We start from the raw sequence: 55002 nt of genomic DNA, 5'->3' as shown, positions 1-55002 counted from the left end.
CTGCACACCTAGACCAGCTCCGAACGCGCGCAGCGGAACCCGGTGAAGATCTGCCGCCGGATCGGGTAGTCCCAGTTCCTGAACGTGGTGCGGACCGCCGCCGGGTCGGCCGCCCAGGAGCCGCCGCGCAGCACCCGGTATTCCTGGCCGAAGAACACCTCGCTGTACTCCTTGTAGGGAAACGCGCGGAAGCCCGGGTAGGGCTGGAACCAGGAGCCGGTCCACTCCCACACGTCTCCGACCATCTGCTCAACCCCGTACGCGCTGGCCCCGGCCGGGTAGGCGCCCAGCGGCGCGGGGTGGGCGGCGCGGTGGCCGAGGTTCGCCCTGGCCGGGTCGGGGGCCTCCTCGCCCCACGGGTAGCGGCGGGCGCGGCGGGCCTCCGGGTCCCAGCCGCAGGCCTTCTCCCACTCGGCCTCGGTGGGCAGCCGCTTGCCGGCCCAGCGGGCGTAGGCGTCGGCTTCGTACCAGCTCACGTGCTGGACGGGCTCGTCCATCGGGATCGGCTCGGTGCGGCCGAAGCGCCTGCGCCACCAGGCGTCGCCTTCCTTGACCCAGAACAGGGGGGCGACCACCCCGCTGCGCTGGCGCCACTGCCAGCCCTCGGCGGACCACCAGCGCGGGTCGTCGTAGCCGCCCTCCTCGATGAACGCCGCGTACGCGCGGTTGCCGACGGGGAGCCGGTCGATCCAGTACGCGGGCAGGTCCACCTGGTGGGCGGGGCGTTCGTTGTCGTAGGCCCAGGGGAGGGTGGCGGTGCCCATCATGAAGGAGCCCGCGGGCACGTACACCTCCTCGGGGCCGCCGCTCCGGCCCTGCGGCAGGTCGCCCTCGCGTACCAGGCCGGGCTGCCCGGACAGCTGCAGGGTGGCGAGCATGGTCTCGTCGTGCTGGTGCTCGTGCTGGATCACCAGGCCGAACACGAAGCCGTCGCGGTGCAGCGGGTCGGCGCCCTCCAGGTCGACCGCGTCGAGGACGTCGAGCACGCGCCCGCGTACGCCCTCGATGTAGCGGCGGGCCTCGGCCGGGCCCAGGAGGGGCAGGGTGGGGCGGTCCTTGCGCGGATGTTTGAACGCGTCGTAGATGTCGTCGATCTCGGGGCGGATCGGCTCGATGCCGCCGGCCGCGCGCAGCACCCACAGCTCCTCGTAGTTGCCGACGTGCGCGAGGTCCCACACCAGCGGCGACATCAGCGGGGAGTGCTGACGCACCAGCAGGTCGTCGTCCGCCTCGGTGTAGGCGAGCGACCGGTCGCGCACGGCGAGGAGCTCGGCCGCGATGCGTTCCTTGGAGTCGGTCATTGCCGTCCTTCCCCGTTCAGCCAGGCCGGGACGCGCCGTCCCGGCACCGGATCCATCAGGTCGGCCGCCGGTGAGCGGCCCGTTGTCACGTGCCGGTCGGCGAACGCGGCCACCTCGCCGACCAGGCCGGGGTCCGCGCCGAGGCGGGGCAGCGCCTCCAGCGCGGCGCGGAAGCACGCCTCGGCGGCCCGGCTCAGGCGCGGCTCGGTCAGCCCGCACCGCGCCGCGTCCCGCCACAACTCCCGGCTCGGCATCCGGCCGGGCCCCAGGTACGGCTCCACGGCGGCCAGCGCTGCGTCGGCGGCCCGGTCGTCGGCGACGAGGGCGTGGGTCACGGCCACGCACACCGGCCAGGCCGCCGGGTGCTGGGCGTCGAGGTAACGGATCTCCAGCCAGCCCCTGGGCCGTACCGGGGGGAAGACCGTCGTGGCGTGATAGGCCAGGTCGTCGGCGGTGGGGCGGCGCTCGCCGGCGCCGTTCAGCCAGTCGCGGAACGTCGAGCCGTCGCGGACCGGGCGACATCGCTCCCCGTCCTCGCGCACCAGCATGAGCCGGGCGTCCAGCAGGTAGCCGGCCCAATCGGCGGCGGGGTCGCCCGAGGCGGGCACGGGCGCGGTCCGGGTGCGGTCGAGGCGGTCCCAGACGGCCTGGCGGCCCGACATCCAGCCGCACGGCCGGCCGCCGCTGAGCGGCGAGTTGGCGAAGGCCGCCATCAGCACGGGGCCGAGCGCGTGCGCCCGCTCCCACCGGGCCTGCGGCCGCTCCCCGAGGTCCAGGTTGACCTGGACGGAGGCGGTCGAGCACATCATCAGGGCCCCGTACGGCTCGCCGAGGAACTCGGCCATGGCGTCGTACCTGGGCAGGCGGAGCTGGCGGCGGGCCGGGCGCACCGGGTCGAGGCCCACCCCGGCCAGCACCAGCCCCGCCGGGCGCAGGGCGGCGCGCACGGCGGAGACGTCGGCGGCCAGGCCGTCGAGCGCGTCCCGCAGCGGGGCCGCGGGACCGGACAGCTCGAGCTGCCCGCCCGGCTCGAACGTCACCCGGCTGCCGCCCGGCAGCGCCGGGACGGCCCGCTCGACCTCGGCCATCGGGACCTGCGCGGCCGCCGCCGCACGGTCGAAGACCAGGAACTCCAGCTCGACGCCCACCCGCTCCTCGGCGTCCGGATCCTGCGCGGCCGGCTGGAAGCAACGGCGCGCGAAATCCGCCACCTCGGAGGCGTCCCGCAGCGGCGTGCTCTCGGACGTCAGCCCGATCATCGTCGTCCCCTTCGCGTGGCGCACAGGTCTACAGACCCGCGAGGCGCGCGAACGTTACAGGCGGATTTTCGTGTAACGGATGGGACGTGACCGGGACTAGGTCACATGGAGCGGGCAGCGGACGACCTCGGATGCGACGACGTGCTGGAGCTGCTCACGGACTATCTGGAGGCGGCGCTCCCGGCGGGGCGACGGCGGCGGGTCGCGGACCATCTGGACGCCTGCCCTGCGTGTTCGGAGTGGCGGGCGCAGATCCTGGCGACGATCGCGGCGCTCGGCTGCCTGCGTGACGACGTCATGCCGGCGCCGGTGCTCGCCGCGCTGCGGGCGAGCTTCCGTATGAGCCCCGGCTCATAACCGGCGCCGCTCGCGGAAGGCGGACATGAGCCGGTCGCGCATGTCGGCGGGCAGCTTCTCCGGATGCGGGTCGCCGAGGGCGTCGATGGTCGCCCGGAACTGCTCGACGTAGCGCTCGCACCCCTCGCAGCAGGCCAGATGCTCCCGCACGCCGTCGCGGGCGGGCCGGTCGAGGGCGTCCTCAAGGTAGGCGGTGATGAGTCCCGCCAGCTCGTCGCAGGTGAACCGCTTCACGACGTCGACCGCCCTTGCCTCTGGATATGAACCGTTTCACTTATTGTCGCCGCTTCGCCGCCCAGGAGAAGCCCACCGGCTACTCCGGCTGCTTCACGGACTCGAAATAGTCCGCGAGCCAGCCGCGCACGGCCGTGCGGGCGCGATGCAGCAGCACCCGCTGGTTGGCCTCGGAGATCTCCAGGATCTCGCACACCTCCTCGGACGTGCACCCTTCCACGTCGCGCAGGGTGATCACGATCCGCTGCCGGGGAGGCAACCGCGCCAGCCCCTCGGCGATCAGCCCGCGCACCTCAGAGGCGAGCGCCTCGCTCTCCGGCGTCGGCCAGGTCGCGGGGAGCTCCTTCCAGCCGCCCGGCAGCACCGCGTCGAAGCCCTGGTCCGCCACCGAGACGCCGTCGTGCTCGAAGGAGCTCCACGGCAGCGTGCGGCTCTCGCGGGCGCCGCGCTTCTTCGCGGTGTTGATCAGGATGCGGTAGACCCACGTCTTGACCGACGAGCGGCTCTCGAACGCGTCGATCCCGCCGATCACCGCCAGCCACGTGTCCTGGACGACCTCCTCCGCGGAGTGGTCGGTGGACACGTAGGACCTGGCCACCCGCAACATGCCCCCGGACCAGGTGTCGAGCAGCGCCGCGAACATCGCCTCGTCCCCGGCGCGCAGGGCCGTGACGACGACGTCATCCGGGGGCAGCTCACCGCCCGCGAGAGACCCCACGATCGCTTCCCTCCGCTCGAACGCTGAGACATCCATGGCATCGGGACCGATCGCCGGCCCTCGCCCGGGACATACCGCCCCACGCTAATCCTTCCCACTGACGTTCTTCCGTCTCGGCGAAAGGCCACAAGATGCGTATTTTTCGGATAAACAGGTCAGAACCTTCCCAAAGGCGCAGTTCACGACGTTACGGGCCCTTCATCCCGCTCCCTTTGGACCAGACTCCCAAAGTTCCGGACATCCCCGGCGCCACATCCTGGTGGAGATCCATCCTCGGGGCGATAGTCGGCATCATGTTCGATATCTCCCTCGACCCCAGTGTCCGCTTCGCCGTCCAAGGGGCCTGGGCACCCTGATGCCGGCCTGAACCGCACTCCTCCGGCGGCCGCGGTCGCGGCCGCCGGAGGAGGCATGACGCCTGCGATGGGCCACGGGTTCACTTGCGGTTGATCAAAAAAGCTTGAGCGTCCCGTTCCGGGGTGGCTCGCGTCGCAATCCCCCTCCCGTAATTACTTTCTGTCGTGGCATACATCTGTCTGTAACCGAGGGGGACTTCATGCTCCGTCGTATCCTGGCGGGCGGGCTCGCTCTGACCGCCACCGGTCTCGTCCTGGCAACCGGCCCTGCCGTGTACGCCGACGAACTCAAGGCCCCGTACGCGCGGGCCGGGGCGGTCGTCGACGCGGACGGCAGGCTCAACCTGGGCAAGAACATCGTCGCGACCTGGCGGGCGGCCACCGGCAAGTACTGCGTGCAGGTCGCCCAAGACGTCGACGTGACCGAGGCAGTCATCCAGATCACCGCGCGCCACGCGCTGCGACTGCCGCACATCGCCTTCAGGAACCCCTCGGCGACCTGCCACCGGACCAACACCGTCACGGTCAACGTCTTCAACCCCCACACGGCGCGGCTCGCCGACTCCGGTTTCGACCTCTCCATCTCCTGATCTGGACCGAAGGGACAACCAATGAAGAACATCAGGCGCATTGCCGCAGGAGTGCTCGCCACCGCCGCCGTCCTGACGCCGGTCGCCGCCCACGCTGACACGCCGTACGCCCAGGCGTCGGCCGAGGTGGACATGGACGGTTCCCTGATCGAGGGCAGCCACGTCAACGACGTCTGGCACCCGTACAGGGGCGTCTACTGCGTGTCCGTCGACGAGAGCGTGGACTTCACCGGCGCGACGGCGATCCACGTCACGCCCATCGGCGAGTACTCCGCTCCGCGCTCGCTGTCCGTCGAGCTCAATCCGTCGTCGGCGTGCGGCGAGACCCGCCTGGACACCATCGCCGTGTACAGCCAGGTCGGCTTCAGGGTGCGGGGCGACTCGGCGTTCTACCTGTCCGTCTCCTGACGCCGCCAGGGCCGCGCGCGACGAACGCGATGCGCGCGGCCCTGCTGCCTGGCGGCCTTCGGCTTCTGCCAGAGGAGTTACGCCGCATTTCCCGGCAAAAGCGCAGATCAGCGACCTGCAGTCGGAGCGAATCCCCTCCGCGGCACCGGTGAATACAGCATCCTGGGCATGCCATCACGCTCACCCCGCCCCCTTCAGCCGAGGAGGTCGCGTGACCCGGTACGCCATAGATCACAGCCGCAACATGCTCATCGCCCAATGGAGCACCGGCATCGGCGACAGCGCCACCACCGTCGCCGAACTGCCCCGGGCCCGTTCCCCCTGGGACGCCCTGCGGCTGGCCACGTCCCTGACCGACCTGTCGCAGGCCTGCTGGCGCTGCTACACCCATCCGGCCAGCACCGCGGAGCGGCACGGGCCCAACAGCCTGGGCTGGTACCGGCAGTGCGAACGCGACGCCTTCGCCGCCATCGTCCCCGCTTTGACCAGCCCCGGCCCCTCCATCGGCAGCCCGTTCCCCACGGCGACCACCAGGGTCGAGGACAGCGCCCATCGCGTCGGCCGTTCCCTGCGCGCCTTCGACATCTCGCAGCTCACGGTCCGCATCATCACCGAGGTCACCGACGAGCTGGCCGCAATCGAGCAGGCCGAGCTCGGCGACCTGTCCGACCGGGCCCAGCAGGCCGTCGTCCTCAGCCGCGAGGACGCCTCCCCTCTCCAGGTCGCCCAGGCCGACGGCCTGCTGCACCGGCACCCCTTCGGCCCCGAGGAGCTGTTCACCCACGTGGATCCGGCCGCGGCCGCCATCGCCGCCGCGCACTGGCTCTACGCGGCGGCCTCCACCACCGCCCGCCGCGCCCGCCTGCACCCGGCGCAGGTCGTGGCCCGGGTCGACGGCATCAGGCCGCTCGTCCAGGAGAGCCTCACCGAGATCGTGACCTCGATAGGCGCGGGCATGTCCCCCCGGCAGGCCGTCATGCCGATGATCCGCCACGCGCTGCACATCGCCGAGGGCCACCTCAGCGGCGTCACGGAGGCCAGATACCGCATCACGGCGGCCGAGGAGCTCGCCGAGCGGGCCCACGCCGACCACCCCGAGCTCGGGCTCGACTTCGACGCCGTCTACCTGCCGATCACCCCGCTCGACCCGGCCCGCCCGGCCCTCGACCTGCTGGAGAACCTGCTGGAGGCCATCCACGGCTGCTGGCTGCTGGACGTGCACCGCGTGCACCCGCTGGGCACCCTCGTCGACGAGAGCACCGACCCGCTGCGGCGGGGTCCGGTCGAGGCGTACCTGGCGGAGGTCAGGCAGGAGGCGGCCGTCCGCCACGAGGACCTGCTGTAGCGAGCCGACAGTTTCAGGCCTTTCGAAATGAGTCGGCCCCATGGCGGCCGTTGATTAGTGTCGCTCTCCTTGATCACCTCACTGGGGGAGCAACATGCGAAAGATATCGGCATACGTCGGGGCCCTGGCGCTGGCGAGCGCGGTGGTCGTGGGCTCGGTCGCGCCCTCCGCGTCGGCGGCCACGGCCTACAGCGTCACGGCGGGCGTCGAGCGTACGACGTGGTTGAACCCGGGCCAGCTGCTCAAGGCGGGTGACTCCGTACGGTCGTCCGACGGCGACTACGTCCTGCAGCAGCAGACCGACGGCAACCTGGTCCTGTACCGGGGCAGCACGGCGCTGTGGAGCAGCCAGACCGGCGACAGTCCGGGCGCGTTCGCCGCCATGCAGGAGGACGGGAACCTGGTCGTCTACCGCGGCAAGACCCCGCTGTGGGCCTCGAACACCGACACCCCCGGCGCCCGCCTGGCCGTCCAGGACGACGGGAACCTGGTCATCTACGCCGGCAAGACCCCGCTGTGGACCCGCCACGCCACGATCAGCGTGCTCAAGCCCGGCTACGGTCTCAAGCCCAACCAGTACGTACGCTCCCGCAACGGCGACTACCAGTTCGCCATGCAGGAGGACGGCAACCTCGTGCTCTACAAGGCCGGCAAGGCCCTGTGGGACTCGAAGACGGGCGGGAACCCGGGCGCGCGGCTGGAGATGCAGAAGGACGGCAACCTGGTCGTCTACAAGGGCACGACGCCGCTGTGGGACTCCAAGACCGGCAAGAACCCCGGCGCGCGGCTGGAGATGCAGGACGACGGCAACGTCGTCATCTACGACGGCAAGCGCCCGCTCTGGTCCACCGAGACGGGCCGCTAGTTCCGGGTGAACCTCCTCGACGACGACGGCCAGGTCGTCGAGGAGGCAGTCAACCACAGTGCGCTCGCGCCGTCGCGACGGCGCGAGACCTGGGTGCGGCCATCGCTTGGTCCTCCCGGCGTCTATGACCTGGACCGCCGAAGGGCGATGGCCGCGGGTAACAGTCTGACGCCTCTGCGTGAACAGCGCAGCTCATCACCGTAAATGGCGGCGGCGGTGGCGATTACTCCCGGTATCGGCAGCAGTTCGTCCGGTAATGGAGCTATATCAATATGTGCATGCCTTGAGGAAGATACTTAGCGCTGTACGTACCTCCATGCGGCAGATTCCGGTTTCGGGAGGTACGAATGCATCGCAGAGTCGTCCTGCTCTCCGCCGTCGCGCTCGCTCTGGCGGGCGCTCTGGTCCCGGCGGGCGCCGCCCAGGCGAGCGCACCGAGCGGCCTCGGTCCCAGGCCCGTCGGCTGGTCCGGCGCGGACTCCTGGTCGGAACGCAGGAGCGTCCTGCAGTACTGGACACCACAGCGCATGCTGGCGGCGCAGCCGCTGGGGGACCCGCCGCCGCGCCGCAGCCAGTCGAGCGGGCCGACCGAGGGCTCCCCATGGGCCAGCCGGAACGGCTCGGTCCAGCGCTCTTCCTGGTCGACCGGCAGCGGCGCCGCCACCCGGGGCGCGGCCTGGTCGGTCGCCGGCACCCAGGCCGTCAACCAGCGGCTGCAGGCCGTGGTGCCCAACAGCCCCGGCCTGCGGTGGACCGACGGCGGCGCCATCGTCCGCACCACCGGGCGCGTCTTCTTCACCACCGCGGAGGGCGGCAACGCCTCCTGTTCGGGCTCGGCAGTGACCAGCGCCAATGAGAGCGTCGTGATGACCGCCGGGCACTGCGTGAAGATGAACGGGGCCGCGCACCGCAACTGGGTGTTCGTGCCCGGATTCGACAACGGGCGGCGCCCGTTCGGCACCTGGGTCGCCACCAGCTTGCTCACCACGCAGCAGTGGAACGCCAACGAGGACATCAACTTCGACGTCGCCGCCGCCGTGGTCGCGCCGCTGCAGGGGCAGACGCTGACCGACGTGGTCGGCGGGCAGGGGATTGCGTTCAACCAGCCCAGGGGACGGCAGATGTTCTCCTTCGGCTATCCGGCGGCCGCGCCCTTCGACGGCTCCCGGCTGATCTACTGCAGCGGGCGCACGTTCAACGACACCGTCCAGACCAGGGACCAGGGCCTGCGCTGCAACATGACCGGCGGGTCGAGCGGCGGGCCGTGGTTCCAGGGGTTCAACGAGTCCACCGGGCTGGGCTGGCTGAACTCGGTCAACAGCTTCAAGTACGACTTCGCCCCCCAGTTCATGTTCGGGCCCTTCTTCGGGAACGAGGCAATGGCCGTCTACCAGTCCGCCCAGCGCGCCAACGCGGCCTGAGTCCGCTCGGCTTTCAAGGCGATTGCCTTAATAAGGCGGCCGACTTATATTCGGAAGGGTCAGGCTTCCGAGCTGGAGGACACATGACCGCTGACGCGATCCCCGATTTCCCGTTCGACCGCCCCACCGCCCTGGAGCCGCCGCCACAGCTGGCGGAGCTGCGGGACAAGTGCCCGGTGTCGCACGTACGGCTGCCGAGCGGGGACGTGGCCACCCTGGTGACCAGGTACGACGATGCCCGCGCCGTCATGGCGGACCCGCGCTTCAGCCGCAACCTCGCCAGGGAGGGCGCCGCCCGGCTGTCCACCACCAAGGACGGCGGGCTGTTCAACCGGCGCAACGAAGGCACCATGGACATCAGGGAAGGGCAGGGCCACATGCGGTGGCGACGCCTGCTCAGCCGCTGGTTCACGGCGCGGAAGATGGAGGTGTGGCGGCTCAAGGTCCAGGCGATGACCGACGACCTGCTGGACGCGATGCTGGCCAAGGGCTCCCCCGGCAACCTGTCGGCCGGGCTGGGCCTGCCGCTCCCGGTGCGGGTCATCTGCGCGCTGGTCGGCGCGCCGAGCGAGGACCAGGACAAGTTCGCGCACTGGTCCAGGACCATGCTCACGCTGACGCGCAACACCCAGGAGGAGGTCGACCAGGCGTACCAGGAGTTCACCTCGTACGTGTCCGACCTGGTCGACCACAACCGGGAGAACCCGGGCGACGACCTGCTCAGCGAGCTGACCCAGATCACCGACGCCGAGGACGGCCGGCTCAGCCAGGACGAGCTCATCTCCACCGTGCGCGGCCTGCTGCTGGCCGGCCACGAGACGACCTCGAACATGATCGCGATCATGGTGGCGATGCTGCTCGCCGACCGCGAGCGCTACGAGGCCGTGATCGACGACCCCGACCTGATCCCGGGCACCGTCGAGGAGGTGCTGCGCCTGGACAGCACTCTGTCGGTCATCGGCGGGGTGCCGCGGTTCATCACCGAGGACGTCGAGCTCAGCGAGGTCACGGTGCCCGCGGGCAGCACGCTGATCCCCAACATCCCCGCCGCCAACCGCGACCCGGCCAAGTTCACGGACCCCGAGCGGTTCGACCCGCGGCGGCAGAACAGCAACCAGCACCTCACCTTCGGCGCGGGACCGCACTACTGCCTCGGCCAGCCGCTGGCCAGGCTAGAGCTCCAGGTCGTGCTGGGCACCCTGACGCGCAGGCTGCCCGGCCTGCGGTTGCGGGACGCCCCGGACGACCTGCGCCTTCGCACCGGAGGGCTGTCGGGAGGGCTCCAGGACGTATGGGTCACCTGGTGACCTCCTGAGCACGACGCCGGTGGACCGCTCGGCGGGCCGCCGGCGTCATCCGTGCTCGTGGCGAGGGCGATAATCGATCGGGGGACGGCACAGCAGGACGAGTTCAAGGATCGATCATGAAAGTCAGCACGGCGGTCGCCACGCCGTCACCCCGCTCGCTGCGCGCCCGCGACAAGCTCATGCACACCGCGGAGCGGCTCTACGCGGAGCACGGGTTCGCCAACGTCTCGATCAGGATGATCCGCGAGGCGGCGGGCCAGCGCAACAAGTCCGCCGTCCAATACCACTTCAGCACCCGCGACGAGCTGATCCAGGCGATCCTCTCCCGCCACGCGGCCGAGATCGACCGGCTCCGGGCCCCGATGGTGGCCGAGCTGGAGTCCTCGGGCGAGGTGTCGCGCCGCGATTGGATCACCTGCGTCATCGCCCCGAGCATCGAGCACCACATCGAGCTGGGCACCCCGTCCTGGTACGGGCGCTTCCTCGCCCAGGCCGTCGTGGAGCCGTCCCTGCGCGACCACACGACCGAGGCGAGCGTGAGCACGCCGTCGTTCCAGCGCCTGGAGCAGCTGCGACCCCCGCGCGGGCAGGAGCGCGACCCCGAGCTGATCGAGCGGTACGCGTCCATGACCCGCCTGCTCATCGTGCACATGTGCGCCGAGCTCGAAGGCGACCTGGCCACCGGACGGGTCGATCCGGCCACCGCCGAACGGTCGTGGCGCGAGCTGGGCGAAACCCTGGTCACAGCGGTCTGCGGTCTCAGCTCCGCCCTCCTCGACCAGGAGGCCGGCCCCACGCCGGGCTAGGAGGCGGTCAGCGGTGGCGGCGTGGCCGGGCCAGGAGGATGACCATCGCCCCGGCGCCGATCGCGAACAGCGCCGCGGCGGTGACCAGCCACGGCATCCCGGTGTACCCGGTGAGCTGGTACGCGGTCGCCGGCCCTGGCTGGGCCCGCGCGCCGGCGGCGGGACCAGGGGCGGTGTTGCGGAAGACGACGTCCGAGCAGGAGTAATAGGTGTCCGGCGTGTCGGAGTTCTGCCAGATCGTGTAGATCAGGTGGCGACCGGTCCGGCCCGAGGGCAGGCGGCCCTTGATCGCGTACGAGCCGTCCGTCAGCTTCGGGTCGGTGACCTGGAGGAAGGGCTTGCGTTCCAGGTCGGCCCACTTCAGCGGCTTGGTCGGGTCGTAACCCTTCTTCGTGACGTACAGGCGGAACGTGCCCTGGTGCGGGATCGTGCCGCGGTAGCGGAAGGTGAAGCGCGCCCCCGGCTTGAGCGTGGTCGCCGGCCAGTCGGCGCGCGCGAGGTCGAGCCCCTTGAACGCCGGGATGCCGCCGCTGCACAGCTTGCCGTCCGGGATCGTCTCACGATCCCTGCCGGCGACGTTCGCCACCCGCAGGTTGTCCCATTCCGCGGTCGCCGTCTTCCCCCCGGCCGCCACGGCGGCGCGGCAGGCGGCCGGCCGCGTCTTCAGCGGGCTGTCGGCGCCGCAGGCCGCCGCCCGGCTCAGCGGGCTCTCCAATGCTCCGTGCGCGCCCGCGGGGGCGGTGATCAGGCCCAGCGACAGCAGCGCTCCGACGCCTACGCTCGTGATCCGGTGCCGCACGTGGCCGTCCTCCTCGCATAGTCCTGCAACGAGGTACGGCCACCCGCCCCCACAGGTTCATGAAGACCTGGTAGAAAAGGCAAAAACCGCAGATGCGACATATGAGGTGAAGCTCTCGTGACAGATCATTCACCCCTGGATCCCGCACTCCTCTCCAGGATCGACACCAGCAAGCCGCATCAGGCCAGGGTCTGGAACTTTTGGCTGGGTGGAAAGGACAACTATCCGGCCGACCGCCAACTGGCCGAGAAACTCCGGGACATCTATCCGGGCATGGAGGACATCGCCCGCCATTCCCGCGTTTTCTTGGGACGTTCCGTTCGATATCTCGCCGGAACGGTAGGAATCAGGCAGTTCTTGGACATCGGTACGGGCTTGCCGACCGTTGATCACACCCACGAGGTGGCACAACGGGTGGATCCCACCAGCCGGGTGGTGTACGTGGACAACGACCCTCTCGTCCTGGTGCACGCGCAAGCCCTGCTCACCAGCGACCCCCGCGGCGCCTGCGACTACATCGAGGCCGACGTCCGCGACCCCGGCACCATCCTGGAGTTCGCCTCCAAGACACTCGACCTGAGCCGCCCGACCGCGCTCATGCTCCTCGGCGTGATGGGCACGGTCTTCGACGACGACGAGGCGTACCGGCTGGTCGAGCACCTGCTCGGCGCGCTGCCCCCGGGCAGCTACCTGGTGTTCGAGGACGGCACGAACATCGTCAAGCCCGACGCCGCCGCGGAGGCCGAGCGGCTGCGCGACAAGGGCGAGGTCTACGAGTACCGGCTGCGGACCCCCGAGGAGATCGCGCGGTTCTTCGACGGGCTGGAGCTGGTGGAGCCGGGCATCGTGTCCGTCTCCCGCTGGCAGGTGGAGTCCGACGTGTTCGGGCTGCCGCCGGAGGTCGACGCGTTCTGCGGGGTCGCGCGCAAGCCGTGACGGTCAGAGCTCGGCGATGATCTCGCGCAGGAGCGCCGGGGTGGCGGTCGGGGGCGAGGCGTGCACGCCGAGCTCGTCCATCAGCCTCTGGTACGGCAGGACGTCCGCCCTCTTGGTGAGGTACTGGGCGTTGGTCAGCTGCTCGAGGTAGACGACGTCGTGCAGCTCGAACTGCGGGAAGCGCAGGATGGTGACGGGGCCGACGCCGCCCATGGCCCAGCCGCAGCCGAACGGGACCACCTGCACGGTGATGTGAGGCCGCGCGGCCATCCGGCCGAGGTGTTCGAGCTGGCCGCGCATGATCGCGGGGCTGCCGACCTGGTGCCGGAGCACCGCCTCGTCCAGCACCACCCAGAGCTTGCGTGACGTGGGCGGCTCGAGAATGAGCCGGCGGCGCATCCGTACCTCGACCCGGCGCTCGATCCGCTCCTCGGACTCGCCCTTGTTGCCCATGGTGAAGATCGCGCGAGCGTAGTCCTCGGTCTGCAGCAGGCCGGGCACGAACTGCATCTCGTGGACGCGGATCAGCGAGGCGTCCTGCTCCAGCCCCAGGTACGCCTCGAACCAGTCGGGGATCACGTCGCGGTAGTCGTGCCACCAGCTGGGCTCGTTGGCCTGCTTGGCCAGGGCGAGCAGGGCCGCGCGCTCGGCCTCGTCGGCGACGCCGTACATGATGAGCAGGTCGGAGACGTCACGCGGCTTGAAGCTCGTGCGCCCGCCCTCCATGCGGCTGATCTTGGAGTGTGAGCTGCGGATGGCGTAGCCGGCGTCCTCCCGGGAGATCCCGGCGGACTCGCGCAGCCGTCGCAATTGCGCACCCACGAGAATACGCAGCGCGGTCGGCCCGGAGTGGGCGGCATCACCACCGAGCGTTTCCGCCAGGTCACCCATGCCGTGCGCAGTCGACATCCATATCCTCAATCGGCAACTCGCCACAGTCCGGTCCCGCCGTCAATATTGCCACGGGAGTCGCAACAGAGCGGATATTTCCTTGTGTCGCCGGAGGCGTGGTGCGGCGGCCCGGCTCGTCCGGGTGCGAGCGGGACCGCCCTCATGACCGGGTTCGCCTCAGACGGCGACGTCCCCGCACACGTGCACCTCCACACCGAGCCGCTGGAAGAACGCCGCCTTCGCCACCAGCGCCTTGTCGGCCGTGGCGGCGTCGGGAGCGTAGGCGACCTGGACGTGATTGGCCTTGTGGCGGGCCATGAACTGGTCGCGGTCGACCCCGTGGTGCACGACGTGCGCGATCGGCCACTCGGGGTTGGTGGCCGCCCACCGCCGCTCGGTCTCCTCCTCCGGCAGCTCCACGACGGAGGCGCGGCCGAGGTCGAGCTGGAGCCTGGCGTCGGCGATGTAGAGCCGGGACCAGACGATCTCGCCCGGCTTGCTCACTCCCTTGATGGTGCCGCCGCCGGCGGGGAAGTACATCGGGTTCTGCCGCCGGCTCACCGCGCCCGCGTACCCGCCGGTCAGGTGGGACGGCGGCACGGAGCCGGAGATCTCGTAGACCCAGACGAAGTCGTCGCCGTACTGCTCGCCCCAGCGCACGTCGTGCAGCGTGGTCGCGGGGTCGAGGCCCATGGCGGTCCACACCCGGTTGGTCACCAGCGCGTCCACGGCCACGCCCTCGTCCGCCTCGTTGAAGTGCGGCAGCGGGGCGCCGTCGTAGAGCACGCGGGCGCCGTCGCGGCTGGTCACCGGCGGGCGTACGACGTTGTTGAGCAGGCCCTCCGCCAGGTCGGAGGCCGGGGTCAGGTCCTTCAGGCCCTGCTGGTACTGGATCCCGACGGCGTCGAGGCCGAAGTCGTCGGCGATCCGCAGCGCGGCGACGTACATCTTGAGCTGCTCGCTCAGCTGCCGGTCGGTGAGCTCCGTGGCCTCGTCGGCGCCGGTGGCGAAGCGCATCCCGGCGGCGTCGAGCCACGCGCGCACGGCCGCCGCCTCGGCGTCCGGCACCTTGAGCATCTCGGCGTACAGGGCGCTCTGCGACAGCCGCTCCTTGTAGATCCCGAGGGGGTTGAGCAGCTCGTCGTCGATGATCGCGTTGTACATGCCCATGCAGCCCTCGTCGAACACGCCGATGATGGCCTTGTCGCGCAGCAGCTCCTCGGCCAGCGCGAGGCCGAGCCCGGACTCCGGGCCGGGCGGCAGCGGGGGCAGCGGGCGGACGTGCGAGGAGTCGTGCGCGATGTGGCCGGTCCGCACCCAGCTCGCGAGGCCGTCCAGGAAGTAGCGGTCGGTGAAGTCGACGGACCAGATCGTCGAGTACGCGCGGCCCATCTTGGTCAGGCCGGCGTTGAGCCCGAGCAGGCCGACCAGGCCGGGCCAGGTGCCGTCGAAGTTGGCGACGGTGAGGATCGGGCCCCGGTGGGTGCGGAGCCCGGCCAGCACGTGGTGGCTGTACTGCCACACGGCCTCGGCGACGATCAGCGGCGCGTCGGCGGGGATGGCCTTGAAGACCTCCAGGCCCATCCGCTGGCTGTCGATGAAGCCGTGCCCCTTGGCGGGATCCACCTCGTGCGCGCGGACCACCGTCCAGCCGAGGTCGCCGAACGCCGCCGAGACGGCCTTCTCCAGGCTCTCCTGGGCGGCCCACCCGGCGACGTTGGCCGACAGGCGCAGGTCTCCGCTGGCGATCAGGTACGCGGTGCGCGGCGCGACGGGCTGCTCCGCGCGGGGAACGGGCATACGGTACGGGCTGGTCATGGCGTCTTCTGCTCCAGATCTGCGAGGGGCAGCCGGGCGAGGACGATGCCCCTGCGCTGCCAGGTGTAGGTGACGAGGAGGTCGTCGGGGGTGACGACGGCGAAGGGATAGCTGTATTCGGCGACGCCGCTGGTCACGACACCGTCGTCACCGGGCGCGAACCCCGGGGCGGCGGCGCCGGCCGGCGGCAGCCGGGGCACGGCGGGGTCTATGGAGAGCACGCCGTCGTCCAGGGTCGGACCGGCGTGCCAGGTCAGCCCGTCGTCGTCCGACAGCGAGACGACGAGCGGGCAGCGGCTGCCCCACGACTCGGCGGCCGGGTTGTGCACGCAGGCCGCCCGCCCGGACGGCAGCGCGACCACCGTGAGGCCGCTGTTGTTGTTCGGCAGGCCCGTGGGCTCGGCGGGCGTCCAGGTGCGCCCGCCGTCGGGGGAGGTCGAGCGGTACGCCCGCCCCTCGGTGCTGCGCATCAACGCGACCGGGCCGCTCGTCCCCCACCACAGCGCGGGCTGGATGTGCCCGGCGCCCGTGAGCGCGTCGTGGTCCACGGGGATCGGGGCACGCGTCCAGCTCAGCCCGCCGTCGTCGGACACGTCCACGAACGGGTCCCACCGGGGCGGCTCGCCCCACCGCTCCGTCGAGCCGGGCGCCAGCCAGGGGCCACCGCCGGGAGCGAGCAGGGGCGGGTTCTTGACGGGGCCGCGGCCGCCGGACCGGTCTCCCGGGACGAGCTCGCGTACCGGCGCCCACGTGACGCCGCCGTCATGCGAGCGGGTGACCAGCGTGATCCACTCGGAGATGCGCGCGCCGGCCTTGCAGAACAGCCACAGGGCGCCGTCGGGGCCGGTCACCAGCACCGGATTCCAGTGGGCGACGTCCCGGCCCGTCTCCAGGGTGCGCGCTTCCCCGCTCCGGGCGATGCGGATGCGGTTGTCGGGCGTGCCCTCCCTGGTGCCCGCGAACCACGCGACGACGGGAGTGCCGTCCGCCACCGCGAGCGTGGACGCGTGGCACTGCGTCCAGCGGGGGTCGTCGACGGTCACGAACTCGCGGTGGATCCGCTCGGCCCCGCTCATCTGGTCACCCGCGCCGCGATCATCGTGCGTGGGCGGTCTCGGCCAGCCGCGCGATGCGCTGCCGCTGCTCCGGGCCGATCTCGGGGGCCGGCATGCGGAGGGTTCCCGTGCCGCGGCCCAGGAGGCTCAGCGCCAGCTTGATGCCCTCCACGGTGCCGCCGAGCGCGGCCAGCACCTCGTCCACCCGAGCCTGCGTGGAACGTTCCGCTTCGGTGTCTCCGGCGGCCACGGCGTCGGCGAGCCGCGCGAACGGGTCCGGGAAGGCCGACGAGAGACCCGAGACGACCCCGTTGCCGCCGCCGCGGACGACCTCGGCGAGCCTGGTGTCCGAGCCCGACCACAGCCCGGCCGAGGCGGGCAGCGCCGCGCGGTACTCGGCGAACCGGTCGGCGGCCAGACCGCTCAGCTTGGCCCCGGCCAGCCCGGTCTCGGCGGCCATCGCGGCGAAGTCCGCGGGCTCGACGACCACGCCGGAGCGCTCGCTGAACAGGTAGCCGTAGACGGCGGCCGGACCGGCCGCCGTGGTCACCGCGGCGAAGTGCCGCAGCACGGCGCCGTTGTCGGCGGGCAGGTAGTACGGGGTCAGCGTGGCCAGCCTGCGCGCCCCCATCGCGACGGCCTCGCGGGTCAGCGCCACCGCCTCCCGGGTGGCCGCGGCGCCGACGTGCACCACGACCCGGTCGGGGCCGAACACGGCCAGCGCGGTCTCGGTCACCGCCCGGCGCTCGGCCCGGTCCAGCGCCGGGAACTCGCCGGTGGTGCCGCACACGAAGACACCGTCGACGCGGCTCGCGAGATCCGTGAAGTGCGCCTTGGCGGTGGCGTGGTCGAGCTCGCCCGCCTCGTCGAAGAAGGTCGGGACGGCGGAGAGGATCTCGGCGCGGCGCCGGGTGTTTTCTGGCATGGCAAGGCCTCGGTTCGTCAGTGGTTTTTCGTTGTCGAGGCGCGGCGGGCCTCAGCTCGTTGAGGGATGGCAGGCGAAGGAGGGCCCCGGACCCCTGGAAGGTCCGGCGCGGGCGGTGGGACGAGGAGGCTAGACGGCGGGCTGGGTGCGCTCCCGCTCGATCAGCGTCGCGCGGATCCGGTCGCAGGAGCCGTCGAGGTGCGACACGAGCGCGACGAGCGCGGCGTCGACGTCGCCCGAGCGGACGACGTCCCGCAGGTCGGCGTGGTCCTGCGCGACGGGGACCAGGTCACGGGCGGTGTTGGTGATCTCCAGCACCGCCGCGAACAGTGGCCGGTGCAGCGCCCACGTGGCGGTGAGCCAGCGGTTGTCGCCGATCACGTAGAAGCCGCTGTGGAAGTCGAGGTCCGCGGCGGCGAACTTGGCGGCGTCGCGGTCGTCCGCGGCGGCCCGCATCTGCTCGACGGCCTCGTCGATCGAGGTCCAGTCGGCGGCGTCGAGGCGGGCGATGGTCTCCTTGATGGCCAGGCTCTCCAGAGCGCCGCGCAGCGAGTAAAGCTCCTGGAGATCTTTGTCGGACAACCCCCGGACGAAGACCCCCCGCTTGCGCGTCTCGACCAGCCCTTCGATCTCCAGCTGGCGAAGCGCGTCGCGGACCGGCCCGCGACTCACCCCGAACTGCTCCGCGATCCGGCCCTCGACCAGGTGCGTCCCCACGATCAGCTCGCCACGCACGATGAGCGAGCGGAGCTGGATGAGCAACTGATCACCGAGCGGTGGATTACGCAGCGGATTGGTGATCGTCACCAGCTCTCCTCTCGTCTTCCCGCCCGAAGGTTCTTCGCCGAACGGAGACTATCCCGCACAACTCCATACGGTCAACGTTAACGGATAACCGTTGACGGTTAACCGTCTTCCAGGCAATAGTGTGCGACAACTGAACCACTGCGGAAACATCGAAGCCGCCAGCAGAAAGGGAGGCGCCATGGTCGCGACCCTTCCGAAGCCCGATCTTCGCTACACCTGGAAGGTCACGGCATCCAGCTTCCTCGGCAACACGCTGGAGTACTACGACTTCCTCGTCTACGGGACGGCGGCCGCCGTCGTCTTCCCCAAAGTCTTCTTCCCCGACGCCAGCGGCTTCGTGGCCACGCTGTCCGCCTTCGGCACGTTCGCCGTCGGCTTCCTCGCCAGACCCCTGGGCGGCCTCTTCTTCGGCAGCCGGGGCGACCGGCACGGCCGCAAGTCCACCCTGATGGTCACGCTCGTCGTGATGGGCCTCAGCACCATCCTCATCGGCCTGCTGCCGAGCTACGGGACGATCGGGATGTGGGCCCCGATCCTGCTGGTGGTGCTGCGGCTGATGCAGGGGTTCGCGGTCGGCGGTGAGTGGGGCGGCTCCATGATCATCGTATTGGAGTCAGCGCCGCCGAACCGCCGCGGCTTCTTCAGCGCCTGGCCCAACACCGGAGGCTTCTCCGCGCAGATCCTCATCACCGGGGTCTTCGCCTACATCTACACGCTCCCCGACGACCAGTTGCTGAGCTGGGGATGGCGGATCCCGTTCCTGCTGTCGGCCGTCGTCCTCATCGTGACGTTCTGGATGCGGCGCAGCCTGCACGAGACCCCCGTCTTCACCAAGGCCGTGGCCGGTGACAAGGAGGATGAGGCGGGCGCGGTGGAGGCCGAGCGTCCCAAGCACGGCCCGATCCGTACGATCTTCGTGGACGACTGGCGCAACCTGCTGCTGATCATCGGCCTCCGCTTCGCCGAGGCGCTGCCGTACTTCCTGCTCACGGTGTTCGCGCTGTCCTACGGCAGCAGCGCGCTCGGCCTGGAGAAGAGCCAGCTGAACAACGCGATCCTCATCGCCGCCGTGCTCTCCTTCATCAGCCACGGCGTCTTCTCCGCGATCTCCGACAGGATCGGGCGGCGGCCGGTCTACTTCTTCGGCGCGGTCGTGGTGTTCGTGATGGCGTTCCCGTTCTTCGCGATGCTGCACAGCGGGTCGATGGTGCTGATCGTGCTCGGTTACGTGCTGGTGCTGAACCTCGGGCACAACGCCATCAACGCCATCCAGCCCGCGTTCTTCGCCGAGCTGTTCCCCGCCGAGCGCCGCTACACCGGCGCCGCGGCCGGCCGCGAGATCGCCTCCATCTTCGCGGGCGGCCTGACCCCGTTCGTCGCCACCGCCCTGGCCGGCGCGGACGGCGCCCGCTGGCCGCTGGTCGCCGGGTACGTCATGCTCGGCGCCCTGATCACCATGTTCGCGGTGTGGAAGGCGCCGGAGTCCTTCCGCCGCGACCTCAGCGCCACGGGCGAGACCGTCCGCTGATCACATCCTCCAGTCCTCGACCGGCCCCTGACCGAAGGGGCCGGTCGGGCTGAACCCGACGGGCAGGGCCTCCAGGCCGCGCATCCAGACCGACGCCCGCCAGCGCAGCTCCTCCGGCTCCCCGAGGAGGTGAACGTCGGGCAGCCGGTCCAGCAGCACCTCGATGGCCGTCTTGACGATGATCTCCCCGAGCTCCGGCGCGGGGAACGGGCAGCCGTACTCGCCGTGGCTGAACGACATGTGCGCCCGGTTGGCGCCCGAATGGGCGTGCGCGGCCGGCCGCACCTGCGGATCGGCGTTGGCCGCCGCGAACCCGAGCAGCAGCAGATCGCCCCTGCGCACGCGCTTCCCGCCCAGGTCGCAGTCCCGTACGGCGAAGCGCGAGGGCATGTTCTGCACGGGCGGGTCCATCCACAGCACCCTGATCAGCGCCTCGCCGACGCTGCTGCGGCCGCCCTGGAGCGTCATCGAGAAGTCGTCGTCGATCAGCATGAGCCGCAGCGTGTTGCCGATCCAGTTGGCGGTGGCGGCGTGGGAGGCCGCTATCAGCACCAGCAGGTCCTGGATGATCTCCAGCTCGGACAGCCCGGCCGGGTGCGCCAGCAGGTAAGACGTGAGGTCGTGCCCCGGCCGGTCGCGCTTGGCGGCCATCAGCCCGCCCATGCGGTCCTGGACGCGGAGGAACCCGGCGAAGGACTCCTCACCGCCGTCCAGCATGAAGCCCAGGTCCTCGATCAGCTCCGGCAGCTCGGACTCCGCCAGGCCGTAGAGCCGGGCGATGACCTGGGCCGGGGTCCGGTAGGCGTACTGGGCGATCAGGTCGGCCCGGCCGTACCCGGCGAACTCGTCGATCAGGAGGTCGGCGACCTGCTCGCAGATCGCGGTCAGCTCGGTGCGGTCGATGGTGTCCAGCGCGTCGCCGATGGCGCCGCCGCGCCGCTTGCGCTCGGCGCCCTCGGTGAACATCAGGGACGGCGTCCACTCCAGGTACGCCCGCGACGGCCAGTCCTCGGGGATCCGGTCCTTCAGGTTCCAGCGCCTGGGGTCGCGGCCGAAGAGCTGCGGCTGGCTGGTCACGTGGTGCAGCTCGCGGTAGCCGGCCACGAGCCAGGCCGGTACGTCGTCGTCGAGCAGGATCGGCACGATCGGGCCGTGCTTGCGGCGCATCTCCTCGTACACCGCGGACGGGTCGGCGAAGACCTCGGGCCCGTACATCCGCACGGCGTCGGCGTGGCCGGTGTAGCCCTCCAGCAGTGGGTTGGTCACGACGTGCTCTCCGGGGCCGAACGGGCGTTCATACGGGTGATGTGCTCCACGAGCGTGATGAGCACGTGCTTGGACGAGGACCGCTTCCGCGCGTCGCACTCGATGAGCGGCACGTCGGGCGACAGCGCGAGCGCGTCGCGCACGGCGTCCAGCGAGGGCCCGTCGGCGAAGCGGTTGACGGCCACGACGAACGGCATCCGGTGGTGCTCGAGCCGGTCGATGGAGTACCACGAGTCCTCCACGCGCCTGGTGTCCACCAGGACGACCGCGCCCAGGCTGCCCGCGAAGAGCTGATCCCACACGAACCAGAAGCGCTCCTGCCCCGGCGCCCCGAACAGGTACAGGACCTTGTCCGGCGTCACCGTGATCCGGCCGAAGTCGAAGGCCACCGTGGTGGTGGTCTTCTCCCGCACCCGGCTGGCGTCGTCGATGCCCACGCTGGCCTGGGTCATGACCTCCTCGGTGCTCAGCGGGCGGATCTCGCTCACCGAGCCGACCATGGTCGTCTTGCCCACGCCGAAGCCGCCGACGACCACGATCTTCAGTGCGTCCAGGGCGGTTTCGCGGAGCGGTGTACGTACGTCGTCAGAGGTCTTGGAGGGCACTGAGCACCTGCCTCAGAGTTTCGGGATCCGGCCGCCCGAACTGGAGGGCGGCCGACGGGTGACGGACGGTGATGCGGCCGGTGTCCAGCAGGTCGCGCAGCAGGATCTTCACCACGCTCACCGGCAGCCGCAGCTCGGCGGAGATCTCCACCACCGCCGTCGGCTGCCGGGTCAGCTGGAGGATCCTGACGTGCTCCGACTGCATGCCGGGGGTCGGCTCGCACTCGCTGACGATCAGGGAGACCGAGTCGAACGCGTTCTCGTCGGCGCGGGTGCGGCCGCCGGTGACCGTGTAGAGCCGGTCCGGGTTCTCCCGGTCGATCGGGCGCGGTGTCATGGACGATCGTCGCCTGACTGCGCTCTCCGCGGCGCCGCGGAGAGGAAGACGCCGATCTGCTCGACCATCTCGTTCATGTTGTGCGCGATCAGGCCCACGTCGCCGTCCTCGTCGGCCACCACGGCGAGGTGGGCGCCCTCGCCGGCCGGCACGATGAGCAGCAGCCCGCCGGCGAACTCCACCATCGCCTGCCCCGCGCCGATGCCGTCGCCGAACTCGGCGGAGGCGCTCAGCGAAAGGCTCTGGATGCCCGCGGCCAGGGCCGCGAGCTGGTCGGCGCGGTCCCGCTCCAGGCCGGCGGTGACGCACATCTTGAGTCCGTCCCTGGTCAGGACGAGGACGTACCTGACCCCGGGGGTCTTCTCCTTGAGGTTCTCAAGCAGCCAGTCGAGCTCGCGATCGGTGGTGCCTGCAGCGTCGATAGTGCTCATCGAAACGACGGGGCGGGCGTCCGGCGCGGGCGCCGGAGGGGCCGCCCCTGCCTCCTTACTGTGATCCGATAAGTTCCGGTGACCGACGGCGCGTGCTCACGCATCGTCCGCGGCTGGAGCAGTGGCCGGGGATTCGGCCGGCGGAGACGTTGTCCGGTTGCGGCCGCCCGCCTGGCGGAACGCGGCGAACCTGGCCGCCGAGTCGCGCCCCTCGCGCGCCACCGGCCGGGCCGCCGGCGCCTGCCGCGCCTTCATCGCCTCGGCCAGCGTCTGCCCGCGCTGCCGCCTGGGCAGCAGCTCCTCGCCGGTCGGATGCTCCTCCGCGGGCACGGACTCCGTGGGCGGCGCGGCCTGCGCGGGCACGGCCGGCGGCTGCGCGGCAGCCGTGCTGGGCTGTGTGATCAGTACGCGCGGGATCAGCACCACGACCCCGGTGCCGCCGCGGGCCGACGGCCGGAAGCTCACCGTGAGGCCGTACTTGTCGACCAGGCGCCCCACCACCGCGAGCCCCAGCCTGGTGCCGGAGAGCGTGCGCAGGTCGAGCGGCTCGGACACGAGCTTGGTCGCGTGGTGCCGCTCGCGCGGCCGCATGCCGAGACCGCTGTCGTCGATCGTGATCACCACGCCGGCGTCCTCCTCGTCCGCGTACACGTGCACCTCCGTGCCGTGCGCCGAGAACGTGGCGGCGTTGTCCATCAGCTCGGCCAGCGTGTGCATCACGCCTTCCGCGGCGTACCCGGCCACGGCGACGGTGCTGGTGGAGTGGAGCCGGATGCGGCGGTAGGCGCCGATGCGGCCCATGGCACCGCGCAGGATGCTCTCCATGACGATCGGCCGCGTCCACCGCCGCCCGGACCGGCCGCCGCTCAGCAGGGCGATGTTGTCGGCCAGGCGGCTGAGCTGGGAGACCCGGTGGTCGAGGTCGAGCAGGTCGCTGAGGATCTCCTCGTGCTCGCCGTACTGCTCCTCCAGGCCGCGCAGCTGGGCGAGCAGGCTGGTCGCCTGGGCCTGCACCCGGGCCGCGGCGCCGGCGCAGGCGGCCATGACCGCGGCGCCCCCGCGCTCGCTCTCGCCGAGCTGCTCCGCCGTCTCGCCGAGCAGGTCACGCAGCGGGCCGTACGCGGGCTGGCCCACTTCGGCCAGTGCCGCGCGGACCGACATCCGGTCCGTCCGGATCCGCCGTACGAGCTCCGGCATCGTCTCGGCGGACAGCCGCGAGATCTCGTCCTCCATCGCCTGGCGGGCCGCGCGGGCGTTGGTCTCCGCCACCGCGCGTGCCTTCTGGGCGGCGGCGCGGTCGCGCTGGAGCAGGTCCAGCTCGCTGCCGATCGCCTGGACGAGCGGCTGCACCGAGGTCTCCACGATCCGCGAAACGCTGGCGAGCGCGTCGGCGAGCGGCACGCCCTCGCGTACCTGGCGTCCGAGCGCGGGCAGCGCCTCCTCGGCCACCCGGGCGTTCTCGCGGCGCAGCCACATGTAACGCGCCTCCGCCCACCTGGCCTGCTCGCGCAGCTGGCGGGCGGTGGCGGCGTAGTGCACGGCCGCGCCGGCGGCGCCGGCCAGCAGCAGGGCCGAGCCTCCGCCGACGGCCGCCATCAGCCCCATGGCGCCGGCCGGGGCGGCCAGGATCGCCCACAGCCACAGACCGGCGGTGACGATCAACGTGCCCAGGGAGGCAGTGACCGCCAGTTCCTTCGGGGAGAGCCTTCGCTGTGTCGTCCGTTGAGGTACGTCTGCTTGCATGTTCTGGGAGTCCTCAGAGCGGGGGGTGGTGTGCCCTTTTCACGCATGCGATCGGGAACGGCACACACCGTAGCACCACGGGTATCTCAAGAACAGACAAGCGCTCCTTAACCATTCGCTTCAGCAGCAACCGGGACAAGACAGCGTGGTGTCCCGCACGTGGCCTGGGTCTTTGAGAGGACAGGGGCGGCGTCGGCGGGGTGGGGTGGGTCGCTAGACCTCCTCGGCGACGCCCAGGTACATCACTCCGGGGTTCGACGGGTTGAACGCGATGGAGGTGACCCGGTCGTAGGCGTTGTGATTGACGGTGACCTGGTTCCGGCGGGCGTCGTACTTGTAGATGTCGGTGCCGGTCGCCGCCCATCCCGTGCCGAAGTCGAAGTACAGCACCCCCGGGTCCGTCGGGTGGGGCGCGAGCAGCGGGCCGTTGGCGAGGGTGACCCCGTCGCCGTGGTCCACGACCGGGGCGAAGCGCCGGCCCCCGTCGAACGAGCGGTAGATGTGCCGCCCGCCGGACGGCGCGCCCCCGTCGGCCTCCCCGATGTCGAGGCCCATCGCGTACACGACGTTGGGGGCGGCCGGGGAGATCGCGGCGCTGAACACGTTGACCTTGCCGCCGGTCTTGCTCAGGCCGGTGGAGGCGGTCCAGGTCCGGCCGCCGTCGAAGGTGACGCGGGCGCCGGTGTCGGAGCCGCCCACCACCACGTGGTTCAGGTCGTACGGGTCGAACACCGCCGTGTAGACCAGCACGAGATCGCCCTGCGCCCAGGCGGGCACCCCGACGGTCCGCCAGGTGCGCCCGCCGTCCCGCGACTCGTGGAGCTGCCCGCGGCCGTCGGAGACCCGCAGGCGGTCGCCGCGGTAGCGGTCGACGCCGAGCCCGGCCACCTCGCCGGCGGGTGAGGTGAGCTGGGTGACGGCGCCGGACGTGGCGAGGGTGAGGTTGCCGTCGCGGTCCCAGGCGTAGGCCCGGCCGCCGCGGGCCGCGACCAGCTCGGTGTTCCTGCCGTTCACCTTGCCGACCGTCGCCCAGGTGCAGCCCGCGTCCTGCGAGGTCAGCAGCGCGTTGTTCGACATGGCGAGCAGTTCGTCAGGACGGTCGAGGGCGACGAGCCCGGTGGTGTAGACGACCGGCCGCAGCACCTGGCTGGTCGGCGCGATCGTCCTGCCGTCGTTGCGCGTGTACGTCACCGAGCCGTCGCCGTTGACGGTCCCGCAGGCCGGCTGACGCCAGCGGCCGAAGGGCTCGTCGTCCGCGGCGGCGGGCCCGGCGGCCGACAGGACCACAAGCGCGGTCGCGACTCCGATGGTGAATGCCTTCTTCAACACTGCCTCCCCGAACAGGCCGGACTTACGGATCCGTCCTATCGGGCACGGGAGTGCACGGGCTAGGCCCGACGAAGGGCGGATTTGTGACATGGCAGGTATCTGACACACTTACCGACCATGGACACGGACGAGAACGCGCTCGCCGCCGTCGGGGTGGACGCCGAGGACGAGCGGATCTACCGCGACCTGCTGCGCCGGCCCCGCGCCACGCTGCCCGAGCTGGCCGCGCACACCGGCCGCACCACGGTGGCCCTGCGCCGCGCCTGCTCCCGGCTGGAGGCGCTGGGCCTGGTCAGCCGCATGGCGGGCCGTCCGGTCCGGTTCCTGCCGACCCGGCCCGACGTCGCGGTGGCCGCCCTGATCTCGCGCCGGGAGGAGGGGCTGGCCCAGGCGCGGCTGGCCGCCCTCGCGCTGCTCGCCGAGACGCCGCGTACGGAGAACCAGGCCCCCGAGGAGCTGGTCGAGGTCGTGCAGGGCCAGGCGGCGGTGGTGCAGCGGTTCACGCAACTGCAGCAGACCGCGACCGAGGAGCTCCTGGTGCTGGACCGGCCGCCGTACGCGCAGGACCCCGGCCAGCAGAACGTCGCCGAGATGGACCGCCTCGCGCACGGCCTCCTGGTGCGCGGCATCTACGACGCCGCGGCCCTGGAGATCCCCGGCAAGCTGCGCCTCGCCCAGGAGGCCGTGGCCGCCGGCGAGCAGGCCAGGATCAGCCCCGAGGTCCCCATGAAGCTGGCCATCGCCGACCGGAGGACCGCCATCCTGCCGCTGAGCACGGCCGCGACCTCGCACGCCGACAGCGCGGTCATCGTGCACTCCTCGACGTTGCTCGACGCGCTGGTCACGCTGTTCGAGGTCCTGTGGCGGTCGGCGCTGCCGCTGCCCGCCAAGCCGCTCGCGACGCTCCCCTCCGGCCCGGCCGAGCTGCCCGACCCGGAGCTGTTCACGCTGCTCGCGGCCGGGCTCAAGGACGAGGCGGTCGCGCGCCAGCTCGGCGTGAGCCTGCGGACCGTGCATCGGCGGGTCAGCGAGCTGATGGACCGGCTCGGCGCGCGCACCCGCTTCCAGGCCGGGCTGCTCGCGGCCCGCCGCGGCTGGTGGGGCGCGGACTAGCGGGCATCCCGGCAGGTGGAGCGCTAGAGGGCGTCGCCGTGGGCCATCAGGTGGGCCGCCGCCAGCGAGCTCCAGGGGCTCCACCGTTCAAGGCAGGCGGCGGGGTCGAGGCCGAGATCGTCGAGTGCGGCGCGGAGAGAGGGGTCAGCCAGGGGGAACGCGTCGGGGTGCCCGAGCCGGAAGGCCAGGTCGTGGCGTAGGTCGCGATCCGCGTACGGCAGGGCCGCCATCGTGTCCGGGCCCGTGCCGTGACCGAGCGCTTCGTGCTCACCGGCCACGTCGGCCGCGAGCGCCCCGACCACGGACGCCTCCGCCCCGGTCACGGACGCCTCCGCCCCGGTCACGGTCGCCTCCGCGGCGGTCACGGACGCCTCCGTCGCGATCGCGGTCGCCTCCGGGAAGGTGTGCGTGAGGCCGCCGGGCAGCCCGGGCACCCTCGTCCCCAGCGTGGCCACGAGCGCCCCGAGCCGGTCCGCCGTCTCCCCCGGCATCCTGCCGCGCCCGAGCACGGCCCGTACCCCGACCTCCAAGGCGCTCCAGGCCCCCGGCACGGCGAGCCCCGGGCGGGCCCGTACCAGCGGTCCGAGCACCGGATCGGCCGACAGCGCCGTCACCCCCGCCCCGTGGTCGGCCTCCACGCCGAGCAGCCGCGTGACCTGCCCCACCACGTGGATCAGCCCCTCCCAGTACGGCAGGTGGGCCCGCAGCAGCAGGTGTCCCTCGCCGCCCGGCGACACCTCCAGCACCCCGGGCGCGCCGTCCACGGTGATCGTGCGCCGATAGGTGTCGCCGTCCACCTCCTCGACCCCCGGCACGGCCCGTACGGCGAGGAAGTCCCGCACGGCGGCCCAGTCGTAGCCGGGCACGAACGGCAGCCGCAGCACCAGCCCGCCGTCGGCCACCAGCCGGTCGGCGCGCCGCCGCCGCTCGCGCAGGTCGGACGGCGCGGCGCGGAACACCTCTCGCATGGTCCGGTTGAACTGCCGCAGGCTCCCGAACCCCGAGGCGAAGGCCACGTCGAGCACCGTCAGCTCGGAGTCGTCCAGGAGCCGCCGGGCGAAGTGCGCCCGCCGCGAACGCGCGAGCTGGTCGGGCGTCGCGCCCAGGTGCCTGAGGAACAGCCGGCGCAGGTGCCGCGGCGACATGCCGATGCGCGCCGCCAGCGCCGCCTCGGTGCCGCCGTCCAGCACGCCGTCGATGATCAGCTGCCACGCCCGGCAGACCAGCTCGGGCGCGCCGGCCTCGATCGAGGCCGCCACCCGGTACGGCCGGCAGCGCAGGCACGCCCGGAACCCCGCGGCCTCGGCTGCGGCCGGGTGCTCGTACGTGCGCGTGTTGCGGAGCAACGGCTTGGCTCCGCAACCAGGCCGGCAGTAGATGCCGGTGGTGACGACGGCGGAGTACGTGGTCATGTCCTAGATGTACGTCATGCCGAGTGGCCCTGGAGACGGCTGGAGAAGTTGACGCTGATCCGGACCCCGGCCGGAGCGGCCTGCTTGGGCACGCAGTGCCGCCAGTCGCGCTGGCAGCACCCGCCCATCACCACCAGATCCCCACCGGCCGGCGTCAGCGCGACGCTGCGCCCGCCGGTCCTCGGCTTGAGCAGGAACCGGCGCGTCGCCCCGAGGCTGAGCACCGGGACCACGCACTCGTCGCGCCTGCACGTCTGCCAGTCGCCGTGCCACCCGGTGCTGTCGCGGTGGTCGCGGTAGAGGTTCACCCAGAGCCCGTCGTACGGGACGCCGTAATGCTCCGACAGCGCGGCGGTGATCGCGAGGAGCAGGGGCTCGGGCACCTCGGCCAGGTCGGTGTACTCGGCGGTGAGCCGCGGCTCGACGTACTTCTTGTCGAACATCCACCGGTCACGCTGCTCCCAGCCGGCCTTCTCCAGCAGCGAGTCGAGCAGGTGCCGGCTGCCGCGCAGCCAGCCGGGGACATGCTCGACCCATGAGGTGGCGTCGAGCCGGATGCGGCGCGCGCCGGCGAACGTGGGATCGAACCCCGGCTCCTCCACGGCCGGGTCCGTCTCCAGGAAGAGCGGCGGTTGCAAGGTGGACCTCCCGATGTCGCGTACCCGGAACATGGTGCGCGCGAGCCCGGGGGCAAGTCCGGCCACATCCGGACAACGTCTGGCCGGACCCGGCCTAGCTCCCGAACCCGGTGCGCCAGGTGGCATGCCGCGGCCGCCACCCGAGCGAGCGGGCAAGGCCGTTGTCGGCGCCGCGCTGCCAGCCGGCCCGCCCGTCGGTGGGAGCGGGGGCGGGAGCCCCGACGGCGGCGGCCAGCGCGGGCAGCCACTCGCGGGCGGGCGCGGGCTCGTCGTCCACGATGTTGACGGTCCCGCTCGGCCAGCGCAGCGCGGCGACGGTCGCCTCGGCCGCGTCCTCGACGTGCACGAACGAGCTGACCGCGGCGTCGGCCGCCAGGCCGCTGAGGAAGACCGAGGCCGGGTCGCCGGTGGGGCCGCCGTTGCGCAGCACGTCCGCCACGAGGCCGCCGGGCCGGTACCACGTGCCGGGCCCGTAGAAGAGCCCGTAGCGCAGCACGACGTGCTCGTCCAGCTCCGCGACGGCCTCTTCGAGCGCCCGGACGCCGCCGACGACGCCCGAGCGCGGCGCGGGCGCGGTCACGTCCAGCGGCGTGTCCTCCGTGGCCGGGGCGTCGCCCGCCTCGTACGCCCAGGCGATGGACTGGGCGACGATGCGGCGCACGCCGGCCCGCTTGGCGGCGTCGACCAGGTTGCGGGTGCCGATCCTGCGGATGCGGCCGTTGTCGGCGGGGGTGCCGCCGTTCAGCGCGGTCAGCTGGTGGACGATCGCGTCGGGCGCGGCCTCGGCCACCGCGCGGGCGACCGCCTCGGCGTCGAAGACGTCCAGCCGTACCGCGCCGGCGCCCTGGGCGCGCAGCCGGTCGAGGCCGGAGTCGGTACGGGAGCTGCCCGTGACGCGGTGACCGGCCTCGATCAGCAGGGGGACGAGGTAGCGGCCGATGGCGCCGGCTGCACCGGCGACGAAGACGTGCATGCGAGAGGTTTCCTTGCGTTGGGCGGCGTGGGCGGTCGGGCGGATCGACGCTCGCACGGCCAGGCTAGGAGACAACTGTCCCAGTATTATGGTCCAGTCATCGGCCGGGAAATTGGACCATTTACATGACCGACGCGCTCGGGCCCGAGCTCCTGCTGGAGCTGCCCGGCTGGGGTTCTCGTGGCAGGGCGCTGGAGGAGGCGCTGCGGTCCGCGATCCGCGGCGGGCGGCTCGTGGCCGGCACGCGCCTGCCGTCGAGCCGCGATCTCGCCTCCCAGCTGGGGCTGTCGCGGGGGACGGTGACGCAGGCGTACGAGCAGCTGGTGGCCGAGGGCTGGCTGACGGCGCGGCAGGGCTCGGGCACCCGCGTGGCGGCGGGCACCGCGGAGGCCCCGGCCCGTTCCGGGAGGTCGGCGGGCTCGGCGGAGGCCACCGCGTCGGGGCGCTACGACCTGCGCCCCGGGCGGCCGGACGCGTACGCGTTCCCCCGCGAGGCGTGGGCCCGGGCGATGCGGCACGTCCTGCGGGAGGCGCCGACCGAGGTGTTCGGGTTCGGCGACCCGCGGGGGCGCATCGAGCTGCGCACGGCGCTGGCGTCCTATCTCGGCCGGACCCGTGGCGTCCGGGTCGACCCCGCGAACCTGATCGTCTGCTCCGGGTACACGCAGGCGCTCGGCCTGCTGGCGGAGGTCTTCACCGAGCTGGGCGTGCGCACGGCGGGCATGGAGGACCCTGCCATCGGCGACCACGTCCGCCTCCTGGCCGGCCGGCTGAGCGTCGCCGCCGTCCCCGTGGACGCGGCGGGCCTGCGCGTGGACGCGCTGCGCGACTCGGGCGCCGAGGTGGCCGTCTGCACACCGGCGCACCAGTTCCCGCTGGGTGTGAGCATGGCGCCGGAGCGCCGCTCCGAGCTGCTGGAATGGGCGGACGACAGCCTCGGCTGGATCGTCGAGGACGACTACGACGGCGAGTTTCGCTATGACCGGCATCCGATCGCCGCGCTCCAGTCCCGCCGCCCGTCCAGGATCGTGTACGCGGGCTCGACCAGCAAGACCATCGGCCCCGCCGTCCGGCTGGGCTGGATCGCCTGCCCGCCCCTGCTGCTGGAGCCGCTCACGGAGGCCAAGCGGCGGGCGCGCGAGACCCGGCCCCTGGAGCAGCTGGCCCTCGCGCGCATGATCGAACTGGGCGACTACGACCGCCACCTGCGCACGATGCGCCGCGGTTACCAGCGGCGCCGGGACACGCTGGTCGCCGCCGTGCGGTCCGGCCTGCCGGACGTCCGGGTACGCGGCATCGACGCCGGCCTGCACGCCCTGCTCGAACTGCCCTCCGCGCCGTCGGAGCGGGCCGTCGTGGAGGCGGCGCGGGCGGCCTCGGTCGACGTGCACCCGCTGGGCGAGTACATGCGCGGCGACCGCGACCGGCACCCGCCGTCGCTGGTCGTCGGGTACGCCACGCCGCCGGCCCACTCCTACCCCGCCGCGCTCGACGCGCTGATCCGCGGCCTGCGCCGGCTCTGACCGGAACCCCGCGTTCGCCTGACTCGTTTTCTCATCAGAACGGGGTCCCCGGGGGAAAGGCGGACATGGTCACGAGTGAGCGGCGGCTGAGAAGGCGCGCCCGCCGGCAGGCGGGCAGGTTCGTGTCGGTGCCTCCGGAGAAGCGCCGGCGCCTGACCCAGCGGCAGCGCCGGCGGATGGCGCGCCAGGCCAGGGCGGACGCCGCGCAGCGCCGCTCGGTGTGGCGGGAGTGGGGACCGGTCACGGCGATCACGCTGGCCGTCTTCGAGCTGATCTACTTCTTCCTGGTCGCCGACATGGTCGGGGGGACGAGCATCGCCGGAGTGATCGTGACGGGCGCCATCGGCTGCGTCACGGTCTGCTCCAGATTCGTGCAGGAATATACGACGTCGAACAGCGCCGATTCCAGGGCCGTTCCGTTCCTCGTCGTGGCCGTGGTCTCGGTGGCCGTGACGCTGGTCGCCGTGGGCGCCGAGACGCTGTCGAAGCTGCTCTGAACCCGTCTCGTACGAACGTGTTTTCGAGTAAACTGCCGGCATGCCGAACCCGCTGGCCCTCAGCCTGGAGAGCGCGCGACGCCTGGCAGTGACGTGCCAGCACCTGGCCGGCCCGCGTCCCGGCGTCGGCCTCGACGGGCTGCGGCAGGTGCTGCGCACGCTGCGGTGCCTGCAGCTCGACCCGATCGACGCGGTGGCCCGCAGCCACTTCCTGGTGCTCTGGAGCAGGCTCGGCGACTACGACCGCGCCGACCTCGACACGCTGCTGTGGCAGGAGCGCTGGCTCTTCGAATACTGGGCGCACGCCGCGTCGATCGTGCTGGCGGAGGACTATCCGATCCACCACGTCATGATGCGCGGCTACGCGACGGGCGAGTCCCCGCACGCGCAGCGGGTGCGGGGCTGGATGGAGGCCAACGACGGGCTGCGGCAGCACGTCCTCGACCGCTTACGCACGGCCGGTCCGCTGCCGCCGGGGGCGTTCGACGACCTCACGAGCGTGCCCTGGCAGTCGAGCGGGTGGACCAACGGCCGCAGCGTCGAGCGGATGCTCGACTTCCTGTGGTTCCAGGGCAACATCATGGTGGCCGGCCGGGCGGGCCGCACCCGCCACTGGGACCTGGCCGAGCGCTGGTTGCCCGCCTGGGCCGACGCCACGCCGCTGCCCCGGCGGGAGGCGGTGTCACTGGCGGCCGAGCACGCGCTGCGCGCCCTCGGCGTGGCCCGCGTGGACGACATCGAGCGCCACTTCATCCGCGACCGCTATCCCGAGCTCCCCGAGGTCCTGGACGAGCTCCAGCGCTCCGGCCGCGTGGTGCCCGCCGAGGTCGAGGGCGGCACCGAGCGCTGGCACGTGCACCGTGACGTCCTCGGGCTGCTGGAGCGCGAGTGGCAGCCGCGCACCACGCTGCTGTCGCCGTTCGACAACCTCATCTGCGATCGGGCGCGCACCGAGCGGCTGTGGGGCTTCGAGTTCCGTACGGAGATGTACGTGCCCAAGCACAAGCGGCTCTACGGCTACTACATCATGCCGATCCTGCACGGCGAGCGGCTCATCGGGCGGCTGGTGCCCCGCTTCGACCGGCGCAAGCAGGTGCTGGAGATCGAGGGCCTGTTCCCGGAGCCCGGCCTCCCGGGCGACGAGGTCTCCGTCCGGGCCGTCGGGGCGGCGGTGACCGAGCTGGCCGCGTTCACGGGGGCTCGCGAGGTCGCCTACGCGGCCACCGTACCGGCGCCCTGGCGGGCCGCCTCGGGCTGAGCTGCGGCATCGCGCATCCCCGTTCGATTCCCTCGATCGCGGGCAAGTAGGGCATGCTAAAGATCCGTCAGCATCCGCTCTCGCATCACCAGGAAAGCCGTAGTCATCCACCCCGTCACCGCCCGCAGCACCCGGCGATGGATCCGCACAGGACGTCTGACCAGCGACGACGCCTCCCAGCCCATCGCCCGCGCGACGGTGCCGTGTCGCCCCGAAACCCCGCTCAGCGCGGCGATCACGCCTTTACCCTGCTGTGATCACATATAGCAATCTCATGACTACTGTTCGTTAATCGGCGGTTGCGAGACTCATCGAAAAGCTTGAGGGAGGTCCCCTATGCCGTACCTGACCCAGCTGGCCGACGTCGCCCGCCGCACAGGATTCCCCGTGACCGAAGTGGCCGGGTGGCAGACCCGCGGCCACGGCCCGCAGCCCCAGGTGCAGGGCGTCGTGTGCCACCACACCGCGGGCCCCGCCGGCGGTGGCGACTACCCGTCGCTGGCGGTGGTCCGCGACGGCCGCCCCGGCCTCGACGGGCCGCTGTCCCAGTTCGGGCTCGGGAGATCCGGCCACATCTACGTCATCGCCGCCGGGCGCTGCTGGCACAACGCCCCTTCGACGTCGACGATGCACACCAACTCCGCGTCCCTCGGGATCGAGGCGGAGAACGACGGCACCCAGCCCTGGCCCGACGTCCAGAAGGACGCGTACATCCGGCTGTGCGCGGAGCTGTGCCGCGAGTTCGGGCTGCCCGCCTCGCGCGTGAAGGCGCACCGGGAGGTCAACACCTCCAAGCCTGACCCGCACTCCATCGACATGAACGACTTCCGGGCGGCCGTCGCCGCCCTCATCCAAGGCGCCCCCGCGCCTGACCCATCGTCCTGGACGGAGGAGATCGTGAAGCAACTGCCTATGGTCCGGCCGGGTGACGACAGCTTTGACGTCAAGACCGTCAGAGGCTGCCTGTTCGCCCGGGGCCGAGTTCCCGTGTCCGCTTACGCGCAGGTGGGGCTGGAGGACTGGCTCAAGTCCACCCGCTGCGACCCGGGGCTGGTCGAGCTGGTCCGCGGCTTCCAGCAGGCGGAGGGCATCGGCGCGGACGGCGTCGTCGGCCCGAAGACCTGGCCGTCCCTGCTCCGCGTCTGACCCCCGCGACGCCCCTGCCCCCACCCAACGGTCCGGGCCTCAACGGCAAACGGCCTGACGGCATGAGGCCCGGCGGCGAGCGACCCCGTGGCGGGCGGGTCGATGGCAGGCGGGTCGATGGCAGGCAGTGCCGTCGGTCGGCTGGGTGCGCCCGCCGTCGGTCAGCCGGACACCTTTGGGGTGGCGCGCATCCCGACGTAGCACACCGGGGTCCCGTCGGGCAGGGTCGAGAAGACGACGGGCATGTAGTCCTCGCTGAACGAGGCCCCGATGCCCGAGGCCGCGAACACCGTCTCCGAGACCGGGGTCAGATCGGCCTCCAGCGGCGGCGACAGGTCCTTCATGCCGTCGACGAACTCGTACCGGATCCGGCTCGGGCTGATCGTGATGACGACGCCCTCGCGCTTGTACGTGCCCACGAACGGCGCCATGTCCACCGCGATCGGCTCCGCCGGCGGGCCGAACGGGTCCGGCATGCGTACCCCGGCCAGCTCGGCCAGCAGCTCGCGGAACAGGGCGGCGTACACCTGCCGGGCCCCGCCCCCGTTGGTCATGAGCGCGACGGCCACGCCGGCCTGCGGGACGACGCGCAGGTAGGCGTACTGGCCGATGGCGGCGCCGTCGTGGCCGTAGCCGAAAACGCCGTCCCAGTCGTAGAGAGTCCAGCCCAAGCCCCAGCCGTCCGCGCTGACGGTCCACTTGTCCGGGACGTCCACCTCGCGCCGCTGCATGGCCGCCACCGCGTCCGCGGGCATCACGCGTGTGCCGTCGGGGGCCAGGCCGCCGGCCAGGTGCATCTGGGCGAAGCGGACGAGGTCGCCGGACGAGGTGATGATCCGCCCGTACGGGCCGGCCGAGCGCGGCATCATGTCCCAGGCGGGCGCCGGGTCGGGGTCCTGGCCCGGCTCCCCCAGGTGGCTCATCGCCGCGCGGAACCGCAGCGCCTCCTCCGGCAGCGTCATGGAGCGTTCGAGCCCGAGCGGCGTGAACACCAGGTCCCGCAGCGCCTGGTCCCAGGTCTTGCCGGTCAGCACCTCGACGAGGCGGCCGAGCACGACGTAGCCGAGGCCGCCGTAGGAGACGGCCGTGCCGGGCCGGCAGTCCAGGGCCACGCCCCGGGCCGCCTCGACGTACTTGGCCAGGCAGTCGTCGCCTCGGCCCGAGTCGTGATTGAAGTCGTTGGTGACCCCGCCGGTGTGGCTGAGCAGCTGCCGGACGGTGATCACCTTGGTGGCCTCCTCGTCGGGAGTGGCGAACTCCGGCAGCACGTCCACCACCCGGGCGTCCAGGTCCAGCCGGCCCTCGCCGACGAGGCGCATGACCAGCGTCGCGGTGTGGACCTTGGCGATCGAGCCGGACAGGAACACCGAGTCGGGGGTCGTCGGCACGCCGGTCGCGCGGTTCAGCACGCCGGTGGCCAGCTCGTGGATGTTCCCGCCGGTCAGCACGGCCAGGGTCGCGCCGGGCACGTGGTGGGCGGCGCACAGCTCGTCGAGCCGCCGCTGCCAGTGCTCGACGTAGAAGCCGCGGCCGGTCGAGTCCAGCGTGCCCCAGTCGCCGGTGGCGTTCCAGTTCAGATTCATGATCATTCTCCTTAGATCGAGACGGTCTTCTTGGGCATCACCAGCAGGGCCAGTACGGCGGCCGCCACCACGCCGGCGGCGCTGATGAGGAAGGCGGACGACATGGCCGTGGTGAAGGCGTCGCGGGCGGCGGCCGCGATCCCGGCGTCGCCGAGGCCGAGCGCGCTCCCGATCGAGAGGCGGGCCGCCGCCGGCGCGGTCGCGGGCATGGCCGCGGTGTAGGCGCTGGCGAGCACGCTGCCCAGGACGGCGATGCCGAGGGCGGCGCCGGCCTGCTGGATGGTGTCGTTCAGTGCCGAGCCGACGCCGGCGTGCTCGGCCGGGATCGTGCCCATGAGGGCGGAGACAGCGGCGGGCATGGCCAGGCCGCCGCCGGCTCCCATGAGGAGCAGCGAAACGGCCGCGGTGGCCAGGCCGCTCGACGTGTCAAGAGTGCTCAGCAGCGCGAATCCGCCGGCGCTCACGGCGAACCCGGTGACGATCAGCCGACGGTTGCCGATCCGCGCGCCGAGGGTCGCGCCGAGGGTGTTGCAGGCCAGGGAGGCGACGGCCATCGGGATGAAGGCCAGGCCCGACTCGGTGGGCGTGTAGCCGAGGACGTACTGCAGGTACTGGGTGAGCACCAGCAGCAGTCCGCCGTTGCCGATCTGGACCAGGGTGAGCGAGAAGCTGCCGCCGCTGAAGGTGCGGTTGCGGAACAGGCGGAGCGGGACCATGGGGTGCGGCGTACGCAGCTCCCAGACCACGAACCCGGCGAGCGCGACGACCGCCACGGCCAGCGCCGGCACGGACAGGCCGTGCGGCAGTTCGATGATCGTCCAGACCAGCGCCGACATGCCGGCCACCGACAGCACGGCTCCGATCGGGTCGGGCTTGGTCTGCGGACCCTTGGACTCGGGCATGAGCACCAGCGAGGCGACGATGGCCAGCGCCGCGATCGGCACGTTGATCAGGAAGACGGCGCCCCACCAGAACCAGGCGATCAGCGCGCCGCCCAGCACCGGGCCGCCGACCAGGCCGACCATGGCGACCGCGCTCCAGGCGGCCATCGCCTTGCGCCTCTCCTGCTCGTCGAACACGGTGATCAGGATCGACAGGGTGCTCGGCATGATGAGCGCGCCGCCGATGCCCATCACCGTGCGGGCGGCGATCAGCGTCACCGGATCGGCGGCGTAGGCGGCCGCCAGCGAGGCCACCCCGAACAGGGCCAGCCCGATGACCATGACCCTGCGCCTGCCGAACCGGTCGGACAGGCTGCCCGCCGTCAGCAGCAACCCGGCGAAGACCAGGATGTACGAGTCCAGGATCCACTGGATGTCCTGCGCGCTCGCCCCCAGGTCGGCGGTCAGCGGCGGGATCGCCACCGAGAGCACCATGTTGTCGATCACCAGCACGAGCGTGCTGAGACACAGCACCACCAGGATCAGCCAGCGGCGCGAATCACGTGCTTTCATCAGACTCCCCCAGACCGCGAGTACGTCGTCCTCGTCATGCGAACACTGTACGCACAAGGGAGTTGCGTACGCAACCGAGGCGGGCCCGCGTCCGGACGCGGGCCCGCCCCTACCGGGTCAGTCCTGGTTGCGGGTGAAGTGGAACGGGCAGTGGCTGCCGCCCAGGCCGATGGTGGTGCGGCGCTCGAATGCGAAGCCGTGCCTGTCAGGCTCGATGGCCTCGATCCAGTTGGCGTCGAACGCGCACATGACCGGGGTCAGCTCGGGAGCCCCGTTGGCGGTCAGCACGTCGTGGTAGAAGCACCGGCGGACGTCGACGTGGTAGCGCCGGTCGTCGTCGGCCGGCCGGTCGAAGACGAACCCCTTGCCGAACGCGTGCTCCTCGCGCGACTTGGACACCGCCACCATGGCCAGGAAGGGGTCGGGAGCGGTGTCCAGCATGGCCAGGGTGCCCTGTCGGGTGGCCTCGCCGAGCGGCTCGACGAACGCCGCGCGCACGGCGTCGATCGTCGCCGGCCGGCCCAGCCTGGGCAGCAGCAGCTCGTAAGCGGCCACGAGGGCCAGGGTCATGCGCAGGTTGTGGCGGGCGGGCTCGTCGACGATCAGGTGCCGGTTCGCCGCTTCGAGCTCCTCGTGACGTGCCCGCATGGCGGCGACGAGATCGCCGTGCTCGCGGGCGAGATGGTCGTAGAAGCCGTCGAGGAGGAGGGCGGTGTCGCCATCGGGGTCGGGAACGTAGTCGCCGCCGGAGAGCCCGAACTGGTCGGTGGACATTGCGGTCCTTTCGGTACGGTGCTCGGTCCGTACACGGCCGCGATCTCGCCCGGAGGCGTGACTGGCCGTGCTCGCGACCGAGCGAGCACGCCAGCGCGCTCCACCGACCTACCAGGCGCTGACAAGCTTGAGTTGATGTTGTCCCGGCCAGTCTAGCGATTGATCGTTCAGGCGAGCGCCCGGCCAGCGCGACCACGCCTCCGACGGTCGGCCTCACGACCACGACCAACGGGCTGCCCTTGAGCGCCTCGACCGCGTGGAAGCCCAGGTCACGATACCCGGACATGCCCCGACGAGCTGTTCGAGTCGGTGATCGCCATGCTGACGTCGGGCATCGCGGCGATGGCCGGCCAGATTTTTCCGGCTGTTCCGCCCGTGGCGAGACCGTCGCGGCCTGCGGCGATAAGGCGGGCGTCAGGGTGCGCCGGGCACCGAGATCTTGGGCTTAAGCAGGACTTACTCGCCGTTCGTCACGCTGGTGTCATCGGGACTCTAGGAGATGACATGGACGCGAACGCCCCTCGCGAGGACAGTGCCGGCGGCTGGAGCCAGTTCGGTGACAAGCCGCCCACCACCGGGACCTTCACCCGGCCCGGGCCGGTGCTGCCGCCTCCTCCGCCGCCGCAGCGACGGGCCGGGTTCGTGCTCACGCGCAAGGCGGTCGCCGGGCTGGCGCTGGCGGCGTTCGCGGCGCTGACGGCGACCGCGCTCGGGGGCGGCGCCGTCGGCGCCTACGTCGCCGGCGCCGGGCAGCCGGTCCCGACGGTCACCAAGACCGTGGCGAGCCCGGTCTTCCGTACGGCCTCCGGCCAGCTCACGGTCGCGCAGGTGGCGGAGAAGGTGCAGCCGTCGGTCGTGATGATCCAGGGGCAGTCCGCCGAGGGCTCCGGCGTGGTGCTGTCGGAGGACGGGCTGATCCTCACCAACAACCACGTGGTGAGCGGCCAGGGCAAGCAGCTGACGGTCAAGTTCAGTGACGGCAAGACGGCCAAGGCCACCGTGGTCGGCACCGACCCGGCCACCGACCTCGCCGTCATCCGGGCCGAGGGTGTGTCGGGGCTGGCCAAGGTCACGCTGGGCGACAGCGACCAGCTCAAGGTGGGGGACGACGTGCTGGCCATCGGCAGCCCGCTCGGCCTGGACGGGACGGTGACGTCCGGCATCATCAGCGCGCTCGACCGTACCGTGACCGCCGGCGGCGGCCGGGGCGACCAGCAGCTCCCGCCGGGATTGGGCGGGCAGGGGCAGAGCCAGGCCGAGGAGCCGACCACGCTCGGCGGCATGATCCAGACGGACGCGGCGATCAACCCGGGCAACTCCGGCGGCGCCCTGGTGAACGCGGCCGGCGAGCTGGTCGGCATCAACAGCGCGGTCGCCGCCGACGGCGTCAACCTCGGCTTCGCGATCCCCGTGAACACCGCCAAGCAGGTCTCCGAGCAGCTCATCAGCAACGGCAAGGTGACCCATGCCTTCCTCGGGGTGAGCGTCACCGACGCCACCGGCGACGTGCCCGGCGCGCTGATCCGCCAGGTGAGCGCCGGCAGCCCGGCTGAGAAGGCCGGGCTGAAGCAGGGAGACCTGATCACCAAGATCGGTGACACGGCGGTCTCCGGCGGCGACACGGTGGTGGGCCAGGTCCGCGGGTTCAAGGTCGGCCAGCAGGTGCCGGTCACGTACCAGCGGGACGGCAAGACCGACACCGTGACCGTGACCATGGAGGAGAAGAAGTAACCCGTCTCCCGCGAACTTCCCGGTCAGGCATCGACCGGGAAGTTCGCGCGGAACACGCCCTGCGGGTCGCGGGCGCGCTTGAGCTCGCGCAGCCGGGCCAGAGTCCCCTCGTCGAAGGCGTCCGCCGCCCGCTCCCCCGCGGTCAGGAACGTGTACGGCTTGCGCCCGCTGACGCGCAGCTCCCCGACCAGCTCGGTCCGCCTGGCGACCACCGCGTCCTTGAGGTGCGGCAGCCCGAGACCGATCAGATAGAGCAGGTACGGCTCCGCGACCGCGCCCCGGGCACCCGCCCCGGGCCGCTCCTCGGCCAGCGCGCCACCCAGGTGCCGCACCTGGAGACCGAGCAGCGGGGCCAGCGGAGCGTCCAGCAGGACCCGCTCGTCCAGCTCCGTCAGCAGCTCGGCACAGGCCATGGCGGGGGCGGGGTCGGTCGGCTCGGCGGTGATGTCGCCCAGGTTCGCGACCGGCAGCGCGGCCCGCTTGTCCACGACAGCTCCGCCGATCTTGTCCAGGGCCGCCAGCAGCGCACCGCCCTCGGCGGCGTCGCCCAGGTAGGCGGCGTCCACGGCCACCATGGGCGGCCCGTCGGGGAGCTGGACCCGGTTGAACCAGACCGACAGCTCGTCCGGCGCGTTCTCGGTGATCCGCCGGTAGGCGTCGAACACCTCCGCGGTCCGCGGGCCCGGCCACATCACGCGCCCGCCGTACAGCCGCGGCGCCGGGTGCAGGTCGAACTCCACGGCGGTGACCAGCGCGAAGTCGCCCCCGCCGCCCCGCAGGGCCCAGAACAGGTCCGGGTCGGAGTCGGCGGTCACCCGGGACCGGTCGCCGTCGGCGTCCACGACGTCGAAGGCGCGCACGGAGTCCGAGGCCCAGCCGTACTTCCTGCCGAACCAGGACAGTCCGCCGCCCAGCGTGTAGCCGACCACGCTGATGGCCGGCATGCTGCCCGCCAGCCCGGTCAGGCCGTGCGGCCCGGCCTCCTGGAGCACCTGACCCCACCGGGCGCCCGCGCCCGCCCTGGCCACGCGCTGCCCGGGATCCACGGTTACGCCGTTCAGGTGGCCCGTACGCAGCAGGATCACGCCGTCGGTGGCTCCGGAGGCGCCGTGGCCGTTGGGCTGGGCCGCCACCGTGAGGCCGGACTTGCGGGCGTGGCGCACGAGGGCGGCCACGTCGTCGGCGTCCTCGGCCGTGACCACGGCGGCCACCGGCTGGGCGACCATCAGGTTCCACGCCTTGGCGGCCGCCTCGAAGCCGCCGTCCTCGGGCAGCAGCACCTCGCCCCGCACGGCGTGCCGCAACTCGTTGAATGTCATGGTCTCTCCCGTCTCTGAGGTGTTCGGGGGCTATGACGGAGCGGGAGGCGAGAAGGTGACCGCGATCGCCTGTCACCTTTGGCGGGGCTGTGCCGTCAGGTAGGTAGGAGCCCTGATCGAGGATGTGACCGTGGACGCCGACGACTTTCTAGCCGACCGGTTCGAGGAGCACCGCACCCATCTCAGGGCGGTGGCCTACCGGATGCTCGGCTCTCTCGCCGAGGCCGAGGACGCCGTCCAGGAGTCGTGGTTGCGGCTCAGCCGTACGGACTCGGGTGAGATCGACAATCTGGGGGGTTGGCTCACCACGGTCGTCGGCCGGGTCTGCCTGGACATGCTGCGCACGCGTACGTCACGGCGCGAGGACCCGCTGGAGCAGCGGCTGCCCGACCCGGTCATCAGCCCAGAGGACGGGGGCGACCCCGAGCAGCAGGCGCTGATCGCCGACTCGGTCGGGCTGGCGCTGCTCGTGGTGCTGGAGTCGCTCAGCCCGGCGGAGCGGCTGGCGTTCGTGCTGCACGACATGTTCGCGGTGCCGTTCGAGCAGATCGCCCCGATCGTGGGCCGCACTCCCGCGACGGCCAAGAAGCTCGCGAGCCGGGCCCGGCAGCGCGTACGCGGGACGGTCCCGTCGCCCGACCCCGACCCGGGCCGGCAGCGCCAGGTCGTGGACGCCTTCCTGGCCGCCGCACGCGACGGCGACTTCGAGGCGCTGCTCGGGGTGCTCGATCCGGACGTGGTGATGCGCCTGGACGCGGGAGCCGCGGGCGGGATGCGGACGATCATCGGCGCGGCGGCCGTGGCCGGCGAGGCGACGAACTTCCGGCGGTTCAGCCACGCCTACACGGTCGAGCCGGTGCTGGTCAACGGCATGGTCGGGCTCGTCGGCAGGGAGAACGGCCGGCCCCGGTCGGTGCTCGGCTTCACGATCACCGACGGCAGGATCACCGCCCTGGAGATCCTCAACGACCCGGAGCGCCTCGCCCTGCTCGACCTGAGCGCGTCGGCCGGGTAAGCGTCAGCGGAGGGAGATGTACAGGGCCTCGCCGACCTTGCGGTAGCCGACGCGGGCGTAGACCCGCGCGGCGCCGTCGTCGGCCGGGGTGAGGAACGGGGTCGTGACCCCGGCGCCCGCTCCCTCGCGGGTCAGCAGCGCCGTGACCGCTCCCGCGATGCCGCGCCGCCGGTGCGAGGGCAGCACCGCGATGCCCGCGACCTCGGCGACCCCCTGGTGCGGGCGGCCGAGCTGCCCGGCGCCGACGGCCTCCCCGGCGTCGAAGGCGGCGGCGATCAGGCCGCCGCCGTCGAGGACCCGCCGGAACCGCGCGATGTCGTGCTCGGTGGGCTCCGGCGCGTCGAACGCCTCGTTCATCACCCGCGCGACCTGCCAGAGGTCGGCATCCTCGGTCACGAGCGCGACCCGTACGTCCACCGGCCGCTCCACCACCTCGTCCGGCGGGCACACCAGCAGCGGGTAGCGCCCCTCCTGGGCGAACCCGGCCGCGAGCAGGGCGTCCTCCACCTTCGGGGACACCTGCGGCACGTATTCCAGGCGGGGCGTCCTGGCCCGCGCGCGGAACGCCTCGACCAGCCCGGCGACCTCGTCCGCCGTGGGCACGGCGTCGTCGTCGGGAACGGCGTAGTTGAACGGGAGCGCGTCGTCGTGCTCGTCGAACTTGATCGTGAACGGCCCGCACCGGACCGCCCGGTCCCCCGCCATCGACCTGAGATAGGCATGCACGTGAGCGCCCAGCAAATGCGTTCTCCTTCCCGAAGGATCCGACGCATACGCTATCGCCAGCGCCGCCTGATCACCCGCCCCCGGGGACGATCAGGCCGCTCTCGTAGGCGGCGATCACCGCCTGTACCCGGTCCCGCAGCCCCAGCTTGGTCAGCACATTGCTGACGTGGGTCTTCACGGTGTGCTCGCTGACGACCATGGCCTGCGCGATCTCCGCGTTGGACAGGCCGCGGGCGATCATGCGCAGCGTCTCCTGCTCGCGTGCCGTGAGCACGGCCAGCCGCTCCGTCGGCGGCACGGCCGGACGGGCGGCCGCTCTGGCGGTGAACTCGGCGATCAGCTTCGTGGTGACCGACGGCGCGAGCAGTGACTCGCCGGCCGCCACCACCCGTACGGCGTGGATGAGGTCGTCGCGGCGGACGTCCTTCAGCAGGAACCCGCTCGCCCCCGCGCGCAGCGCGTCGTAGACGTAGTCGTCCAGGTCGAACGTGGTCAGCATGAGGACGCGGCAGCCGCTGTCCGCGCACACGATCCTGGCCGCCTCGATGCCGTCCATGACCGGCATGCGGATGTCGAGCAGCAGCAGGTCGGGACTGTGCTCGCGGACGGCGGCGACGGCCTGCTCGCCGTCTCCCGCCTCGGCGACGACCTCGATGTCCGGCTGGGCGTCGAGGATCATGCTGAACCCGGCGCGTACCAGCTCCTGGTCGTCCGCGACCACCACGCGCACGCTCATGCCGCCACCGCCCGGCCGGCCAGCGGGAGCCGTACGAGGACCCGGAAGCCCGGCCCGTCGGGGCGCCGGCCGAAGTCGGCGGTGCCGCCGCAGGCCGCGGCCCGCTCGCGGATGCCGATCAGGCCGTTGCCGCCCGAGGGGAGCGAGCTTCCTGAGCCGCGGCCGTCGTCGGCGATGTCGATCATGAGGGTGTCGTCCTGCCAGGCGAGTCTGATGTCGGCACGGGCCGCGCCCGCGTGCTTGACGATGTTGGTGAGGGCTTCCTGGGTGATCCGGTAGGCGGCGATCTCCGTGTCGGGAGTCAGCGGCCCCGGCTCGCCGGAGCTGGAGTATGTCACGTCGAGACCGGTGGCCCTGACCTGTTCGGCCAGGGTGGTGAGCGCGGCGATCGTCGGCTGCGGCGCCCGCGGGCCCTCTTCCTCCTTGAGCACGCTCAGCATGCGGCGGAGCTGGATCATGGCGTCGCGCCCCGCGGCGGCGATCGCGTCGAAGACGGCCTCCGCCCTGGCGGGGTCGCTCCTGACCACCACCGGTCCGGCTTCGGCCTGGACGACCATGAGGCTGACCGCGTGGGCCAGGATGTCGTGCATGTCGCGGGCGATCCTGGCCCGCTCGCGTTCGGCGGCCCGCTCGGCCTCGGCCTGGCGCTCGCGGGCCAGCTGGACGGCGCGTTCCTCAAGCGCGGCGGCGTGGGCCCGGGAGGCGGCGGCGGCCCGGCCGATGGCGTAGGCGGCGGTGAAGAGCACGACGCCGCGCATCGCGGTCTCGGAGGAGCCGACGATGAGCAGGCCACCGGCGATCGTGAAGGCCAGCATGATCAGGCGGGGCCACCTGGCGGAGTAGGCGGCCACGGTGTAGAGCGCCATGAGCGAGCCGTACCAGATGGGCTGCGCGGCCACCTCGTCGACGACGTCGTAGAGGCCGGTCGCGATGAGGCTGGCGGCCAGGACGGTCACCGGCGCGCGGCGCCGCCAGATCAGCGGCACCGCGGCGGTGACCACGACCGCGTAGCCCCACCAGTGCCAGGGCCCGCCGTACGGGTTCTCGCGGGTGAACAGCGGCCACAGCTGCGCGACCAGCACCAGCAGCGCGAGCGCCGCGTCCACCCAGATCGGCGGCAGCGAGCTCGACCACCGGCGAATCGCCGCAAAGAACCGTAGGTCGGACACGACATCCCATCTTGCCTCGTACGTCATGCGAGCGCTGCGGCGGGCCTGGGCGTGGCGGGGACCTGGCGGGCGACGGGGACGAACGAGACCAGCAGGCAGAGGGCGCCGAGCGGGATGAGGTCCTTCTCGATGAACGGCAGGATGAGGTCGACCATGACCAGGAGGGGCGTCCACACCCTGACCCGGCGCAGCGCCGCGAGCTGCACGACGAGGGCGAGCTGGCCGGCGAAGAACAGGAGCGGGACGACGTCGTAGACGACGGCCGAGACGCCGGGGACACTCTGGACCCGGTCGAACAGCACGCCCATCGCCTCGTTGTCGGCGGACATGAACCCGACCACGATGTCGATGCCGAACTGTGCGAGCAGCGCCACGACGCCGACGGTCCCGGCCGCCGCGCTCGCGGTGGCCGGCGCGTTCCCCCCGGCCATCCGCCGCATCTGCCAGAAGACGGGGACGAACAGGACGAGTGCCGCCATGAAGGCGAGGTGGCCGGTGGTCCACGCGATGCCGGGACCCCGGCTGCCGTCGAGGCCGTCGAGGATCCGGATCACGCCGTAGGCGAGCACGAGCAGGGGCGCGGCGATGAAGGGGATACGGGAGTTCATGGGGACGATCCTCGGCCTCGCGGGGGTCCTCGGGCATCGCCGGTGAGGGCGATTCCGCGCCTCCCTCTCAGGAGCGAGGACGAATCCGTCGCTCAGCCGCGCCGCTGCGCGTAGTGCTGCTGGATCAGCGCGGCCGCGCAGGCCATCGTGGCCAGGCCGAACCCGATGCCGACGAACATGTTGAGATCGGAGGTGGAGGTGACCATGTTGCCGACCGCGAAGATCGCCAGCAGCAGCCACAGCACGGGTCGGGGGATACGGACGGGGTTCATGGCGGGCTCCTCACAAGATCGGGTGGCACCCAAGACGCTACGGATCGCCGTCGCCACGGGCGATCCCGCCAGTGAGACAGCCCGAGGTACAGCAGGCTGTACTGTTCGTCCGCCATCACCTCTTTGCCCTGGGAGATGCCCTAGGGTCTGAGGATGCCGACTCCCGACGCGGGGCCCTTACGCCGGTGGGACATGGTGGCCCGGACCCGCGCCACCCTCGACGCCCTCGAACACCTCGTCGGCGGCGTCGGCACCGCGATCCTGGCGATCCTGGCCGTCTTCGTCGTGGTCATCACCGCGCTGGCCTGCCTCGTCGGCGTGGGCCTGCTCCTGGTGCCCACCGCGCTGCACGTGCTGCGCATCGTCGCCGACCGGGAGCGGGGGCGGCTGTCCCGCTGGGGGCCTGACGTCGTCATCAGTCCCGACCCGGTTCCGTCCGAGTTGCGGGCGGCGATCACGAACCCGGCGAGCCGGCGCGAGCTGTACTGGGTGCTGATCCACGGGTTCTTCGGGCTGCTGCTCGGGGCGGTCGGCATGACGCTGCCGCTCAGCGCGGTACGCGACCTCACGTTCCCGCTGTGGTGGCGGCTGATGCCGGATGGGGCGGGTGTGGACCTCTGGGTGGTGCGCGACCTCCCGGGCGCCCTCGCGGTCGGCGCGCTGAGCGTGGGCTGGATCGCGCTGACCCTGGCCCTCGTCCCCGGCATGGCGCGCCTGCAGGCGTGGCCGGGGCGGCGGCTGCTGGCCGCCGATCCCAGCACCGACCTGGCGCTGCGGGTCGCCCAGCTCACCGCGACCCGCGCGGAGGCGCTCGACGCGCACGCCGCCGAGCTGCGGCGGATCGAGAGATCGCTGCACGACGGCACGCAGAACCGGCTCGTCGCCGTCAACGTCATGCTCGGCGCGGCCCGCCGCGCGCTGGCCCGCGACCCGGCCACCGCCGACGCCATGCTCGAACGCGCGCAGGACGCCGCCGAGCAGGCGCTGGCCGAGCTCCGCGCGGTCTCCCGCAGCATCCTGCCCCCGGTGCTGACGGACCGGAGCCTCGCCGACGCGTTGACCGGCCTGGCCGCCGGCTGCCCCGTCCCCTGCCGGATCGACGTCGACATGCCCGGCAGGTGCGCCGCGTCCGTCGAGGCCACGGCCTACTTCGTGGTGGCCGAAGGGCTCACCAACATCGCCAAGTACAGCCAGGCGCGGCACGCCACCGTCACGATCCGGCGGCACGACGACCGGCTGGATCTCCGGATCACCGACGACGGCCGCGGCGGAGCGGACGAGCGGAGCGGGTCGGGGCTGGCCGGGATCCGCCGCCGGGCCGAGGCCCTCGACGGGACCTTCGCGCTGACCAGCCCAGAAGGCGGACCTACCACCATGAAGGTGAGCCTCCCATGCGGATTGTGATCGCCGAGGACGACGCGCTCCTGCGCGAGGGGCTCGCGCTGCTGCTGCGGGCGGAGGGACTGGACGTCGTGGCCACCGCGCCCGATCCGGACGGCTTCCTGACCGCGATCGACGCCCACCAGCCGGACGTCGCCATCGTGGACGTCCGGATGCCCCCGACCCACACCGACGAGGGCATCGTCGCGGCCGTCGAGGCCCGGCGGCGCCAACCGGAGCTGGCCGTGCTCGTGCTGTCGGCGTACGTGGAGCAGGCGTTCGCCACTGACCTGCTCGCCCACGGCAGCGCCCGGCTGGGCTACATGCTCAAGGAGCGGGTCGGGCGGGTCGAGGAGTTCATGGGCGCGCTGCACCGCGTGGCGGAGGGGGGCACAGCCATCGATCCGGAGGTCGTCGCGCAGCTGCTGGCCCGCAGCAGGCCCGACAGCCGGCTCGACCGGCTCAGCCCGCGCGAGCGCGACGTGCTGGCGCTGATGGCCGAGGGCCTGGGCAACGCCGCCATCGCCGAGCGGCTGTTCGTCACCGACGGCGCCGTGCACAAGCACATCCGCAGCATCTTCTCCAAGCTCGACCTGGCGCCGACCGACCGGACCGACCGGCGGGTGGCGGCCGTCCTGCACTACCTGGAGAACGGAAAATAGCGGGCTAGGCGCCCAGGTCGCGGGCGATGTTGTCCAGCCTGGTCGCCAGATCCTCCAGGGCCTCCTCGCTCAGGCCGCCCTCCGGCAGCCGGGCCACGAGCTCGTCGCGGTGCGCGATGACCAGGCCCTTGTGCGCGTCATCCACCTCATCGGCCGGCAGGACCACGCAGTCACCCCGGACGAACACCAACGTGGCGTCGGGTTCCTCCGACTGCAGCAACTGGCGGACGCATTCAAGATCGATGAGAGACATCTCTGCTCCTCTGCCCCGACTGACCTCAAACTGGGCGCTTACCCAGAGGGCACTCATCCGAACGTCGGAGGGCCGCCGTCGGCGTGCGAGCGCCGCACGCTGAACGTCACCAGATACACGGCGGCCCCCAGCGCCACGAGGGCAGGCGGCACGGCGAGCAGCGGCCGCGCGGCCAGCAGGGCCAGCACGGTCAGAACCACCCCCACCAGCAGCCCGAGCGCGGCCGCCAGCAGGCGCACGCCGAGCCAGTTCGACGGCGGCGGCGCCTGCGGCCACTCGCCATGGCCGCCTCCGTGCACGTCGGGCACGCCGGTGTCGCTCACCACGCCGGAGGAGGTGATGTCCTCGGGAGGCGGCGGCTCGCGCAGCACGGGAGCGAAGAACTCGTCCTCGGGATCGTTGTCGCGCCTGTTCATCCTGGATCACCTCACCGGATCGGCTTCCTCCAGCTCGTGCAGGAACGGGTTGACCACGGCGTTCAGCTCGGCCAGGAGCGCTTCGAGCGAGGCCTGGGCGTCGTCGAGGTTCGGCAGGCCCGCGGCCCGCGCGTGGGTGGGCGTGGGCAGGCGCTCGACCGGCAGCGGCACGCGGAGCTCCAGCGTGCTCAGCGCGGTCGGCCGCTCGTACGGCGGCGGCACGTAGGTGGGCTCCTGGCGCTGCCAGCTCGACCAGCCCCGCGGCAGCGGGAACGGGAGCGGGGCGGCCAGCTCGACCACCGCCAGCAGGCCCGGCACCTCCTCCGGCCGGTGACAGGTCGCGTCCAGCACCCGCGGGTGGCGGCGCACGTAGGCGTGCTCCGCCACCGGGCGCGTGGCCACCTCCCACGCGCCCAGTGCGAAGTGCAGCGGGTCCAGAGTGACGCCGCCCGCGGCCGGCTCGCCGTGCACGGCTTCGAAGGCATGCCGCCATCTGCGCAGCTCCTCGCCGTAGCGCTCCTGCGCGCTGCCCGGCTCCGCGCCGTCGCGCCCTCGCGCGGCGCCGATCCAGAACGCCTGCGTGCCGGCCATGCGCCTCCCCCGGTGTCAGCCCTTGATCTCGATGCGGCGGGCGCGGCCCTTCTCGGTCTTGGGAACGCGCAGGATCAGGATGCCGTCCGTCAGCTCGCCGCCGATGTGCTCGGTGTCGGCGTCGCTCGGCAGGATCGTCCGGTAGACGAACCGTCCGGTGCGGCGGCGCAGCATCTGGCCCTTGTCCTCCTCGTTGATCTCCCCGGAGACGCACAGCTCGCTGTCGTTGACCTCGACGTTGATGTCGTCCCGCTTCAGCCCGGGAAGCTCCGCCCGCACGATGTAGGCGTCCGGGGTCTCCTCGGTCTCCGCGACCGGCCGCCAGGCTGCCATGTCGCTCTCCGCGCCCTGCTCGAAGAGCCGCCCCATCTGATCCCACAGCTGCTCGAACTCGGTGAAGGGATCCCAGGACCGCCTCTGCCAGGGAACACCCGCCTGCATCGCTCCGCGATTGCGCCTTATCGGCAAAGCCACTGCTTTCTCACCTCCGTGACGTGAGGGACACCGTCGTCCCCCTCCTCCAAATTCATCCCGTACCCGCAATCTTCCGTCATGAACGGTTCCGTCGCAGGTCAGAGGGCGTGTCGAAGCCATCGGACGGGGAAGCTGGGTGGACATGACCGACGGAACGGGGACCATGCCGGGCCCGGGCGCCGGGGAATCGGTCACGCTGGCGCTCGCGGGCGACACCATGCTCGGCCGCGGCGTGGCCGAGCGGCTGAGCCTGACCGCCGACCCGGCCGACTTCTTCGACACCGGCGTGCGCTCGGTGCTCTCCCGGGCCGATCTGGTCCTGTTCAACCTCGAATGCTGCGTCTCGGCCCGCGGCCGGCGCTGGGACCCGCTGCGCAAGGCGTTCCACTTCCGTGCCCCGCCCCAGGCCGCGGCGATGCTGGCGGAGCTGGGCGTGCACGCGGTCACGCTGGCCAACAACCACGCCCTGGACTACGGCCACGAGGCCCTCCTCGACACCCTCGACCACCTGGCGGCTGCCGGGATCCGCACCGTGGGCGCGGGCGCCGACCTGGCCCGCGCCTGGGAGCCCGCCGAGCTGAAGGTGGGGGACCTCCGCCTGGCGGTGCTGGGCGTCACCGACCATCCCCCCGAGTTCGCGGCCACCGAGCGCAGGCCCGGCGTCGCGTACGCCGACCTCGGATCCGGGGTGCCGGACCGGCTCACGAGCACGATCGGGAGCCTGGACGCCGACCTCGTCCTGGTCTGCGTCCACTGGGGCCCGAACATGACCTCCAAGCCCGTCACGCACGTCCGCCGCGCCGCCCGGGCCCTGGTGAAGGCCGGCGCGTCCCTGGTGGCCGGGCATTCCGCGCACGTCTTCCACGGGGTGGCCGGACCGGTCCTGTACGACCTGGGCGACCTCATCGACGACTACATCGTGGACCCCGAGCTCCGCAACGACCTCGGGCTGATCTTCCTGGTCACCCTGGACGAGCGGGGCCCGGTACGGCTGCGCGCCGTCCCCATCGCGCTGGACTACTGCCGTACGAGGATCGCGAACGACATGGAGACCCGCTGGATCCGGGCCCGGTTCACCGCCGCCTGCGCCGACCTCGGCACCGAGGTCAGGTCGGAGGCCGGCACGCTCACCGTCGATCTCCGGCCACAGGTGGATTGACCGGACGCGCCACCCACTTCGGGTACGCGGTCAATTACCCACAGTGACCATATGGTGTGGTCAGTGGCCCTTTTGGGGTCCGGCACCTAGCGAGAGGATCGACATGGCGCACGAACCGAGAATCGACGTCGAGAGCAGAGCCCAGTCGGTCAGGAACAGCCTGACAGAGGAGCAGTCCGAGCGGATCGTGGACGCGCTCGGCGAGCAGGGGGTCTGGTTCTCGACCCCGCATCCTCGCGTGAGCGAGGCGCCCAGGCCCGACCGCGTCTGGGAGCTGGTGGGCGACAAGCCGCACCTGGGGCGCACGGCCACCGGGCGGGCCGCGATCTACCTGGCCGACGGGCACGCCGCGCTGACCCGGCCGCTGATCTTCGCCGACGGCTTCGGTTACGGGCCCAGCGACCTGGACGCGTTGTGGGCCCACTTCAACAGCGAGCGCAGCCCCGGGTTCCTGGACCAGCTCCGGACCATGGGCATCGACGTCATCCTCCTGGGCTTCGACCAGCGTCAGACGTACATCCAGGCCAACGCCGCCGTGGCGGTCACCTGCGTCCAGCGGGCCATCCGGGAGCGGCAGGGCGACCTCCCGCTGGTCGTCGGCGGCGTCAGCATGGGCGGCATGATCACCAGGTACGCGCTGGCGCGCATGGAGACCGAGGGTGCCGACCACCAGACCGACAAGTACTTCTCCTACGACACGCCGCACCTCGGCGCCTGGATCCCGCTGGTGCTCCAGCAGCTCGCCTACCTGCACGAATCGCTGGAGCCGAGCGCGAACGGCCCCGGGCAGGCCGAGCTGATCCGCAGCCCGGCCGCCCAGCAGCTCCTGTGGGCCTGGGTCGAGAACGAGGACTACTCGGGCCCCGTGACCACCGCGAGCCCGCTGCGCACGGACTTCCTGGACGACCTGCGCCGGGTCGGCTGGTTCCCGATCCGCCCGTACAAGCTGGGCCTGGCCAACGGGGTCGGCGACGGCACGGGGCGCGACCTGCCGCCGGGCACGCCGGTGTTCGACCTGCACTACGATCCGCTGCAGCTCACGGCCAAGATCCAGCCGGACATGGGCCAGCTGCAGAACGTCGGCACGGTCAAGTTCGGGGCTCCGACGTGGACGAGCGCCACCTCGCACGTGGCCGCGTTCGACGGGGCGCCGGGCGGCACGCTCGACTCGTGGGGCAGGGTGGCCGACGCGATCGGGCTGCCCGTCCAGGATCGGTTCCGCCACAGCTGCTTCGTGCCCGCGGTCAGCGCCATCGCCCTGGCCAGGGACCCGTACCAGTGGCAGACCGACCTGTACAGGGACCTCACCGAGCTGCCGAAGGACGAGACATTCCTGGACGCGTTCTGCTGCGACACGGCCAACACCGAGCACGGCAACGTGTCCGAGGTGCTGATCGACTGGTTCCTGGAGCAGCTCGCCGGCTGGTAGCGGCGGCGAAGAGGCGCCGGCTCGCACGCGGGCCGGCGCCTCTTCGTGTCTAGCGGGTGCCGCGGTGCACGACCAGGAGCTGGTCGCGGGTGGCGTTCCGGTCGCGGTAGGCGATCGCGGCCGGCGCCTCGGCGCTGTGATGGCCGGGCAGCCGCTCGTCGGCACTCCACGAGGAGCCGTCGAAGACGGTCCACCACAGGCGCTGGTCGCTCGCGCCGCGGTGGACGCAGTAGAGGCGGTCCTTGTAGACGGTCAGCGCGGGGCCCTCGGCGGCCGAGTGCATGGTCAGCTTCTGGTCGGGCGTCCAGGCGGAGCCGTCCCAGCGCGTCCACCACAGGCTGGAGTCCTTGCCGGTGTGCACGCAGTAGAGGTGGCCCCGCCAGACGGCCAGCGCCGGGTTGGACCGGCAGGCGTGCTGGGGCAGCTGGGTGCAGGGGCTCCATGAGGAGCCGTCCCACCGCGTCCACCACAGGGTGGAGTCGGTGCCGGCGTGCACGCAGTAGAGCTGCCCGTCGAACGTGGCCAGCGCGGGGGCGGAGGCGCTGGGGTGCTCGGGGAGCTTGGCGTCGGGGCTCCAGGTGGAGCCGTCCCACCGCGTCCACCACAGGTTGTCGTCGCCGTCGCCGCGGTGCACGCAGTAGAGCCGCCCGTCGTACGCCGCCAGCGCCGGGGCCGAGTCGCTGACGTGCCCGGGCAGTCTCCGGTCCGCGCTCCACCCTTCCTGGGCGTCGTAGACCGTCCACCACAGGCTGGGATCGTCGACCTCGCCGCGGTGGACGAGGACCAGCCCGTCCTGGAACTCCGCGAGGGCCGGGGCCGACACGCTGAAGTGCTCGACGAACGTCTGGTCAGGAGCCCACCCCTCGCCGGGCTCGTGAACCGTCCAGTACAGCCGCTCCCCGTCGCGCCGGTCCTCGCGGGCCGGCACCAGCATGGCGGGCGCGACCCACGGCGAGACCAGCTTCACGCCGTACGGCCGGGCGACCGAGGTAATCCAGTCGGCCTTGGCGCGCACCTGCCGCTCGATGTGCGGGGCGAGCCAGGAGCCCAGCACGGTGGCCGCGGCCTCGCCGACGAGCTGCGGGATCTCGGCGGCCAGCAACGCGGCGCTCTCGTTGAGGTGGATCTCGAAACCCCACCACCTGGAGACCGGCCAGACCTCCGCGCCCATGGCGCCGAGCTCGCTCTGGAGCCGCTTTACGCGGTCCTGGGCCTGGGGCGACAGCCCGGCGATCTGGCGCCCGCTCTCCCGCTTGGCCGCCGACCACTCGACCTCGACGGCCTCCCGTACGGACGACTCGTCCAGCAGCTCGCTCTCGACGGCCGCGTCCACGGCGGCGGCGGCCACCGGGTCGTCCTGGCTGTGCAGCAGCACCTCCTCGCCGTCCACCTCCGCCGTGTCGAGCCCCGCTCTGTCGGCCCGGGTGTCATCAGTCATTTCCAGCCCCCCTGGAGTGATCCGCACCATTCGATGCGCATATGCACCATCTATGGTAACCAGAGGTAGTTGTCCGATTACTCTCCAGGGTGTCTCCGGAGCTACCTCTCGACGTCCACGGTGAAGGCGTCGAAAACCGCCCGGCCCGCGCCGTCCCCCGCCGCGAACAGGCCCAGCACCGCCCCCACCCACCGGCTCTGCGTGGCCTGGAAGGCAGCGCCGACCTCGCGCAGCCCGTCGCCGGTGTCGGCCAGGAACATGACGAGCGCGTTCTCCCCGATCCGCGCGCCGACGGTGACGTGCGCGCCGTCCTTGACGGGCAGGGGCTCCATGCCCCCTTCCATGTCCCCTTCTATGCCTCCGCGCACCAGGACGGTCCCGTCCGCCGTGCGCTCCAGCCCGACGTAGGCGTAGGTGAACCCGAGCACGACCAGCCCCGCCCGGCCCTCGCCGTCCAGGGTGAGGCCGGTGGTGACCGTGCACGGGTCGCCGGGCAGCCGCTGCCCGAGCACGGACGGGCGCTCCCTGAGGTCCTCCGGCCCCGGCGCGCAGGCCAGGCGGAGGGTGCCGTCCCGCAGCTCCCACCAGGAGGGGTCGGGGTTGGCCTGCCAGCTCCACTGCAGGCCGAGCCCGGGCCCGGCGAAGTCGTCGGAGGTGGCGGGCTCGGCCGGCGCGCCGCCGGGGACGGGCACGGGGCCGCCGGGCACCGGCTCACCGTCCGCGCCCATGACCGGCCAGCCGTCCTCCCAAGCCATGGGCTGCAGGTGGACGACCCTGCCGTAGGCGCCGCGGTCCTGGAAGTGCATGAACCAGTGCTCGCCCGACGGGGTGTCCACCCAGCCGCCCTGGTGCGGCCCGTTCACGTCGGTGCCGCCCTGCTCCAGCACGATCCGGTCCTCGTACGGGCCGAAGATCGAGCTCGCCCGGAACACCGACTGCCAGCCCTGTTCCACGCCCCCCGCCGGCGCGAAGACCCAGTACGTGCCGTCGCGCTTGTAGAGCTTGGGCCCCTCCAGCGTCCGGTAGCCGGGCAGCAGGTCGGCGTCGATGATCAGCGTGCCCTCGTCCAGCACCTCACGGGCGTCCGGCGACATGCGGTGCAGGGTGAGCCGGTTGTTGACGCCGGCGCGGCTCTTGGCCCAGCCGTGCACCAGGTACGCCTGGCCGTCGTCGTCCCACAGCGGACACGGGTCGATGAGCCCGGCGCCCGGCTTGACCACGTGCGGCGCAGTCCACGGACCCCGCGGATCCTCCGCGCTCACCACGTGAATCCCCACGTCGGGGTCGCCGTAGAAGATCCAGAACCGCCCGTCGTGATGGCGCAGCGAGGGCGCCCACACGCCGCAACCCGGCCGCACGTCGTCATAGCCGCTCGTCACGGCATGCCCGATGATCGTCCAGTTGACCAGGTCGCGTGAGTGCAGGATCGGCAGGCCCGGGACCTTGGTGAACGTGGAGGCGGTCAGGTAGAAGTCCGCGCCGACGCGGATCACGTCGGGGTCGGACCAGTCGGCGTTCAGCACGGGGTTGCGGTAGGTCGTCATCCCTCACTCCTCGGCGGCACCTGCTGCAATCGGTTGCAGGAAACGTCGCACCCGCACGTACCTGGCGTCAAATGGCCCGAGTGCCCGCCGACCGCCGGGAGCAGGCCGTCATGCCTGAAATTCGAAATTTTCGGGGCGCTGGCCTGGCGATTCCCCGGCGCGGCGGGGAGAGTGGGGGTCATGACGGTCGAGGACCAGCCCCAGCAGTTGCCCAAACTGGCCGTGATCGCCCGCGAGGCCGGCGTGTCCATTGCAACCGTTTCCAAAGCTCT

General features: G+C 72.0%; 58 protein-coding genes (2 of these 58 cut by a window edge). 22 read left to right on the top strand and 36 right to left on the bottom strand.

Annotated features, from left to right (window positions below):
* The 3 genes in view from egtC to egtA are tightly spaced (each overlapping or abutting the next) and all read right to left on the bottom strand, a layout consistent with a single transcriptional unit that may run on beyond the window.
* Positions 1-8 carry the 5' end (the start) of an ergothioneine biosynthesis protein EgtC gene (gene egtC, locus AB0J87_RS47430; RefSeq protein ID WP_363978245.1) on the bottom strand. Its footprint begins 712 nt before the window's first position, so 8 of the gene's 720 nt are visible here — the first part of the coding sequence; it begins with the start codon at positions 6-8; its stop codon lies off the left edge, out of view.
* Positions 9-1301: an ergothioneine biosynthesis protein EgtB gene (gene egtB / locus AB0J87_RS47425; RefSeq protein WP_363978242.1), complete on the bottom strand. Its 1293-nt coding sequence runs from the start codon at positions 1299-1301 to the stop codon at positions 9-11.
* Positions 1298-2560: an ergothioneine biosynthesis glutamate--cysteine ligase EgtA gene (egtA, locus tag AB0J87_RS47420; protein WP_363978239.1), complete on the bottom strand. Its 1263-nt coding sequence runs from the start codon at positions 2558-2560 to the stop codon at positions 1298-1300. The genes egtB and egtA overlap by 4 nt, the downstream gene beginning before the upstream one ends.
* A gap of 105 nt (positions 2561-2665) precedes the next feature.
* Here egtA and AB0J87_RS47415 point away from each other — a divergent pair, with 105 nt between their 5' ends.
* Positions 2666-2917, top strand: a complete 252-nt coding sequence (locus tag AB0J87_RS47415; RefSeq protein WP_363978236.1) for a zf-HC2 domain-containing protein — start codon at positions 2666-2668, stop codon at positions 2915-2917.
* Here AB0J87_RS47415 and AB0J87_RS47410 read toward each other — a convergent pair.
* Positions 2912-3151, bottom strand: coding sequence for a zf-HC2 domain-containing protein (locus tag AB0J87_RS47410; RefSeq protein ID WP_350723386.1), 240 nt, complete (start codon positions 3149-3151; stop codon positions 2912-2914). The genes AB0J87_RS47415 and AB0J87_RS47410 overlap by 6 nt on opposite strands.
* Positions 3152-3230: 79 nt before the next feature.
* Positions 3231-3869 (bottom strand): sigma-70 family RNA polymerase sigma factor, encoded by a 639-nt coding sequence (locus AB0J87_RS47405; RefSeq protein WP_350723388.1) that lies wholly within the window; start codon positions 3867-3869, stop codon positions 3231-3233.
* Between the two features lie 556 nt (positions 3870-4425).
* Between AB0J87_RS47405 and AB0J87_RS47400 the strand changes: the two genes are divergently transcribed.
* From AB0J87_RS47400 to AB0J87_RS47370, 7 genes are all read left to right on the top strand, one after another.
* Positions 4426-4815 (top strand): hypothetical protein, encoded by a 390-nt coding sequence (locus AB0J87_RS47400; protein ID WP_350723390.1) that lies wholly within the window; start codon positions 4426-4428, stop codon positions 4813-4815.
* 21 nt (positions 4816-4836) lie between these two features.
* A complete protein-coding gene (locus AB0J87_RS47395; RefSeq protein WP_363978231.1) occupies positions 4837-5223 on the top strand; it encodes a hypothetical protein in 387 nt (128 codons plus the stop codon).
* A 211-nt stretch (positions 5224-5434) separates the two neighbouring features.
* Complete coding sequence (locus AB0J87_RS47390) at positions 5435-6568, top strand: hypothetical protein (protein WP_363978228.1); 1134 nt, start codon at positions 5435-5437, stop codon at positions 6566-6568.
* A gap of 94 nt (positions 6569-6662) precedes the next feature.
* Positions 6663-7433 carry a hypothetical protein gene (locus tag AB0J87_RS47385; RefSeq protein ID WP_363978225.1) on the top strand — a complete coding sequence of 257 codons (771 nt, stop codon included), beginning with the start codon at positions 6663-6665 and terminating at the stop codon, positions 7431-7433.
* A 347-nt stretch (positions 7434-7780) separates the two neighbouring features.
* Positions 7781-8854, top strand: a complete 1074-nt coding sequence (locus AB0J87_RS47380; RefSeq protein ID WP_350723397.1) for a peptidase — start codon at positions 7781-7783, stop codon at positions 8852-8854.
* Between the two features lie 83 nt (positions 8855-8937).
* A complete protein-coding gene (locus tag AB0J87_RS47375; RefSeq protein ID WP_363978221.1) occupies positions 8938-10161 on the top strand; it encodes a cytochrome P450 in 1224 nt (407 codons plus the stop codon).
* Between the two features lie 116 nt (positions 10162-10277).
* Positions 10278-10967, top strand: coding sequence for a helix-turn-helix domain-containing protein (locus AB0J87_RS47370; protein ID WP_363978218.1), 690 nt, complete (start codon positions 10278-10280; stop codon positions 10965-10967).
* Positions 10968-10974: 7 nt separating this feature from the next.
* Here AB0J87_RS47370 and AB0J87_RS47365 read toward each other — a convergent pair whose 3' ends face one another.
* Complete coding sequence (locus AB0J87_RS47365) at positions 10975-11766, bottom strand: lytic polysaccharide monooxygenase (protein ID WP_363978215.1); 792 nt, start codon at positions 11764-11766, stop codon at positions 10975-10977.
* Between the two features lie 117 nt (positions 11767-11883).
* Here AB0J87_RS47365 and AB0J87_RS47360 point away from each other — a divergent pair, with 117 nt between their 5' ends.
* On the top strand, positions 11884-12702 hold the full coding sequence (locus AB0J87_RS47360) for an SAM-dependent methyltransferase (protein ID WP_363978212.1): 819 nt from the start codon (positions 11884-11886) through the stop codon (positions 12700-12702).
* 3 nt (positions 12703-12705) lie between these two features.
* Here the strand turns inward: AB0J87_RS47360 and AB0J87_RS47355 are convergent, their stop codons facing one another.
* The 5 genes from AB0J87_RS47355 to AB0J87_RS47335 form a co-directional block, all read right to left on the bottom strand.
* A complete protein-coding gene (locus tag AB0J87_RS47355; protein WP_350723406.1) occupies positions 12706-13611 on the bottom strand; it encodes a helix-turn-helix transcriptional regulator in 906 nt (301 codons plus the stop codon).
* A gap of 159 nt (positions 13612-13770) precedes the next feature.
* On the bottom strand, positions 13771-15411 hold the full coding sequence (locus tag AB0J87_RS47350) for a hypothetical protein (protein WP_363978208.1): 1641 nt from the start codon (positions 15409-15411) through the stop codon (positions 13771-13773).
* Complete coding sequence (locus AB0J87_RS47345; protein WP_363978205.1) at positions 15408-16487, bottom strand: sialidase family protein; 1080 nt, start codon at positions 16485-16487, stop codon at positions 15408-15410. Before AB0J87_RS47345 ends, AB0J87_RS47350 begins: the two co-directional genes overlap by 4 nt.
* Before the next feature lie 19 nt (positions 16488-16506).
* Positions 16507-17391 (bottom strand): dihydrodipicolinate synthase family protein, encoded by an 885-nt coding sequence (locus AB0J87_RS47340; protein ID WP_363978202.1) that lies wholly within the window; start codon positions 17389-17391, stop codon positions 16507-16509.
* Between the two features lie 129 nt (positions 17392-17520).
* Positions 17521-18198, bottom strand: coding sequence for a GntR family transcriptional regulator (locus tag AB0J87_RS47335; protein ID WP_363978199.1), 678 nt, complete (start codon positions 18196-18198; stop codon positions 17521-17523).
* Between the two features lie 178 nt (positions 18199-18376).
* Between AB0J87_RS47335 and AB0J87_RS47330 the strand changes: the two genes are divergently transcribed.
* On the top strand, positions 18377-19726 hold the full coding sequence (locus AB0J87_RS47330) for an MFS transporter (RefSeq protein ID WP_363978196.1): 1350 nt from the start codon (positions 18377-18379) through the stop codon (positions 19724-19726).
* Here the strand turns inward: AB0J87_RS47330 and AB0J87_RS47325 are convergent, their stop codons facing one another.
* The 6 genes from AB0J87_RS47325 to AB0J87_RS47300 form a co-directional block, all read right to left on the bottom strand.
* The gene (locus tag AB0J87_RS47325) at positions 19727-20992 is read right to left on the bottom strand and encodes a cytochrome P450 (protein ID WP_363978193.1); all 1266 of its coding nucleotides are present in this window, start codon (positions 20990-20992) and stop codon (positions 19727-19729) included. It lies immediately after the preceding gene.
* Positions 20989-21597 carry an ATP/GTP-binding protein gene (locus AB0J87_RS47320; protein ID WP_350723419.1) on the bottom strand — a complete coding sequence of 203 codons (609 nt, stop codon included), beginning with the start codon at positions 21595-21597 and terminating at the stop codon, positions 20989-20991. Before AB0J87_RS47320 ends, AB0J87_RS47325 begins: the two co-directional genes overlap by 4 nt.
* Positions 21578-21934, bottom strand: a complete 357-nt coding sequence (locus tag AB0J87_RS47315) for a DUF742 domain-containing protein (RefSeq protein WP_363978189.1) — start codon at positions 21932-21934, stop codon at positions 21578-21580. Before AB0J87_RS47315 ends, AB0J87_RS47320 begins: the two co-directional genes overlap by 20 nt.
* Positions 21931-22365, bottom strand: a complete 435-nt coding sequence (locus tag AB0J87_RS47310) for a roadblock/LC7 domain-containing protein (protein ID WP_363978186.1) — start codon at positions 22363-22365, stop codon at positions 21931-21933. Before AB0J87_RS47310 ends, AB0J87_RS47315 begins: the two co-directional genes overlap by 4 nt.
* Positions 22366-22461: 96 nt before the next feature.
* Positions 22462-24027, bottom strand: coding sequence for an ATP-binding protein (locus AB0J87_RS47305; RefSeq protein ID WP_350723424.1), 1566 nt, complete (start codon positions 24025-24027; stop codon positions 22462-22464).
* 294 nt (positions 24028-24321) lie between these two features.
* Positions 24322-25434, bottom strand: a complete 1113-nt coding sequence (locus AB0J87_RS47300; protein WP_363978182.1) for a sialidase family protein — start codon at positions 25432-25434, stop codon at positions 24322-24324.
* 120 nt (positions 25435-25554) lie between these two features.
* On the opposite strand from AB0J87_RS47300, the gene AB0J87_RS47295 reads away from it, so the two are divergent.
* Entirely contained in the window at positions 25555-26550 is a 996-nt protein-coding gene (locus AB0J87_RS47295; protein ID WP_363978179.1) for a helix-turn-helix transcriptional regulator, read from the top strand.
* Between the two features lie 23 nt (positions 26551-26573).
* Here AB0J87_RS47295 and AB0J87_RS47290 read toward each other — a convergent pair whose 3' ends face one another.
* From AB0J87_RS47290 to AB0J87_RS47280, 3 genes are read right to left on the bottom strand one after another with little or no spacing between them, the layout of a single operon-like run.
* Positions 26574-27962 carry an AlkA N-terminal domain-containing protein gene (locus AB0J87_RS47290; RefSeq protein ID WP_363978176.1) on the bottom strand — a complete coding sequence of 463 codons (1389 nt, stop codon included), beginning with the start codon at positions 27960-27962 and terminating at the stop codon, positions 26574-26576.
* A 14-nt stretch (positions 27963-27976) separates the two neighbouring features.
* A complete protein-coding gene (locus AB0J87_RS47285) occupies positions 27977-28666 on the bottom strand; it encodes an alpha-ketoglutarate-dependent dioxygenase AlkB (protein ID WP_363978173.1) in 690 nt (229 codons plus the stop codon).
* A 28-nt stretch (positions 28667-28694) separates the two neighbouring features.
* Entirely contained in the window at positions 28695-29573 is an 879-nt protein-coding gene (locus AB0J87_RS47280) for an NAD(P)-dependent oxidoreductase (RefSeq protein ID WP_363978170.1), read from the bottom strand.
* Between the two features lie 125 nt (positions 29574-29698).
* Here AB0J87_RS47280 and AB0J87_RS47275 point away from each other — a divergent pair, with 125 nt between their 5' ends.
* The 3 genes from AB0J87_RS47275 (at position 29699) to AB0J87_RS47265 (ending at position 32851) form a co-directional block, all read left to right on the top strand.
* Positions 29699-31096 carry a PLP-dependent aminotransferase family protein gene (locus AB0J87_RS47275; RefSeq protein WP_363978167.1) on the top strand — a complete coding sequence of 466 codons (1398 nt, stop codon included), beginning with the start codon at positions 29699-29701 and terminating at the stop codon, positions 31094-31096.
* A 65-nt stretch (positions 31097-31161) separates the two neighbouring features.
* Positions 31162-31593 carry a hypothetical protein gene (locus tag AB0J87_RS47270; protein ID WP_363978164.1) on the top strand — a complete coding sequence of 144 codons (432 nt, stop codon included), beginning with the start codon at positions 31162-31164 and terminating at the stop codon, positions 31591-31593.
* 40 nt (positions 31594-31633) lie between these two features.
* Positions 31634-32851, top strand: coding sequence for a crosslink repair DNA glycosylase YcaQ family protein (locus AB0J87_RS47265; protein ID WP_363978161.1), 1218 nt, complete (start codon positions 31634-31636; stop codon positions 32849-32851).
* Positions 32852-32907: 56 nt separating this feature from the next.
* Here the strand turns inward: AB0J87_RS47265 and AB0J87_RS47260 are convergent, their stop codons facing one another.
* Positions 32908-33090 carry a hypothetical protein gene (locus tag AB0J87_RS47260; RefSeq protein WP_363978158.1) on the bottom strand — a complete coding sequence of 61 codons (183 nt, stop codon included), beginning with the start codon at positions 33088-33090 and terminating at the stop codon, positions 32908-32910.
* A 97-nt stretch (positions 33091-33187) separates the two neighbouring features.
* Between AB0J87_RS47260 and AB0J87_RS47255 the strand changes: the two genes are divergently transcribed.
* Positions 33188-33997 (top strand): N-acetylmuramoyl-L-alanine amidase, encoded by an 810-nt coding sequence (locus AB0J87_RS47255; RefSeq protein WP_355193870.1) that lies wholly within the window; start codon positions 33188-33190, stop codon positions 33995-33997.
* Between the two features lie 161 nt (positions 33998-34158).
* Here the strand turns inward: AB0J87_RS47255 and AB0J87_RS47250 are convergent, their stop codons facing one another.
* The 3 genes from AB0J87_RS47250 to AB0J87_RS47240 form a co-directional block, all read right to left on the bottom strand.
* A complete protein-coding gene (locus AB0J87_RS47250) occupies positions 34159-35580 on the bottom strand; it encodes a serine hydrolase domain-containing protein (protein ID WP_363978154.1) in 1422 nt (473 codons plus the stop codon).
* An 11-nt stretch (positions 35581-35591) separates the two neighbouring features.
* On the bottom strand, positions 35592-37034 hold the full coding sequence (locus AB0J87_RS47245; RefSeq protein ID WP_363978151.1) for an MFS transporter: 1443 nt from the start codon (positions 37032-37034) through the stop codon (positions 35592-35594).
* Positions 37035-37151: 117 nt separating this feature from the next.
* The gene (locus AB0J87_RS47240) at positions 37152-37808 is read right to left on the bottom strand and encodes an L-2-amino-thiazoline-4-carboxylic acid hydrolase (RefSeq protein WP_363978148.1); all 657 of its coding nucleotides are present in this window, start codon (positions 37806-37808) and stop codon (positions 37152-37154) included.
* 504 nt (positions 37809-38312) lie between these two features.
* Here AB0J87_RS47240 and AB0J87_RS47235 point away from each other — a divergent pair.
* Positions 38313-39539 (top strand): trypsin-like peptidase domain-containing protein, encoded by a 1227-nt coding sequence (locus AB0J87_RS47235; RefSeq protein ID WP_363978145.1) that lies wholly within the window; start codon positions 38313-38315, stop codon positions 39537-39539.
* Between the two features lie 23 nt (positions 39540-39562).
* Here AB0J87_RS47235 and AB0J87_RS47230 read toward each other — a convergent pair whose 3' ends face one another.
* On the bottom strand, positions 39563-40858 hold the full coding sequence (locus tag AB0J87_RS47230) for an FAD-binding oxidoreductase (protein WP_363978142.1): 1296 nt from the start codon (positions 40856-40858) through the stop codon (positions 39563-39565).
* Between the two features lie 130 nt (positions 40859-40988).
* Between AB0J87_RS47230 and AB0J87_RS47225 the strand changes: the two genes are divergently transcribed.
* A complete protein-coding gene (locus AB0J87_RS47225; RefSeq protein ID WP_363978139.1) occupies positions 40989-41873 on the top strand; it encodes a sigma-70 family RNA polymerase sigma factor in 885 nt (294 codons plus the stop codon).
* A gap of 3 nt (positions 41874-41876) precedes the next feature.
* Here AB0J87_RS47225 and AB0J87_RS47220 read toward each other — a convergent pair whose 3' ends face one another.
* The 5 genes from AB0J87_RS47220 to AB0J87_RS47200 all read right to left on the bottom strand — a co-directional run bounded on the left by AB0J87_RS47220 (position 41877) and on the right by AB0J87_RS47200 (position 45384).
* Complete coding sequence (locus AB0J87_RS47220) at positions 41877-42614, bottom strand: GNAT family N-acetyltransferase (RefSeq protein ID WP_363978136.1); 738 nt, start codon at positions 42612-42614, stop codon at positions 41877-41879.
* 55 nt (positions 42615-42669) lie between these two features.
* On the bottom strand, positions 42670-43335 hold the full coding sequence (locus AB0J87_RS47215) for a response regulator transcription factor (protein ID WP_363978133.1): 666 nt from the start codon (positions 43333-43335) through the stop codon (positions 42670-42672).
* The gene (locus AB0J87_RS47210) at positions 43332-44504 is read right to left on the bottom strand and encodes a histidine kinase (RefSeq protein WP_363978130.1); all 1173 of its coding nucleotides are present in this window, start codon (positions 44502-44504) and stop codon (positions 43332-43334) included. The genes AB0J87_RS47215 and AB0J87_RS47210 overlap by 4 nt, the downstream gene beginning before the upstream one ends.
* Positions 44505-44527: 23 nt before the next feature.
* A complete protein-coding gene (locus AB0J87_RS47205; RefSeq protein ID WP_363978127.1) occupies positions 44528-45112 on the bottom strand; it encodes a hypothetical protein in 585 nt (194 codons plus the stop codon).
* A 92-nt stretch (positions 45113-45204) separates the two neighbouring features.
* A complete protein-coding gene (locus AB0J87_RS47200) occupies positions 45205-45384 on the bottom strand; it encodes a hypothetical protein (RefSeq protein ID WP_363978124.1) in 180 nt (59 codons plus the stop codon).
* 153 nt (positions 45385-45537) lie between these two features.
* Here AB0J87_RS47200 and AB0J87_RS47195 point away from each other — a divergent pair, with 153 nt between their 5' ends.
* Together AB0J87_RS47195 and AB0J87_RS47190 are read left to right on the top strand one after the other, a co-directional pair.
* On the top strand, positions 45538-46788 hold the full coding sequence (locus AB0J87_RS47195; RefSeq protein ID WP_363978121.1) for a sensor domain-containing protein: 1251 nt from the start codon (positions 45538-45540) through the stop codon (positions 46786-46788).
* The gene (locus AB0J87_RS47190; RefSeq protein ID WP_363978118.1) at positions 46776-47426 is read left to right on the top strand and encodes a response regulator transcription factor; all 651 of its coding nucleotides are present in this window, start codon (positions 46776-46778) and stop codon (positions 47424-47426) included. The genes AB0J87_RS47195 and AB0J87_RS47190 overlap by 13 nt, the downstream gene beginning before the upstream one ends.
* 4 nt (positions 47427-47430) lie before the next feature.
* On the opposite strand, the gene AB0J87_RS47185 is transcribed toward AB0J87_RS47190, so the two are convergent.
* From AB0J87_RS47185 to AB0J87_RS47170, 4 genes are read right to left on the bottom strand one after another with little or no spacing between them, the layout of a single operon-like run.
* A complete protein-coding gene (locus tag AB0J87_RS47185; protein WP_363978115.1) occupies positions 47431-47679 on the bottom strand; it encodes a hypothetical protein in 249 nt (82 codons plus the stop codon).
* A gap of 53 nt (positions 47680-47732) precedes the next feature.
* A complete protein-coding gene (locus AB0J87_RS47180) occupies positions 47733-48095 on the bottom strand; it encodes a hypothetical protein (protein WP_355193838.1) in 363 nt (120 codons plus the stop codon).
* 6 nt (positions 48096-48101) lie between these two features.
* The gene (locus tag AB0J87_RS47175) at positions 48102-48686 is read right to left on the bottom strand and encodes a hypothetical protein (protein WP_363978112.1); all 585 of its coding nucleotides are present in this window, start codon (positions 48684-48686) and stop codon (positions 48102-48104) included.
* 15 nt (positions 48687-48701) lie between these two features.
* Complete coding sequence (locus tag AB0J87_RS47170; protein WP_350723475.1) at positions 48702-49127, bottom strand: Hsp20/alpha crystallin family protein; 426 nt, start codon at positions 49125-49127, stop codon at positions 48702-48704.
* Positions 49128-49302: 175 nt separating this feature from the next.
* Here AB0J87_RS47170 and AB0J87_RS47165 point away from each other — a divergent pair, with 175 nt between their 5' ends.
* Together AB0J87_RS47165 and AB0J87_RS47160 are read left to right on the top strand one after the other, a co-directional pair.
* Positions 49303-50319 carry a CapA family protein gene (locus AB0J87_RS47165; RefSeq protein ID WP_363978109.1) on the top strand — a complete coding sequence of 339 codons (1017 nt, stop codon included), beginning with the start codon at positions 49303-49305 and terminating at the stop codon, positions 50317-50319.
* A gap of 103 nt (positions 50320-50422) precedes the next feature.
* On the top strand, positions 50423-51748 hold the full coding sequence (locus tag AB0J87_RS47160) for a hypothetical protein (RefSeq protein ID WP_363978106.1): 1326 nt from the start codon (positions 50423-50425) through the stop codon (positions 51746-51748).
* A gap of 49 nt (positions 51749-51797) precedes the next feature.
* Here AB0J87_RS47160 and AB0J87_RS47155 read toward each other — a convergent pair whose 3' ends face one another.
* A complete protein-coding gene (locus tag AB0J87_RS47155) occupies positions 51798-53186 on the bottom strand; it encodes a hypothetical protein (RefSeq protein WP_363978103.1) in 1389 nt (462 codons plus the stop codon).
* A 101-nt stretch (positions 53187-53287) separates the two neighbouring features.
* On the bottom strand, positions 53288-54730 hold the full coding sequence (locus AB0J87_RS47150; protein ID WP_363978100.1) for a glycoside hydrolase 43 family protein: 1443 nt from the start codon (positions 54728-54730) through the stop codon (positions 53288-53290).
* A gap of 180 nt (positions 54731-54910) precedes the next feature.
* Between AB0J87_RS47150 and AB0J87_RS47145 the strand changes: the two genes are divergently transcribed.
* Positions 54911-55002 carry the beginning of a LacI family DNA-binding transcriptional regulator gene (locus AB0J87_RS47145; protein ID WP_363978097.1) on the top strand. 931 nt of this gene lie beyond the right edge of the window, so the window shows 92 of its 1023 coding nt (coding positions 1-92); it begins with the start codon at positions 54911-54913; the stop codon falls past the right edge of the window.

It is taken from the genome of Nonomuraea sp. NPDC049625, assembly GCF_040675285.1.
Lineage (GTDB): Bacteria > Actinomycetota > Actinomycetes > Streptosporangiales > Streptosporangiaceae > Nonomuraea > Nonomuraea angiospora_A.
The sequence above is the reverse complement of the archived record's forward strand: the minus strand, read 5'-3'. Positions and strand labels throughout refer to the sequence as shown.

Coding starts and splice junctions, on each gene's coding strand:
- AB0J87_RS47330 (WP_363978196.1), top strand. CDS start 18,377: ATGGTCGCGACCCTTCCGAAGCCCGATCTTCGCTACACCTGGAAGGTC.
- AB0J87_RS47165 (WP_363978109.1), top strand. CDS start 49,303: ATGACCGACGGAACGGGGACCATGCCGGGCCCGGGCGCCGGGGAATCG.
- AB0J87_RS47400 (WP_350723390.1), top strand. CDS start 4,426: ATGCTCCGTCGTATCCTGGCGGGCGGGCTCGCTCTGACCGCCACCGGT.
- AB0J87_RS47385 (WP_363978225.1), top strand. CDS start 6,663: ATGCGAAAGATATCGGCATACGTCGGGGCCCTGGCGCTGGCGAGCGCG.
- AB0J87_RS47205 (WP_363978127.1), bottom strand. CDS start 45,112: ATGAACTCCCGTATCCCCTTCATCGCCGCGCCCCTGCTCGTGCTCGCC.
- AB0J87_RS47235 (WP_363978145.1), top strand. CDS start 38,313: ATGGACGCGAACGCCCCTCGCGAGGACAGTGCCGGCGGCTGGAGCCAG.
- AB0J87_RS47185 (WP_363978115.1), bottom strand. CDS start 47,679: ATGTCTCTCATCGATCTTGAATGCGTCCGCCAGTTGCTGCAGTCGGAG.
- AB0J87_RS47295 (WP_363978179.1), top strand. CDS start 25,555: ATGGACACGGACGAGAACGCGCTCGCCGCCGTCGGGGTGGACGCCGAG.
- AB0J87_RS47240 (WP_363978148.1), bottom strand. CDS start 37,808: ATGTCCACCGACCAGTTCGGGCTCTCCGGCGGCGACTACGTTCCCGAC.
- AB0J87_RS47250 (WP_363978154.1), bottom strand. CDS start 35,580: ATGAATCTGAACTGGAACGCCACCGGCGACTGGGGCACGCTGGACTCG.
- egtA (WP_363978239.1), bottom strand. CDS start 2,560: ATGATCGGGCTGACGTCCGAGAGCACGCCGCTGCGGGACGCCTCCGAG.
- AB0J87_RS47215 (WP_363978133.1), bottom strand. CDS start 43,335: ATGAGCGTGCGCGTGGTGGTCGCGGACGACCAGGAGCTGGTACGCGCC.
- AB0J87_RS47290 (WP_363978176.1), bottom strand. CDS start 27,962: ATGACCACGTACTCCGCCGTCGTCACCACCGGCATCTACTGCCGGCCT.
- AB0J87_RS47155 (WP_363978103.1), bottom strand. CDS start 53,186: ATGACTGATGACACCCGGGCCGACAGAGCGGGGCTCGACACGGCGGAG.
- AB0J87_RS47160 (WP_363978106.1), top strand. CDS start 50,423: ATGGCGCACGAACCGAGAATCGACGTCGAGAGCAGAGCCCAGTCGGTC.
- AB0J87_RS47190 (WP_363978118.1), top strand. CDS start 46,776: ATGCGGATTGTGATCGCCGAGGACGACGCGCTCCTGCGCGAGGGGCTC.
- AB0J87_RS47180 (WP_355193838.1), bottom strand. CDS start 48,095: ATGAACAGGCGCGACAACGATCCCGAGGACGAGTTCTTCGCTCCCGTG.
- AB0J87_RS47230 (WP_363978142.1), bottom strand. CDS start 40,858: ATGACATTCAACGAGTTGCGGCACGCCGTGCGGGGCGAGGTGCTGCTG.
- AB0J87_RS47375 (WP_363978221.1), top strand. CDS start 8,938: ATGACCGCTGACGCGATCCCCGATTTCCCGTTCGACCGCCCCACCGCC.
- AB0J87_RS47315 (WP_363978189.1), bottom strand. CDS start 21,934: ATGACACCGCGCCCGATCGACCGGGAGAACCCGGACCGGCTCTACACG.
- AB0J87_RS47195 (WP_363978121.1), top strand. CDS start 45,538: ATGCCGACTCCCGACGCGGGGCCCTTACGCCGGTGGGACATGGTGGCC.
- AB0J87_RS47280 (WP_363978170.1), bottom strand. CDS start 29,573: ATGCACGTCTTCGTCGCCGGTGCAGCCGGCGCCATCGGCCGCTACCTC.
- AB0J87_RS47275 (WP_363978167.1), top strand. CDS start 29,699: ATGACCGACGCGCTCGGGCCCGAGCTCCTGCTGGAGCTGCCCGGCTGG.
- AB0J87_RS47350 (WP_363978208.1), bottom strand. CDS start 15,411: ATGACCAGCCCGTACCGTATGCCCGTTCCCCGCGCGGAGCAGCCCGTC.
- AB0J87_RS47310 (WP_363978186.1), bottom strand. CDS start 22,365: ATGAGCACTATCGACGCTGCAGGCACCACCGATCGCGAGCTCGACTGG.
- egtB (WP_363978242.1), bottom strand. CDS start 1,301: ATGACCGACTCCAAGGAACGCATCGCGGCCGAGCTCCTCGCCGTGCGC.
- AB0J87_RS47380 (WP_350723397.1), top strand. CDS start 7,781: ATGCATCGCAGAGTCGTCCTGCTCTCCGCCGTCGCGCTCGCTCTGGCG.
- AB0J87_RS47150 (WP_363978100.1), bottom strand. CDS start 54,730: ATGACGACCTACCGCAACCCCGTGCTGAACGCCGACTGGTCCGACCCC.
- AB0J87_RS47370 (WP_363978218.1), top strand. CDS start 10,278: ATGAAAGTCAGCACGGCGGTCGCCACGCCGTCACCCCGCTCGCTGCGC.
- AB0J87_RS47170 (WP_350723475.1), bottom strand. CDS start 49,127: ATGCAGGCGGGTGTTCCCTGGCAGAGGCGGTCCTGGGATCCCTTCACC.
- AB0J87_RS47255 (WP_355193870.1), top strand. CDS start 33,188: ATGCCGTACCTGACCCAGCTGGCCGACGTCGCCCGCCGCACAGGATTC.
- AB0J87_RS47340 (WP_363978202.1), bottom strand. CDS start 17,391: ATGCCAGAAAACACCCGGCGCCGCGCCGAGATCCTCTCCGCCGTCCCG.
- AB0J87_RS47355 (WP_350723406.1), bottom strand. CDS start 13,611: ATGTCGACTGCGCACGGCATGGGTGACCTGGCGGAAACGCTCGGTGGT.
- AB0J87_RS47395 (WP_363978231.1), top strand. CDS start 4,837: ATGAAGAACATCAGGCGCATTGCCGCAGGAGTGCTCGCCACCGCCGCC.
- AB0J87_RS47265 (WP_363978161.1), top strand. CDS start 31,634: ATGCCGAACCCGCTGGCCCTCAGCCTGGAGAGCGCGCGACGCCTGGCA.
- AB0J87_RS47345 (WP_363978205.1), bottom strand. CDS start 16,487: ATGAGCGGGGCCGAGCGGATCCACCGCGAGTTCGTGACCGTCGACGAC.
- AB0J87_RS47200 (WP_363978124.1), bottom strand. CDS start 45,384: ATGAACCCCGTCCGTATCCCCCGACCCGTGCTGTGGCTGCTGCTGGCG.
- AB0J87_RS47270 (WP_363978164.1), top strand. CDS start 31,162: ATGGTCACGAGTGAGCGGCGGCTGAGAAGGCGCGCCCGCCGGCAGGCG.
- AB0J87_RS47415 (WP_363978236.1), top strand. CDS start 2,666: ATGGAGCGGGCAGCGGACGACCTCGGATGCGACGACGTGCTGGAGCTG.
- AB0J87_RS47245 (WP_363978151.1), bottom strand. CDS start 37,034: ATGAAAGCACGTGATTCGCGCCGCTGGCTGATCCTGGTGGTGCTGTGT.
- AB0J87_RS47175 (WP_363978112.1), bottom strand. CDS start 48,686: ATGGCCGGCACGCAGGCGTTCTGGATCGGCGCCGCGCGAGGGCGCGAC.